The organism is Lacrimispora sp. 210928-DFI.3.58 (genome assembly GCF_020554865.1).
In the GTDB taxonomy this organism is placed as follows: Bacteria; Bacillota; Clostridia; order Lachnospirales; family Lachnospiraceae; genus Enterocloster.
The window spans coordinates 57,672-115,223 of the sequence record NZ_JAJCIC010000012.1 but is presented as its reverse complement, the minus strand read 5'-3'; the positions used below and the strand labels follow the sequence as shown (position 1 = coordinate 115,223).

The following is a 57,552-nucleotide window of genomic DNA, read 5'->3' as shown; positions in this document are numbered from 1 at the left end:
GCGATAAATGTAGAAAAGTCCGAGCTCTCGCTCGGGACTTTGTCTACAGTCTGAGCGGCTTTTTTGAAAGCCGCTCATTTACTTTGAACTGCAATTCAGATATACTGGATGATAGAGTGAAGCATCGCTACTGCGAGTTATCCGGTAAGGCAAGGCCGGTGGCGGATTTTACCGGAGTTCCTGTGTGGAGGTCAATAAGGTGAACAAAGGAAGATGGATGGCAGCAGGTATTTTGATAGCCGCATTTGCCGCAGTTGTATTTGGAAGCAGCTTTCTGCCTTCCGGAAGCAGTGCAGCAGGCGAGGAGGATTACAAGTCCTATGAATACCATATTGCCATTATATCAGATGAGACGGACACGTCCTTCTGGAAGGATGTGTATAAGGGGGCAGTGAAGGCCGGAGAGCGGTATGGGGCCTATGTGGAGCAGACAGGAGACGGGCTGGTGAGCAGGCCCTCCATGGAGGATGCGATCAATATTGCCATCTACGAAAATGTGGACGGTATCCTCCTGCGTCCTGCCGAGGGGGAAAAGATCCAGCGGATGATCGACAAGGCCTGCGCCCATGGGATCCCGGTCATCACCATGCAGAAGGATGTGGCGGACTCCAAACGCCAGGGGTTTGTGGGGATCAATGACTATTTCCTGGGCCAGGAGTACGGTAAGCAGGTGCTGAAGATCGCAGACGAGGATACCCGTCTGGTGATGGTACTGTTTCCGGGAGCCAGCTTTAACGAGACCAGCAGAAATTGGTTCCGCCAGGGGTTAAGCAACACCGTGCAGCAGGAGCAGATACGGCTGGACTTTCAGATCATACGTGATGACAATGGATTGGACAATGCAGAGGACGTGATCCATGACATGGCAGTGGGCAATATCGAGCAGCCGGATATGATCATCTGTCTGGATGAAGTGATCACCCAGTCTGCATACCAGCTGATCCGGGACCGGGGACTCACAGAGCAGATCAAGATCATCGGCAGTTATGTTTCGGATGACATTTTAAATGGAATTGAGCAGGGATACATAGACTCCACGATCACCATTGACCCCGAGGCCATGGGACGCATGAGCGTAGACGCCCTTATGACCTATAAGAAATACCACATGGTCAGCTATTATACGGAGGTGGATACCATGCTGGTGGACAGGACTTCGGCAGCAGAGTACAGAAGGGAGAACATGGATGGGGAAGAAGCTGATATGGAAAAGTAGGCGTTTTTTAAACCAGTCCCTGCGCATCAAGCTGATCCGTCCTGTGATGATCACCATGGCTGTTACCCTGGGGATAAACCTGCTCTTCTTCCAGAGGATCAATTCCACGGTGGAAAATATGGAGCAGGTATATGCCACCAATATCCGCCTGAATGAGCTGGAGGGACTTTTGACGGAGATGGAGAGCAGCGTATACCAGTATCTGAATATCCAGAGCCAGGATGCGCTGGAGACATTTACGAAAAACAGGGAAAGGTTCGGCGCAATGATCGGGGAGATCGATGACACCATCACCGATCACCCTGCCCGGCGGATGGAACGCAATATCCGAAGTCTTGCCCTTTCCTATCTGGAGCTGGCAGACAGCGCGGTACAGGCAAAACAGGCCCATGATGTGGCCTCCTATAAGGAAAGCTTTGAGGAGATACAGGCGATCTATACCTATCTTCTGACGTACATCCGAGGGCTGGATACTCTGCGGTTCAAAGCCAATTCGGAAAATTACGATGTGCTGTACCGGTATCTGCGTTATCTGGAGATCTTTATGACAGCAGTGCTGATCAGCGTTGCATGCTGTCTTACGGTGCTTTTGTATGTCATCATGGGAGGCTTCACCAGGCCTCTGGAGAAGCTGGCCTTGAAGGCAAAGGAGGTAGGAAAGGGAAACTTCGGTATTTCCTTAGAGGAGCCTGAGAGCGAAGATGAGGTAGGGACAGTGACCGTGGCCTTTAACCAGATGATCGCCAGCATTAATGAGTACATCAGGAGGACCAGGGAAAGCCTGGAGCTGGAGATTAAAATGAAGGAGCGGGAGCTGGCTATGGAGAACCTGCTGAAGGATGCCCAGCTAAAATATTACCAGGCTCAGATCAGCCCCCATTTTCTGTTCAATACCTTAAATGCCGGGCTGCAGCTTGCCATGATGGAGGACGCGGAGCGCACCTATGCATTTATTGAAAATATGGCGTCCTTCTTCCGGTACCGGCTGAAAAAGAACGGAGAGGGCTCCACTCTGCGGGAGGAGATCGGGCTCATCGACAGCTATATGTACATTATGAATGTGCGGTTTTCCAATGAGATCCATCTGGAAAAGGAGATCGATGCCAGGCTCCTGGACATCCTGTTTCCCGGCATGGTGCTGCAGCCAGTGATCGAAAATGCCTTAAACCATGGGCTTAGAAATGTGGAGTGGGAGAAATGGATCTGGTTTTTCGTTGGGCAGGAGAATGGGGAAGCAGTGATCCGGATCAGGGACAACGGCATGGGGATATCAAAAGAAATACTGGAGGAGCTGAATGCAGGAAGCTTCCGTCATCCCGATGATGAGAGCGACCTGGGCAATGGCGTGGGACTGGCCAATGTCAGGGAACGGCTGCGCCTGTATTTTGAACGCACTGACGTGATGACGGTGGAGAGCGGCGGAGAAGGGAAAGGGGCATTGTTTACAATACGCGTGCCGATTTTGAGAGAGACGGTAACTGTTCAGTAGGTCTGCGCACTTGCTGCGCTGACCGTAAGATAGCCTGGGCCAGAAGGCAAAAATCCTATCAGCGGAGCCGATTTTAAATGGATTTTTGCTCGTAACTGTGAGGGTACTGAACAGTTACGAGAGACGTAAAAGCAGCGGGAGCTCTGGAGATGTAAGGAGAGGTCTATGTACAAAATTCTTATAGCAGACGATGAGGGCATTGTCACTGATTCTCTGCAGTTTATCATTGAAAAAAATTTCGGGAGCGAATGCCGGGTTGTGATCGCCAAGAACGGAAGGCAGGCCATTGAGATGGCAGAGCAATTTCAGCCGGATATCGCCCTTTTGGATATCCAGATGCCGGGCATCAACGGTCTGAAGGCCATGGAGGAGATCTGTGCCCAGAATCCAAAGGTGAAGACCATGGTCCTCACGGCCTATGACAATTTTGATTATGCAAAGGAGGCCCTGCGCCTGGGGGCCATAGACTATCTGATGAAGCCCATCAACAAAAAGCTCATTGTGGAACGGCTGACAAGCATCATGCATGATATTGACCGGGAGAGGAAAAAACGCAGTGATGACCTGCAGATAAGGGAAAAGATGGAGGCGGTGATCCCTATTATTGAAAATGGATTCATCATCAGCCTTATCATCCAGAATGAGTACAAGGACAGCGGGGAGCAGTACCGGAGGCTGCTGAATTTGGAGGAGAATTACGGCAGTATCATGGCTCTGGAGTGGGGAGAGTGGACCGAGGACGGCAGTATGACGAATCCTGTGGGATCCGGTGTCCGGGCCCACAAATATTATGGCAAGATGTCAGAGCTGATGAAGGTATATTTCAGAGCCTGCGTCAGCAACATCATGGGCAATAAGATCGTCTGTGTGATCCCTTCCAGTGAGCCGAGAATGGAGTATGAGGACAGGATCCGTATGATCGAGAAGGCCAGAGGCCTGGTCACATCCCTGAAAAATGAGGTGGGCATTGAATTTAAAGCAGGTATCGGATCTGTGAGATCCTGGGAGGCCATGTTCGATTCCTACCAGGAGGCGTTAAACGCCCTGCGCCATGGGAAGCGGAAGGTCACCCACATTGACGACCTGATCGTGAGAGATACCCGTGAAAAGCAGCAGCAGGTGATGGAGCAGGTAGTCCTTAAGGCTGTGGCCGGAGGAATGGAGCACGATGTCCGGCAGGAGGCCACCGTATTTGCAGGCTGGATGCTGAAAAATAAAAACTGCAGCTTTGAGTCGGCAAGGCTGCAGCTGACAGAGGTCCTTCTCTTAGCCAGACGTACCGTGCAGGAGCAGGGAAGTGAATGCCCCGGAGGGGAGGAAACCCTGGACATGCTCCTTTCGGCAAAGGATGGGGAAGAGCTGCGTCAGAGATTTGTGACGGCGATGGTGGAGCTGGCCAAAGCAGTGGTGATCAAGAACCAGGAGTCAGACGGTATCATCACCAAAGCCCAGGAACATATCCGGCAGAATTTTCAGAAGGACCTCTCGCTGGAGGAGGTGGCCCAGTCAGCGGGTATCAGCCCCTATTATTTCAGCAAACTGTTTAAAGAAGAAACAGGCATGAATTTTACAGAATACCTGACAGGGCTTCGGATGGAGAAGGCGAAGCAGCTGCTTTCCAACCAGAAGCTCAGCATTAAGCAGGTGTGCGTGGACTCCGGCTATGCCAATCCCAATTATTTCAGCCGGATCTTTAAAAAATGGACCGGTATCACCCCCACGGAGTTCCGTGACGGATTACAGGAACGAAATAAAGATTAGATAGAATTAGCACAAATTTAAAACAAAATAATGCTATAAATTTCGGAATATTCCAGAGGGAATGTGAAAATATGCACTATTTTGCAAAGTTTGTGCTAATTTTATTTGTAACTTTTGTGGTATACTTCCCTGGTAAGCAAATGAAATAGGCCGCATTTAGCCTAAAAATGCTGCAAAAAACGTTTTAAGAGAGGGGGATTACGTTCATGGACATGTTTTTGCAGGCTTGTGTCAATGGGCTTTTGATGGGGGGATTCTATTCTCTGATGGGAATGGGGCAGAACATCATCTTTGGCGTTATGAAAATTGTAAATTTCTGTCATGGCGAGATGCTGATGGTGGGTATGTACCTGACCTTTATTCTGTATACATATTTTGGGATTGACCCATATCTGGCAGTTCCGCTTGTGGCGGTCTGTATGTTCTGTATCGGAGCAGTGATCCAGCATACGCTGATCACGCCTTCCTTAGGAACAAAGAGCTTTACGAACCTTCTGTTTTTGACAGTGGGCCTTGGATTGCTGCTGTCGAACGGAGCGTTGGTAATCTTTGGCTCTGATTACCGTTCTATCCGCACTGCCTATTCACAGACCTATATCCCGATCGGTCCGGTGACAATGGCGCTTCCCAGAATGATCAGTTTTGGAGTGCTGGTAGTAGTTACGATCGCCCTGTTTGTATTTCTGAAGTACACCACCATAGGAAAGCAGATCCGTGCGGTGTCTCAGAATGCGGTTGGTGCAGAGGTGGTTGGTATTGATGTGAAGAGGATCTATATCCTGACCTATGGCCTTGGCGTTGCCCTGGCAGGCACGGCCGGAGCGCTGCTCACACAGTTTTACACCATTTTCCCCACTGCCGGAGCCAGCTTTGGTTTCCGTGCCCTGATCGTTGTGGTCGTGGGCGGCCTGGGATCCATTCCGGGTGCATTTTTAGCAGGCATCTTTCTGGGACTGCTTGAGACCATGAGCGCCCTGTTTATCAGTCCTTCTTACAGTGACTTGATCGTATTCATGACATTTATCATAATACTGGTAGTTCGCCAGACGATGATAGCGAGGAGGAAATAATATGGATAGTAAAAAAGCAGTACATGCTTACCATCGCAATCTTGCCGTCCTGATCGGTCTGATCCTGCTGGTATTTGCACTGATTCCCATGGTGGTGAAATCGCCGTATATTTTGAACATTTTCGTTCTTGTGTTTTATATGTCTACGCTGTCCATGGCATGGAACCTGCTCGGAGGTATGACAGGGCAGAACTCTCTGGGACATGCAGCTTACATGGGCCTGGGGGCATATGCCTGCTGTCTGCTGGTCGTTAAGACAGGAGCAAATCCCTGGCTTGCAGCTATCTTTGGCATGGTAGTCGTAGGACTGGTTGCCGGGATCGTGTTTTATCCCTGCTTTATCCTGCGGGGCCCCTATTTTACGCTCGTTTCCATTGCTTTTGGCGAGTCCATCCGCCAGGTCATCATCAACTCCGCCTTCTTCGGAAGGGCCAGCGGCGTGGGACTGCCCTTTGGAAGCGATTCCTGGCTGAATTTCCGGTTCACCAGCAAGGTCCCCTACTATTATGTGGGAATGGCTATGATGATCGGCATCTATCTGATCATGAAAAAGATCGACCGCTCAAAGATGGGTTTTGCCTTAAAGACGATCCGTGAGGATGAGGACGCGGCAGCGGCCATCGGCATTAACCCGACAAAATATAAGATCATGGCTGTAGTGATCTCCGCCATGGTAGCCGGACTGGTAGGCTTTTTCTACGCCAGCTATATCCGCTACATTGATCCGGAGCTGATGATACAGGCAAAGTCCACAGAGTCCGTGCTTCCCGCTGTGGTAGGCGGAGCAGCTTATGTGGAGGGCCCTATCGTAGGCGGCCTGATCATGATCCCCTTGTCTGAGTACCTGAGAGCGAACTTCAGTGCGATCCTGCCCGGCATTAATATGCTGATGTATGCAGTGGTGCTTCTGGTGGTGATCCGCTTCCGCCCCACCGGTATCCTGGGATGGTACATGCACAGCAGGACCAAAAAGTTTATTGATGAAAAAATCCTTAAAAAGCCTCCGTTAGAAGTTCTGGAGGAGGTTGAGATGATGGAATATCAGAGGAAGGGGGCATAGACATGGCGGAATCTCCGATTATTGAAGTTCAAAAGATCACAAAGCGTTTCAAGGGTCTGACTGCTGTGAAGGATGTGTCCTTTTCCGTGAGAGAAGGCGGCATCACCGGTATGATCGGACCAAACGGTGCAGGAAAGTCCACCACCTTTAATATGATCTGCGGCTATTACCCGCCCACAGAGGGCAGGATCTTCTATAAGGGGCAGGACATTACCGATAAGAAGGCATACGAGTATACCAACATGAAGATCGCCCGTACTTTCCAGATCATGAAGCCTCTGAAAAACTTAAGCGTATTGGACAATGTTGTGGCATCCTCCTACTTTGGACACGCTGGTGCGAAAAGTCCGAAGGAGGCAAGAGAGCGCGCCATGGAGGTGCTGCAGTTTACAGGCCTTTATGAAAAGCGTCACGTCCTGTCAAAGGACATGGGTACTCCCGACCAGAAGCGTCTGGAGATGGCCAGAGCTCTGGCTACCAAACCGGAGATGCTGTTTTTGGATGAAAACATGGCCGGCTTAAACCCTGCTGAGACAGAGGACGCCATCCGCCTGATCCGCAAGATCAATGAGTCCGGCGTAACGATCCTTCTGATCGAGCATATCATGCAGGCCGTAGTCAGCCTGTGCGAGGAGGTCATCGTGCTGCATCACGGCGAGAAGATCGCAGAGGGAACACCGGAGCAGGTGATGAATGATCCCTATGTGATGGAGGTATATTTGGGCACAAAGAAGGAGGATACACATGCTTAAAGTCGAAGGATTGAATGCAGGGTATGGCTCCGTCAATATCTTGTGGGATATCGGGTTTACATTAGAAGATGGAGAGATCGTTGCTATTCTTGGCTCTAATGGAGCAGGCAAGACCACCATGGTCCGCGCAATCACTGGTATGCTGAAGCCCAGCTCAGGCTCTGTCCTGTTTAACGGCGAGGAGCTGGCGAAGAAAAACTCACGGATGATCCTGAACAGCGGCATCGTCCAGGTGCCGGAGGGAAGACAGCTCTTTACGGAGATGACCGTTCTGGAGAACCTGCAGATGGGTGCGTTTAATAAAGAGACAAAGGCCCATTTTCAGTCGAATCTGAAAAAATGTTATGAATGGTTTCCGAAGCTGGAGGAAAGGGCGAAGCAGGCTGCCGGAACATTATCCGGCGGTGAACAGCAGATGGTGGCTGTGGCGCGGGCGCTGATCGGTGAACCAAAGCTTCTGATCCTGGATGAACCGTCCCTTGGCCTGGCGCCTAACATTGTGGACGATATCCTGAATGTAGCGTCCACCCTGGCAAAGAACGACAATATCTCTGTCCTGCTGGTAGAGCAGGATATCACCAAAGCATTGGCAGCAGCAGACAGAGGCTATGTGGTTGAAAACGGCCATATTGTTCTGGAAGGTACTTCCAAAGACCTGCAGGCCGATGAACATGTCAAGAAAGCATACCTTGGCATTTAAGTGGATTTTTATGCTGCTGTGAATGCAGCGTAAAATAGAGATTTTTCCGGGGATACCGGAGATATTTTCAAAAAAAGGAGGAACATTATGAAACTGAAAAAACTTACTTCCATGCTGTGCGCAGCTGTACTGGCCATGTCTGCCCTGGCAGGCTGTTCATCCAGCTCCAGCACATCTGCAACCACCGCAGCAGCAGCTACTACAGCAGCAGTGACAGAGGCTGCTGAGAAGGCAACAGAGGCAGCTGCCGAAGCAGGCGAGGCTGCAGCTGAGCTGACCGGCGAACCTATCAAGATCGGTACGATCTATGCAATGTCCGGCGGATCTGCTGCCATTGGTACCAATATCCTGCGCGGTATTGATTTTGCAGTAGCTGAGATCAATGCAGCCGGCGGCGTAAATGGCCGTCCTCTGGAAGTTGTACGCGGCGACCATGCCGGTGATGCAGCTACCGGCAGATCAGAGGCAGAGCGTCTGATCACCCAGGAGAAGGTAGACGTTATGATGGGCTGCCATATGTCCGTTGTAACCGAGGTCGTAGCTCAGGTATGCCAGCAGTACGGCGTTCCGATGATCACTGCTATCTCCACTCTGGACAGGCTTTCCAACGAGGAGCACAAGGATATGGATTACTTCTTCCGTCTGTGCCCGCTGAACTCCGTATATGTGGAAGATATGTTAAAGTATCTGAAGGATTCCACAGAGCAGACTGGCGAAGAGGTTAAGACAGTAGCCATCTTCACTGACAGAGCTGCCATCGGACAGGAACTGATCCGCTGCGTGGAGCTGTTCAAGGACCAGTATGGTATCGAATTAGTAGCAACAGTAGACTACACCAGCAATGCAACAGACTTAAGTGCTCAGGTACTGGCACTGAAGCAGGCTGACCCGGATGCGATCCTGTGCGATTCCTACATCGGCGATGCTACCCTGTTCATCCAGACCTTAAAGGAGCAGAACTACAGCCCGAAGATGATCGTTGCAAAGGCAAACGGATTTACTGATCCTTCCTTTATCACCAACCTGGGCGCGATCTCCAACGGCGTTGCTTCTGTAGTAGAGTTCAATCCTGACCTGGTAAACGGCGTAGAGATCAACGAGGAGTTCAAGGCTGAGTTCGGCGTTGACATGAACGGACATTCTGCAGAGTCCTACACCGTAGTATGGCTGTTCAAGACTGCCATCGAGGCAGCTGGCAGCACAGACGGTGCAGCTGTAAAGGATGCTCTGGCAAGTCTGGAGATCAACGGAGAGTTCCCTGGCGGCCGCAAGATCATCCTTCCTTATGACAAGATCAAGTTTGAGAACTATGATCTGGCAGGAGAGGCTCATTACAGAGACAACACATCTGCATCTGTAGCAATCGCTCAGATCCAGGATGGCGCATGGAAGACTGTATGGCCCTTCAACTTCACCGATACAAAGATCGTTTATCCGGCACCACTGCAGTAACATGGCAGATGCCGAAAAGGCGTGATTTCAGCTCGGAGGCTTTGCCTCCGGGCTATCGCTGTATATGCTGCCTGCAGCCTGAGAGCTTTGCAGAGGGGACTTTTGGCTGTATCATGATGAAAATGTTCAGAGGGGGGAGCTTATGAAAAAGAAAATGTTGGGAGCGGCAGCACTTGCCTGTGCCATAGCGGCTTTCCTGCTGACAGGCTGCTTGGGAAACAGCCGGGAAATAAAGGCTGCCGGGACCAAACGGACGGAAGGATTGACTGCCGTAGCGGAGCAGACTGGAGAATTGACTGCCGGGACAGATCAGACAGCAGAAGCAGCCACCGGGACAAAAGACGGCAGCGCCGGGGCCTCACCTCCGGAGGTGAAAGAAAAGGGGAATGGCAGAGAAGACAGGCTGACAGGTGAGCCGATCCGCATTGGGGCCATATATGCACTGAGCGGCAACAATGCGGCTATTGGGACCAACATTTTGCGCGGCATTGATTTTGCGGTGGAGGATATTAATATGGCAGGTGGAGTAAACGGCCGCCCTATTGAAATCGTACGCGGCGACACCCAGGGAAATCCGGAGGTGGCTCGTGCGGTAGCAGAACGGCTCATTACCCAGGATAAGGTCCATGCCATTGTAGGCTGCCATCAGAGCACATTGACAGAGATCGTCTTTGAGGTGTGTGAATCCTATAAGATCCCCATGATCACAGCAATCTCTACCGTGGACAGCATTTCCTCCCATAATTATGAGTATTCCTTCCGTTTGTGTCCCATGAACTCCCTGTATTTGGAGAACATGTTCATGTATCTGAGAGATCAGGCAAAGAAGACAGGAAGCCAGGTAAAGACGATCGCCGTATTTGCGGACAACAGCATGATCGGACAGGAGGCGATCCGCTGCGCCAGGATCTATGCACCCCAGTATGGGATGGAGATCGTAGAGGAGATCCAGTACAGGCAGGGAGCTGCGGATCTGAGAGACGAGATACAGGCACTGAAGGAGGCTGATGCGGATGCAGTTCTGGCAGAGAGCTATGTGTCCGACGCGATCCTGCTTATGAAGACGATGCAGGAGCAGGACTACCGTCCACCCATCCTCATTGCCAAGGCCAACGGTTTTGCCGATCCCAGCTTTATACCGGCCACAGAGGGCATTTCCAACGGCCTGACCTCCGTAGTGGAGTGGAATCCTGATATGACAAAGGGACGTGATATCAACAAGAGGTTTAAGCGGGTTTTCGGCATTGACATGAACGGCCATTCTGCAGAGGCTTATACGGCTATCTGGACCTTCAAAACTGCATTTGAGCAGGCGGGAACGGATGATGGAGAGGCGGTAAGAGATGCACTGGCAGTCATCGACATCCAGGACTCCTTCCCCAATGGACCGGAGATCATCCTTCCTTATGACAGGATCAAGTTTGAGAATCACGAGTTCGACGGGACCATGCATTACAATAATAATATCTGTGCCTCCGTAGCGATCGCCCAGATCCAGGAGGGCAAGTACAAGACCGTATGGCCCTTTGAGTATTCCGATCAGGAGATCGTGTATCCGGCAGAATATAAGTAGCTGCAGAAATGCCGCCAAGGCTTCCTGCATGCCTGAAATTCCGGGCAGGCAGGGAACATTGGCGGCATTCCATATGTGTGTCTGATATGTGGCGGGCCTTGTTTGGCTGTCAGTTCAGATCCGATGGGATGATAACTGCTGCGATAATATATGCCAGGAGCCCCATACCGCCTGAGCAGGCGAAAATAGCCCATGCAAGGCGTACAAGGGTGGGATCGATATTGAAAAATTCACCAATGCCGCCGCAAACGCCGCAGAGCATCCGGTTGGTGGTGGAACGATATAAGCGTTTATCTGTCATGTAAATTCTCCTTTCTTTGGTTTTACTATGAAAGTCCCGCCGCCGAATAGGCGGCATGTATTCAGGTATGCCAAATGCGCCCACCAGGCTTTCATGGTACGGTGGCGCGTTGGCCCGCCGGGCGCATGCAGGTTTACTTGCCTTTATGGCTGTAATTCTATAATTCATCCGTAAACCGGACCTGAATGTCTCCCACTCCGCACTCCAATTTCATGCTGTAAAGGGCATTATTATTGATCTTTGTCTCGGCTGACAGGCCGGAATAAGTATGGCTGCCTACGGTGACAGAGCTGATACCGCATTCGATATCGTAGTTATAATCGGTCTGGCTGCCGGAAAGCTCCAGGCGTACATTGCCCACTTCCGTTTCCACTTCGATATCGCCATGCACGCTGCCGGAGTAGACAACGGAGCCCACTCCGGTGTCGATCTCCAGATGGGATGCAATAATGCCTGACAACTGGCAGACTGCGGTGCCTGTGTCAATTTTTACTTCCTCCAACGGGTAATCTGCCGGAACAAAGATGGTTACCTGGGGAGCGCCGCTCTGTGTCTTTGGTTCTTTGCGCTTGATCTTTAAAGTTTCCTTATCCATAGCGCATGTTGTCCTGTTCAGTTCATCCTGTATATGGACAGTGATCCCGGAAGCATCGGAGGAAGAGCAGACCTGGATGCTTCCGGAATCTATGTCGATCTCCAGCTCACGGACATTGGTAAATTCTGTTGCGTTTTGCGTGGCCGGGGATGAGGCAGCAGATAAGGAACTGCCGGGATCCCCGGAGGAAGCAGCGTGATGAGTTTCCGGATGGTGCCTGCGGGAGAGGGAATCCGAAACCGCATCCGGAATGATATCCTCCACCTCATCCCAAAGCTCATGGGCGGCTGAATGGCCCCAGGAGGACAAGTGATATCTTATACGGGGGAGGAGCTGTTTGAAGTTCCATGGAATGCCGGGAAGGCTTCCGCCCATAGAGGCGGCAGCAGAGGTGATGCCGATACCGGACACCAGGATGACCAGGCCGGTTATGGTAAAAAATTTAATCAGCTTTTTCATATACACGCCTCCTTCTGTGCAGCAGTCTGCTTATAAAATCAATGATACTGCGGAATAAAAAGGGAAGAAAGGTTCCATAGAACAGCAGGGACAGTGCAAGCAGCAGGCTCCCTGCTCCTAAGGCGATCATTCCCGTTCCGACCGTCAGGGCCCCGTTTAGAGGGGAGATCAATAAATGGAAAATACCTATGGGAATCATAATAATACCAGCAAGGAGAGCAGCCGCAGTGAGAATTCCCAGGGTGATAAACAGGGCAATAAGGACTCCCAGTGTACCCCAGAAGATCCCCATGATGCTGCTGCCGATCCCCAGAAGGATCGGACCTGCGACCAGGATAAGGATGATCCACAGGATGATCTTTAATACCCGGCTGGTGCGGGGCGGGCGGCTTCGGCCAGAGCCATTGGGGGCGTATTGGCTGTCTTGGGTGCGCTCCTTTGAACCGGCAGTCCAGCCGTCCGTATCAGAGGAGGGCCCTCCTGTCTGAGCATTGCCATCCGGGGCCTCCGGCAGATCCAGACGTTTGGCAAGCTGGAAATTGGGGTCGCGGTAGCGTTCGTCCTGATAGCCGCTGTCCGTAAACTCTCCGCCCTCCTTCAGGTGTCCGGCGATATCCGCCCTTATGATCGCAGCGATCCGTTCCGGGCTTCCAAGCTCCCTTATGATCGCGTCCTCCTTCTCCGGGCTGCCCTCGTCAAAGTAATCATTGTAATACTGTATTGCATCCAGCCTATCCTCTTCGGGAACATCCTGGAGCAGATATGCAAGCTTTTTCATAAACTCATCTCTGGTCAATCTGCTGCCTCCTTAAAAATCTGCGATATTTTCTGTGCATAGGCTTCCCACTCACTCCGGTACAGATTCAGCTGAAGCCGGCCCTTTTCTGTGATCCGGTAGTACCTCCGGTTCCTGCCGTCAATAGCCAGATCATAGACCTCCAGGCAGCCGTCCTTCTGAAGGCGGCGCAATACCGGATATAAGGTGGATTCTGAGATATCAATGGCACAGCGGATATCCTGTGTGATCTTGTATCCATAGGTCCCTTCTGCATCCCTTGATACCACTGACAGGACAATGGCATCTAAGAGTGCAGCTCCTGTGTTAAATACCATAGGCGTCTCTCCATTTTTGTAATTTACATATATCTTATAGCTGTACCAATACTATATAACATATAATATTATATGTCAATAAAAGAAAGATAAAAGATATTTGGAAGATTCTGTTATGATTTCTTAAGTCTCTTTAGAAACTGTTTAGTATCTTGTCAAAGTTTCGTCACAAAGATAAGGTATACTTTATTACATAAACAAGCAGTCAGAGCTTTTTACATAGAGTAAGATTTTTCTAAGCCGGAGGGGTTGGCAGAGTATCAGCCTTTCCGGCTCAACCTAATTTTAGAGGCAACCGTTCAGCCGGGCAAGAAGATACCCCGTCTGAATTGTTACTTTAGGGCAACAAAAAAGGCGCATGTTCTTGCAATCAGCCCCATGTTCAGTTAAAATGAAGGCATCATACAAAAGGTTGGGGGATTGTGATGAATGCAGGAATCATTGCACAGCAGATCGTGATATTGTTCCTTATGATGCTGGCTGGGTATGTTGCTTTTAAAAAAGGAATGATAGGTGAGGAGGGAACAAAGAATCTGTCTTCCCTTATCCTCAATATATTCGGCCCATGTCTTCTGGTCGCCAGTGTGCTGAATAAGGAGATTCCATACGGGGCCAGGATGGTGGCCGAAAATGTGTTGCTGGTGGCAGTATTTTTTATTATCCTCATTTTCATGAGCAGGCTTGTCACAAGTATTGCGAAGCTGCCGCCGGAGCAGGTAAACTGCTACCGCCTTATGCTCATATTTCCCAATCTGGGCTTTATGGGGATACCATTGGTGCAGAGCGTTTACGGCGGGGCGGCTGTGATCTTCGTGGCATTTTACATGATGGCTTACAACTTCCTGATCTATACCTATGGGATCCTGCTGGCTGCAGGGGCTGGGAAGCCTGCCAGCGGAAAGCAGGAGATTCCCTGGAGGAAGATGTGCAATATGGGTACATTTTCCTGTATCATCGCTGTCCTTGTCTTCGCCTTTCATATCAGAGTGCCAAAGCTGGCAGGGGATTTTGTGGCAACCATGGGAAATGCCTCTGTGCCCCTATCTATGATGGCCGTAGGCATCATGATAGCAAAGTCTGACTTAAAGAGCATTATCATGGACAAGCGGCAGCTGCTGTTCATGGCCATCAATATGCTGATCATTCCGATCCTTTGTATTCCGGTTATGCGTCTTCTGCCGATTGACGAAGTCTCTTATGGGATCTTTGTCCTGATGATGGCAATGCCTGTGGGGAGTATGGCGGTGCTGATCGAAAAGGAATACGGGCATTCGGACGGGACCATTCTGGCCCAGAGTATTGCTTTAAGCTCGGTGGTGTCAGTTGTGACGATCCCAATTGTGACGTTCCTGGCCTGAAGGCCGGTGTGGCGTCACTTCTTCCCCTTTTGGCGGTATTCTCTGGGGCTTTGTGCTTTTTCTTCAGTCATCCGCTCTTCTGCGTACTCTTTTCCTATTGATGCGTGCAGGAGCGATTACAGATCAAGAATACCGCGAGCAGCTTTATCGCGAGTGTAAGCGGTAGGTGATATATTTGTTGAAGAAAATGGAGTCCGGCAAACAGGCAGATTAGAAAGCCTGGGAAGCAGGGCTCCATTTTTATGCTTTAGGAATCCGAGGCAGAGCGGGGTTTCCGGACATAGATAATGTTATCAAAAATATCCGCTGACTCTCGGATGGCTTTTTCATTTCCCACAACGGACAAGGGACCGTTGGAGAGCAGTTTATCTATGATGCGGGCGGCCTCTGGCTGGTCTGACAGGGAAGCATTTTTGATGTCGGAAGTCATTTCACTGACGGCGTCTGTGTCAATACCCATAAGGTGGCGGCGCATATAGCGCATGGGGCTGTTCAGCATACCGGAGGGAGGCAGGGCCTGGGCATAGGCGCTCAGGATATAGCCCTTTAATTCCTCCGGGGTGATGGTGAGGTCTGCCAGCTGTTTTCCTGTGGCCCGGAAAATCTCTGCCGTGGATCTTACCTCTGGGTCAGCTGTGCTCCAAAGGGTGAAGTAGCCGTTTGGCAGGAGAAAATCAATTCCGCTGTCATAAGCACTGCCCTGGTACCGGATGGCCGGCTTTATATATTTATCTGCGGCGGCCAGAAGAAAGGGAAGGTAGCGTCCCTTAAAGTCAGAGGCGGCTTTCAGGTCACCCAGCATCCGTATTTCCTGGGAAGGGCTGTCTATGCAGGCGGCGGCTTTGCCTGGCTGGGGCGGAAGGAGGACTGCGGGAGTGTCCGGCCCTGTTATGGCCGGGAGCTGCCGGAAGAAGGAGAAGGCTGTTTGTTCAATGGCCTCCAAAGCAGTCTTTGGGGCAGCGGTGAGGAAAATAAGGCGGCCCCTGCCCAGGATCTTTTTGGCAGTGGACTGCAGGCGGCAGGTGATACCGGCACCAGTAAGGGATGCTCCTGTAGTTTCGGTGAGGACGGTATCTGCCGGATTCTTTTCTTCTTTTTTCAGGCATTCCTGTACATCCTTCAGAAAATAATATAGGTCAGGATGGTTTAACAGGAAACGGAAGCAGGAGTCCTGGCGGATATGTGCCTCGGACAGGCTGTATGCAAGGGAAGATGCATTGTCCGGCGAGGACAGATCATAGTCAGGAAGATATTTTTCCAAAACTCTTAAAATGGTTGCTCTGTCACTGTAATCCCCATTTCCCATAATATCCAATAGGAAATCCAGGCTTTTTTCAAAGTCCTCCGTGAGGCCGTACCACAGAACGCTCATCATGGGGTGGCTGTTTTCTCCGGCTTCCGGGCCGGGATACAGCTCATCAAAAATGCAGTCATGAAGGTAAAACTGCTCCAGGTTTTTCTGCTGGTCGGAGGTGAAACGGGGGGTGGAAAGCTCGGTCAGCAGCATTTGATATAGGGTCAGGTAATTCCAGTCCTCTGGCTGTATTTCGCTGATATCAAAGAAGATCTGGTAACAGCCAATGGAGGCAGCCTCCACAGGAGTACTGTAAAATGTGATTCCATCCCGGCTGTGGATCTGGAAGAAGGGGACCTTTTCCGGTTCAGGAAGCTCCTCCGGCTCAATGAGGAAATCCATATTGCTCTTGTCTAGGGCGCTCCAGCTGTGAAAAACCTTTGTCTGCTCTACGAGCTGTGCTGTCTGGGAGGCAGTGAGGGAGGCCCTTTTTTCTTCCAGGAACGTTCGCTTTTCCTTCTCCAGCCGCTCTGCAAGACCGGGAGCAGGTACAGTGACGACCAAGGCGCTGGCCGTCGGTTTAAGGGCCATAGAGGCAAGGCGGCGGAGGATGGACTGCTCCCTGTCCTGGGAAAATGTTTCAAAGGCAGCCTCATAAAGCTCAAAATATCCCGTCCGCTCTGTCAGGCTCCAGTACCTGCCGATCTCCTCTGAAATATTGAAGCCCAGGTGGGAGGCCTCTCTTGTGAGACAGTCAGATATCCGGTTTTCCTTTATGGAGGCCTGGAAAAGATCTGGGGAAATGCCGTGGCGGCTTACATGGGCGAAAGCCTTTTTTATGGACTGCAGGAAAGCTGTTTTCTGGCAGGCCTCCCCGTTTTTCAGACGGAACTTGAGAGCCGGCTTTGCCATCAGGGAGTCCACGTACACTTCCAGTACCTGGTTAAGTCCCATATCCCTGGCAATGGAATGCCAGGGGGAATTGTCACTGTCCAGCATCCCGGTAAAGAGCTCCCAGCAGATAAGCTCCTCACAGCTGCACTCCGATAAGTCTATGGCATAGTCGATAATGGAGGCGTGTCCGCAGTCGCTTTCCTCGTAGGCCGGGCTTTGGGCAGTAAGCTCCCGAAAACCGGGGCGGACGGGATGATGCAGGAGGGAGAATGGAGAAGGCGCAGCCGGATGATCACAGACGGATACATGCTTCTCATGTCCATTTAAATGCTCCCTGTCAAGAAACGCCAGCATCCGCTCCAGATCCAGATCACCGTAAAGGATCATCAGGCAGTTGGAATAGTGATAAAACCGTTCATATACCTCCTTGACCTTCTCAAAGGAGATCTCCCTGTAATGCAGATGGGCACGGCCCAGCAGGTTGGCGGCGGTCTGACCTTCATATAGAGCGTGGGCCATATGGCTGTCCGCATTTTCTTCCAGATCTGTCAGATGAGCCCAATCCTCGCTGAGGACTGTCCCATGCATGGTAAGAGGCCCTTTCGGTTCCGCGAGCTCAAAGCGGATACCCTCCCGGAGAAAGAAATTCTCATCCTTTAAGGCATCCGGCTCCTCCATACAGCACAAAAGCACATCCATCAGCCGTATCAGCTGGTTCTCGCTCTGGGTGCATACAGGATAACAGGTATAGGTGTTGTCCGTGATCCCGTTCATAAAGGTGGCATAGCTTTTGCTGTCCATATCAAAGAAGATATCCCGGCTGGGGTATTTGGAGCAGGAGCAGAGGATCAGATGCTCCAGCATATGGCAGGCATCCGTCTCATCCAGCTGGGGCGTGCGGTAAATGATATTAAAGCCCAGCTCTTTATCATCATTTTTTATATATAAAAGCCGGGCGCCGCTTTTTTCGTGGTAAAGCTCAAGGGTCTCGGCGCCCAGCATATGTATCCTTCCTGATTCCGTTGCAGTGAACCCCCAGCGGGTCTCACCTGGCTTTGGCAGCAATGCCATGGATTGTCCTCCTGTTTTGCGGTGAATGGTATTCTAAGGTGATATTTTATCACGGGGAGGATATTTTTACAATGAGAGGTTTTTTAATAAAATTCAGGAGATCTGAAAATTCAGGCTAAAGCGGAATGCCTCCTCGTCCAGCCGGTACCTGGAAAGCAGCTGAGGTCCGCAGCTGCCCGAGCCGATGCCGCTCTGGGCGTAGTCCAGGCAGAGGACGGTATAGGGGGATTCTTCCAGCTCAAAGGAATGGGCCTTTGTGCCTAATTCCTCCTGAGTATAGTGTGAGGCATTGAAGCTGAAGCCGGTTTCGGAGCAGGCTGTCAGGCTGCTTCTGGCGCCGCTTACCGCAACCTGGTCACAGCTCCAATGGCTTCCATTTTCCTGAGGCTTTATATAGGGTACGTGCATATGCCGGACGGTATCCTGGAAGATGCCGTAGTAGCTGGCCTGATGCTTATCACAGTAGCTTTCCAGCGGTCCGTAGCCCCGGTACTGGACCTGATCCATGGATGGGGACAGGAAGAGGCGGATGCCAAAGCGGGGCAGGAAGGGAAATTCACTGTCCTTTTTCACGTTTAGGGCCATGGAAATGCTGCCGTTCTCATGGATCGTCCACTGGGCCTGCAAACGCAGGAAGGGCTGGATGTGGATGGCGGAAATGGACAGTTTGGTGCGTATGGTGAGCTGGTCTGCTGCAGGGGGCTCTGCTTGTCCTGTCAGGGAGTCTTCTGCCTGTTCTGCAATGGGGTCTTTTGTGTACTCTGACAGGAGATCTTCTGTAAGCGCGGTTCCTGCCTTCTGCAGCTCGACCTTGGTTTCATAGGTCCGTATCCGGGCTCTGTCGTATCCGGCCCGCTCCCATTCCAGCCGGATGCGCCTGTCGTTGTCAGTAGGGGCGCGCCAGATGTTGTATTCCATGGGCTTCATGAGAAGCTCGCGGCCTGCGGCCCGGAGAGAGGAAAAGGTTCCGGTAAATTTGTCATAGGTGTAGGAAAAGCTGCTGCCATGGATCAGGATAAAGCGGTCTGTTTCATCGGCTGACAGCTTCCGGGAAGCCTTTGACATCGGTCTGCCGGATGTCAAAGGCGCTTTTGAGGCCGGCCCGGAGGAAAGCATGATCTCCTCTATTCCCAGTTCAAAGCCCCTTTTCAGGCAGCCCCAATCGCGTTTCAGGAAATAGTGCAGCCGCAGGTTTGTTTTTCCGGGAGCAGGGAGAACAGCATTTTCCTTTATATAACAGTAAATACGCTCTGGCAGGGCAAGCTTTCTTTCGCCATGAGGAGGGAGAGAGCAGGAAAGAGCGGTCTCTTCGGTTGCCAGAACCTGTCCATCCCTTACAAAGTGACAGCGGATCGCCAGGATATCTTTTAAATCCGTGAAATCCAGATAATTGTGCAGAGCGATCCAGCCCTGCTCTGCGCTGGCCCCACTGACTCTGGAAGGCCGGTAAACGTTCTTAAATTCCAGCAGCCCTGTATGAGGCTTCCGGTCAGGAGATACCAGGCCGTCCACACAGAAATTGCCGTCATGAGGAAACTCACCGCTGTCTCCTCCGTAGAGATAGCGCATATTCCCCTTCTCATCAACGCCTCCTTCCAGGGCATGGTCGCACCACTCCCAGATAAAACCGCCGCACATGCCGTCATACTGATGGATGAGATGGAAATAGTCCTCCAGATCTCCGGGGCCATTGCCCATAGCATGGCAGTATTCGCACATGAGATAGGGATTCTTGTGCGTTCTCCGGAAATAAGCGTGGATTTCCTCAAAATCCGGGTACATGCGGCTGTAGAAATCCAGCATGCTTCTGTCGTATGTTTTGTCTGTGGGAACGTACCTGGCGCTCTCGTAGTGGCAGAGTCTGGTGGTGTCATAGGCCTTTGTCCAGCGCAGTGCCTCCTCAAAGGTACAGCCGTAGGCGCATTCATTTCCCATGGACCAGATAAGGACGCTGGTGCGGTTCTTGTCCCGCACGACACAGCGCTGTACCCGGTCAAGGGTAGCCGGGATAAAGACCGGATTGTCCGCGATGAGCCTGTTCCACTGGCTCACATGGGTATCCCAGTCATCCACCTTCTTATAACGCTTGTCCGTGCCGTGGCTTTCGTTGTCAGCCTCATCGATGACATAGAAGCCGTAGGCGTCATACAGGTGATAATACTGGGGGGCATTGGGGTAATGGCTGGTGCGGATGGCGTTTACATTGTGCTCCTTCATCAAACGCAGGTCCTGCTCCATCTGCTTTCTGGAGATAACAAAGCCTGTGTGGGGATCGCTGTCATGACGGTTGACGCCATGGAACTTGACGGCGGTGTTGTTGGTGTAGAGGACACCGTCAGCCACATGGATCTCGCGGATGCCAAAGCGGTCGGTGATGACCTCCCGGCCCGTGTCCAGTATCAGGGTATAGAGATAGGGAGTCTCTGCGCTCCAGAGCCTGGGATGGGAGATGGCGGCATGGACAGCTCCGTCCGTGTTTTCACCTGAAAGGAGCAGGCGGCCCTCCTGAGACAGAAGCCGCCAGTTTACCGTCATGGTTTCTCCGAAAAATTCCAGCCTTATGTCCAGGGAGGCCGTCAGTGGCTGCTTCGGGAGGGCGGCTGCTTCGATGGAATCCGCGTTCTGTGCCTGTCTTTGGCCGCCGGCATCCTCTGCGCCGGAAAACGCAGGAATAGCCTCGATCTTATAATCCCATACTCCATTTTCCGGGCGGAAGAGCAGATATACATCCCTGAAAATGCCGCTCATGCGGAATTTATCCTGATCCTCCAGATAGCTTCCGTCACACCATTTGAGCACCAGCACAGCCAGTACATTTTCCCCTTCCCTTAAGGCCCCGGTTATTTCAAATTCACTTGTGCAGTGTGATACCTGGGAATAGCCCAGGAGCCTTCCGTTTAACCACACATAAAAACAGGAGTCCACTCCCTCAAAATTCAGGAAGACTCTGGGAGCCTCCTGGCGGGAGCGGTACTCAAACCTGCGCACATATGCGCCGCAGGGGTTATCCCTGGGAACATAGGGAGGATCTATAGGGAAGGGATAGCGGAGATTTACATACTGGTGACTGTCCACGCCGTACATCTGCCACATTCCCGGAACCGGGACTTCCCTGAAATCAGTCAGGTCTGCACTCTCCTCATAAAAGGTCTGATCCAGCTCCCAGATGCTCTTTTCGTAGTGAAACAGCCAATTCCCGTTCAGACTCTGAAAACGGTCAGACTGCTCCCTGTCCAGATAATAGCTGCCTGCTTCTGAGGCAGGGATATAGTAGGCTCTGTTTGGCTCCGTGCCTACATGGAGTACATTTAAATCTTCAAAATAGGGTTTTACCAGCATATGCGATGTCCACCTTTACTATGAAAGTTCCGCCTGCCGGGCGCATGCAGGCTTACTATGAAAATCAGCAGAAGAACTGCTCCATCTGTGACAGGAGGACCTTTTCCTCCGCCTTTGCCAGTTCCAGGCTTTCGGCGCTGACAGAGATATACAGCTTAAGCTTCGGCTCTGTGCCGGAGGGCCTTACCACCAGGGAGCAGCTGCCCTCCAGCCTGAATTTTAACACATCGGAGGAGGGAAGACCAGTGATATCCTCAAGAGTGCCATTTCTGTGAAGCTTTCTCCCGGACAGATAATCCTCAATGGTTTCCACCTTGCGCCCCCCGATGGTCAGGCCTGTTGTCACATCCAGGCCGTGGAGCTTTTCCATGATCCCCTGCATTTTTCCAAAGCCCTCCATGCCCTCAAATTCATAGGAGTGGAGCGTATTAAGGCAGTAGCCGTATTTTCGGTAAAGGCCCTCCAGCACATCAGGAAGGCTTAAGCCCTGGGACTGGTAATAGGCAAACATTTCACAGATCAGCAGGGCGCCGTCCACAGCGTCCTTGTCGCGGACATAGCTTCCGCTTAAGTAGCCGTAGCTCTCCTCGAAGCCCAGGATGTAATCGCCATCCCTTCCGTCCTTTTCCAGCCTTCCGATCTGTTCGCCGATAAATTTAAAGCCTGTGAGCACATCCACGGTGGATACACCGTAGTCAGCGGCAATTCTGGCAGCCATGTCAATGGTTACAATGGTTTTTACAAAGACAGGATGCTCAGGCATGGTCCCGGCAGCTGTCCGCTGCCTGCAGATGTAGTCCAGAAGGAGCATTCCTACTTCATTGCCGGACATGAGGATAAATTCATTGTCATGGTTTTTCACGGCAATGCCCACGCGGTCGCAGTCAGGGTCTGTTGCCAGAAGCAGGTCCGCATTGCAGCGTTTGGCATACTCAATGCCCAGGGCCATGGCCTCCTTGATCTCAGGATTAGGATAGGGGCAGGTGGGAAAATGACCGTCAGGCTGCTCCTGTTCCTTTACCACGGTGATATTGGTAAAGCCGCTTTCCTTAAGAGCCCGCAGCACTGGCTTTAGGCCCGTGCCGTTTAAGGGGGAGTAGACGATGGCGGCATCTCTGGAGATGGGGGTATTGCCGCCGGCTTTGCAGCCGTCCTTCAGCATGGACTGGCTTTTTACTGCCTCCATATAAGAATCAATGACATTCCCTCCGATATAGGAAATGACGCCATTTTCCAGGCCCTTCTCAAAGGAAATGCGCATCACATCGCGGAACGGATCGATCCTTTCAATGGCAGCCAGGATTTCAGCGGCTGCCTCTGTGGTGATCTGGCAGCCGTCAGGGCCATAGACTTTATAACCATTGTATTTGGAGGGATTGTGGCTGGCGGTTACCATGACGCCGGCGCTGCAGCCCAGTCTTCTTACTGCCCAGGAAAGCATGGGCGTGGGCATGAGCTCGCTGTAAATGTGCACCTGGATGCCCTTTGCGGCAAAGACCTCTGAGGCGGTTCTGGCAAAGAGGGTGCTCTTGATACGGCTGTCAAAGCTGATGGCAACAGAGCGGGAGCCTTCCGGAAAATGGCTGCAGATATAGTCAGCAAGCCCCTGGGAGGCCTTTCCTACGGTGTGGATGTTCATACGATTGGTGCCCGCGCCGATGACGCCCCTTAAGCCTCCTGTGCCAAAGGCCAGATCCCTGTAAAACGCGTCCTTTACCGCCTCCGGATCTGCTTCCATATCTTTGAGCTCCCGGATGATATCAGGATCCTCTGTGGCATTTTCAAGCCACTGACCGTATGCCTGTTTGATTTCTTCTGAATAAATGTTCATGTGTGTAGCTCCTTCCTGTGTGCTGTTTGTTGGGATATTTGCTGGTATCGGCCGTAACGCGTCAATTGTCCGGAGTCTGCTGATCCATTACAATACATGGCCTCTTGTTGGAGGTCCTGGGTATGATATGGCAGTCTGCCAGCTCTGCCTGTCTGGCATGGCGGATATAAAAACCGCAGGCCGGGACATCGCCAAAGGCGTTGTTTTCAGGATAGTCGATGATATTTTCGTATACCTGCTTTTCCGGGGACAGCTCCTCTATGTTGTCGCGGTAGACAGCCTGGAAGCGGTTTATGCGGATATTTTCCACCTGGCGTTCCACGATCATGCCGTCCTTCTCTGTCTGAAAGCCGGTGATGATGCTGGGAACCTCTACCTGCCAGGCACAGACGTCCTCAATGGAGATATCCCGGATGGAGCCGCCGTACTGGCGTGCCTGTTTGTCCTCCTCACTGGTAAAGCCGTATTTGTTGCGCATGTTCAGGCAGATGAAGACAGGGCAGCAGACGCGGTCCATCTCAATGTCCCTGATGCGGATGTGGCTGATATGGCTGCCATCAGCGGATTCAATGGAGATGCCGGAGACAGAGCCGGGATAAATATCCGGCATCATGAAGCGGCAGTTTTCAACAGTAACATTGCTGATGTCAAAATAGGTTTCAGTGCCGATCTTAAAGGCATTCATGACAGAGACTACCGTGCAGTCTGATATATGGATATCCTGGGCGCCCGACATGGGAGAGTCTGCTTCGGCCACATTGATCCCGTCATGCCCCTGCCTTAAGGGGGATTTGATGCAGATGCCGTCGTCTGCGCAGGAGACAAAGCAGTGGCGTATGGTTACCCGGCGGCTTCCCATGATGTCAATGCCGTCTGTATTGGCCACATGGCGGTTGCCGTTAATGACAATATCCTGCACCGTTACCTGCTCGCTGCAGTCCAGGACAAGGGTCCAGTCCAGAGCATCCTCGATGACGATGTTTTTGATCTCTGCGTTATGGCAGCCGCGGATCCACACAGTGTACATAGGGCGCTGAATGGGAGCGAGCCCTTCGCCATAGCGGTCCTCGGCATAGCGTATCCTGCATCGGTAGGCGTAGCGGATAGTATCCACGGGATAGCCCATGGGATCATAGAGGCGGGGAGGAAGCTTTGTTGCGAAAAGAGGCTCTGTCAAAGGCCGCTTTAAGGGCAGGTATACAAAATACTCTCCGTTTCCGATGATCTTTCCGCCGCCCTGGATGGAGATATTTTCTGCGTCCACGGATTTTACCAGGGCATCCTCATAGAGAGAGAGATCCTTTGAGGCGCAGAGGGCGGAGTCGCGTTCGATCCACAGGGTGGTGTTGCTGTAAAGGCGGACTGTTCCGGTACAGTAATAGCCGCCGGATACCAGGATCATGCCGCCTCCCGCATCTCTTGCTGCTTCGGCAGCGGCCCGGAAGGCTTCTGTACAAAGGGTGGCTCCGTCTCCTACAGCACCATAGCGGCGGATGTCGAAGACAGGGACGTCCTGTGGAAGAGGCTGATCGGTAATGTACTGGCCAAAGGGTATGGCTTTATAGTAATCGCCGTCATAGACAATGCCGTTGTCAGGAAAGGTGGCCTTGTCTCTGGTAAAAAACTGCCAGTGGGTCAGGTCGGGACTGACTGCCAGGGCGATGCTCCGGGGAAGCCCGGGACTCTGGGAGGACGGGCTTTCGGAATTCCCTGTAAGCTGGCTGTCTGCAGGAGCATCGTGTTCTGTGCCGCTCCCTGAAGCGTCTGTTCCATAGTACATCTGATAAAGTCCCATGGAAGCATCATAAAATACGGAGCCGGCTTCCAGGCATCTGCTGCGGCAGGGGCGGATGTCCCGGCTGCCGGATATGGGAGTCAGGGAAAGGCGCTCTAAGCTGTCTGCCGTATATGGATGGATAATTCCTTTTTTTGCCAGGAAAATGGTATAGGGGGCAGAGGCGGACGGAGGCGGGAGAATGCTTACGGAATCTGCCCGGACATCGGTCTGTCCGCCCTTGTGCCATATTCTCAGATCCTCTGTCCATGCAGATACCAGTCCCTGATACCTGTCCGGATAAAGGCACCAAAGGCGTTTTGGATTTTGGGTATCTTCTGCAAGGGCAGGAGGGGACGGGGGGAGAAGACAGGCTGCTTCCCGCGCTTCCGGAAGCAGCGTTTCCTCTGAAGATACAGCGCTTCCGGCCCGGCAGGCTTTTGCCAGGGAAGCATGGTCTCCCGAAAGCAGCAATTCCCCCAGAGATACAAATTCGTTCAGATCCTGGGAAGAGATCAGGTGTAAGCTTTTTTTGCTCAGGCTGCAGAACAGGTAATTTCCCTGAAAGAATACCCCACTTCCCGGAATACCCTGACCCTCTTCCCTTTCGTCTTCCCAGAGAGGCGCAGGGGCTGACCAGCCGGTGAGATCCCGGCTGCGGCTGATGCACAGTGTTTGATGTCCCTCTGCCTTGCTGGAGGAGATCAGGTGGTAGCCGTCCTCCCTGCAGAAGACGCATGCCCCCTGATATCCCGGAGTTTTTCCGGCGGGAAGTACAATGGGCGCTTTTATCCGGGACAGCTTTTTGTGTAGTTCCTTATTCAAATCCAATGTTGATTTCATTTTTTGCTCCTGTTTTTTGTTTACTCAATGTATTGTGTGTGATCATGTCCTGCCTCATATTCCAGCAGGAGATCCCCGGCAGCCCAAAGGCGTCTTTCTGCCGGGTCAAACCCGGGGTCTATACCCTTGGCATAGATAGAAAAGTCATCCAGATCCTGGAAATCCTCCCTCTTTCCGGCAATGCATACATAGGCCGCCTTCCTCTCATACACCCGGAATTCGCAGTCAAAGAGGGTGTCATTGTAGGGTGTAAGGGCTCCGCTGCACCACAGAGCCAGGTAAGCCCCATCCTTTTTTAAAAACAGCCAGTGCCTCTCCTGCCTGGTCTCATCAAAGCGGCAGAGAGGGCAGTACACGTGGGTGAACTGGATGGGGAAGTACTCCGGGATGGAGTAGACCGCCCCGATGATCCCGGGAAGCTGCCGGATGGCCGGCATTACCCCGTTTCCGAACCAATAGCCGGGCCGCATATCCGAGCGCTCCGAGGAGGAGCCGGGATGATTTGCAAATATTGCCGCTTCCGGCGAAAGGGCGGCGTGCCACATATGCTGCTGATATCCATACACGCCGGGCTCAAAGCAGGTGGTTCCGTGGAAGCACTCATTCAGGGATTTTGTGAACAGGTGCTTTGTGGTATCGGCTCCGCTCAGCCCTCTCACATTAATCCACCGCTTAAAGTCCTTTTCCCTGGGAGACTGGACGGAAGTCAGGCAGTAGGAGCCGTTCTTCTCCAGCTGGATCCGTGCATTTCCGGAGGTGTAGGAACAGCAGGCCTCCTTTCTCATGAGATCCTTTAGGTCTTCAGGAAGCTGGTAACTGCTGGTGGCTAAAAAGGCCAGCCAGCCCTCGCCGAAGGTGTAGGGGGCAGAGGGATCTGCCAGGTTGATCAGGGACTGGCCTGAATGGCAGAAGGGATAGATCACCTCCCGGTAGATTCTTCCCATGGGTGCGATGACGGAGCCCTTAAACGTGTGAAGAGCCAGCTCACGAAACAGTCTGTCCGCCAGGCCCCTGGCCCGCCGTGAGATATCTTCTCCGGTGAAATCAATGGCATTTAAGAGGGCCGCGAAGGTGACGCACATGTAGACCATGCTCAAGAACTCTTCAAAGCCATATTCCTCCACATCCTCCAGCCATTCAAGAACCTTTCCGCGGCCCCAATCCCAAAGCTGCCACCCTGTTATATGGGCCCGCGGGAAGAGCTCGTCCGGATAGAGCCGTCCGGCCTCCATGGCGCACAGATAGAACATCAGGGAATGGTTCTCGCTCCAGAAGCAGCAGGCATCCGTCCCTTCCATGTCCATCCAGTAGCGGAAATTCAGGAGGACCTCTTTTGTCCGCGTTTTTAAGGCTTCGTCCATCTCGTAATGGCGCATATACCGGAACAGCCCGCAGAGAAGAAAATCGGAGCAGTCTACCCGTTCCTCAATGAGCCTTAAGGTCTCAAAGAGAAGCTCACGGTCCTTTGGACCCTCCTTTCCCAGGGCCTTGCGGGCCAGGATGTTGGAGATGGGAAAGCCGAACTCCCACCTGTTAAGGCTTTCCACAGAGGCAATGCGTTTAAGGATCCTCCTCCAGTGCTCCTGGGGAGAGGAGGAAGGAGGAAGAAATTCCGGTATTTTCCGTTCAGCTGCCTCCACAACGCGGCAAAGCTCATAGCCCCTGCCCCGGATCTTCAGGGCTGCTGTGGAGATGCCCTTTGGAAGGGGAAGCCTCCTCAGCCCTTTTAAGGGGATCTCAGGAAGAGTCCGTTTCATCACCTCGTAGTCAGGACTGTCCGGCATGGGGCAAAGGAAAGTGTGTTCTGTCCCGCTAGAGGGGAGAAAAAGGGTTTCTCCCTTCAGAGTAAGGCCTGCCAGAAATGCGGCATCCTCATAAACAGCCTCCTGGCAGCCCGTATCCGGCAGCTCCACCCGGATCTCTTCCCGGCTGTCTAAAAGCTGTACCCCCAGGATATTTCTGGTATCCCGCACCCCCAGATTTTCGCAGAGGAAGGACAGCAGGTTGCGGCCCTTTTTCAGGGATAAGCGCATTTCGAGGCATTGGATGGGCTTATATACGGGATGGGGGATCTCACCGATCAGCTTTCCATTCAAGTAAATTCCGGCTGCCATGTAGGTCCAGACACGGGCTCTTACTTCCATATCACGTTCCGCACGGAGCACCGTTGCGGCCCGCAGATCGATCCTCTGCAGAGTAGAATAAAATTCTGAGACATCGACAAAGCAGCTTCCGTAAGGTGCCCAGACAGACCAGGGGCAGCCATTTTCAGACATCCCTCCCAGGACGATATCCTCCCCATAGCTTTCAGGATGAGGATGTGAGACTTCCTTTCGCAGTATTCCCTCAAGATCCAGCTGGTTCCCCGCCCTGGCGCCGGAGGAAAAATCCGTTATCCCAGGGCCTGCCGTCATGTACTGCATGACAAAGCCGCCGTACCCTAATTCCCAAGTTTTCATAATAAAATAACCGTCCTTTCGGAAGTATTTCCGGGCCTTTTATGAGATGACATGCTGTCTGCCCGAAAAGAAAAAGCCGCTTTAAACAACTTAAAGAGGCTTTTCAGATATCAAAAATCGTGTAATCATTCAGCCATAAGGCCCATGCCCGGCAGATCTCAGACAGAATGCGGAACAAATAGGCGCATGGCAGAGTCTGCAGGGATCAGCCCTTCACGGCACCGCTTGTCATGCCGCCCATAAAATGTCTGCTGAAAATACAGTAGATGATGAGCATTGGGATGATGGCAATAGTGGCGCCTGCGAACATGATGTTCCAGGCAGCCGTGCCGTCGCCGGCATTTTTCAGCATGTTTACGCCAACGGTCAGCGGGCGCAGCTTATCGTTGGTCATAGTAAATACCAGCGGAAGGATGTACTCATTCCAGCCCTGACGGAAGGAGAGGAGTGCGATCGTAGCCATAACCGGCTTTAACAGAGGAAGGATCACCATGTGGTAGATCTGGAAGAAGGAACAGCCGTCGATCTTCGCTGCCTCGTCCAGCTCCACAGGAAGGGAATTTACAAAGCCGCGGCAGAGGAAAATATAGGTTGCCTGGCCTGTTCCGGCGGAGATGAAGATAACGGAGAGCAGGCTCTTATTCATTTTCAGCTTTACTGCCAGTTCAAAAAGGGGACGCAGGGATACGGAGCCCACATTGATGAACATAAACATGACAAACAGGCTGTACAGCAGCTCCTTCCCATGGAATTTCCGGCGGGAAAATACATAGCCGGCCATGGTGGCATTTGCCAGGGAGATGAACATAACGCCCAGGGAGAGGAATACACTGTTTAAGGTGTAGGTTGCAAAATTGGCCTGCTTCCATGCGTCTATGTAGTTGGTAAATATCCATTTTTTGGGGAAGATGTTGGTTCCTCCTACAAGAAGCTCTGCATTTGCCTTAAAGGAGCCGAAAACGATGTAGCACACTGGGAAGATGATCAACAGCGCCAGTATCAGCATGAAGAGCCAGACCAGGCTTCTTAGGATCTTTGTTTTTGTGGAATAAACCGCATGACCTTTTTCCATTTAAAGCACCTCCTTTATACGACCTCGTCAAGCTTCCTGGATACGAACAGGTAGATCACTGTTACGATACCCACGACGATGGCGGCGACAACACTGAGTAAGGCTCCATAACCGATCTGAGCCTGAGTGGTTGAGTTGGCAGTTCCGAAGATCAGGTTGTAGATATACAGGAACATAACCATGGAGCGGTTTCCGGGGCCTCCCTTTGATAACACCATGATCGCCTCGTAATCCTTAAAGGCGCCTGTGATGGCAAGCATAAGAACAACCTTTAATACAGGGGAAAGCATAGGAAGGGTGATCTTAAAAAAGGTCTGCACGGCGTTGGCCCCATCGATCTTTGCAGATTCGTAGACGTCCTCCGATATGCTGTTCATACCTGTTGTGAAATACAGCATATAGTTTCCCAGGCCTCCCCAGATCGCCAGGATGGTAACTGCCACCATGACCCAGCTCTTTCCTGTGAGCCACTTGATAGGGGAGCTGATGAGATTTAAGTTCAGAAGGACCTCGTTCACAATGCCGTTCTTCGTAGCAAAGATGAAGGCGAAGATCATACCGGAGATGGAGGAGCTGATCACCGTGGGCATGAAGTAGATGCCCCGGAAAATATTGCTTCCCTTCATGCGTGCATTTAACAGCACTGCCAGGAGAAGGGCCAGGGGAATGATGAAGATCAGCTTATAGGCAGCATACTCAAAGGTATGGCCTACGCTTCCCCAGAAAGCCTTGTCGCTCAGCATTTTTGTGAAATTGCGTGTTCCCGTATAGGTGGCCGTGAATCCGTTGTAGTCATAGCATACGTAGCGGAAGATCCAGATAAAGGGATAGATGGAGCACACTGCAAGGAACAGGGTGGAAGGAAGCAGCATAAGAGCCGTCGCCAGGCTGTCTCTTGTGAACTTCTTTTTTTTCTTATCAGGTTTTGTAACCATAAAAGCCTCCTTTTTGGCATTATCAGACGGGAAAGGGGAACTTGTATTTCATGCCATACAGTTCCCCTTTGTGCCGCTTCCTTAGTTGTCTAAATAGGTCATAGTTCCCTGGCTGGGATGAAGCGGGTCATAATCAGAGATTACAAGGCGCTTTGTTGTCCCGGCTGCGATGTCGGCCTCCAAGGCCTCATTGTAACGGGTATTCAGATCTTCAATGGCTTCATCGATATCCACATAGCCCATAACGGCGTTCCACAGAACGATCCTGTAGTCATCGCCTGTCAGGTTGATAACAGGAGGCTTCGGATATACGGACTCATATTCAAGCAGGGAGAAATCTACCAGGCGTCCGATCTTTGTCTTGTCGATGGCCTTGTCCATATAGGTGCTGATGGGCAGGCAGTAGCCGGATTCCAGATAGCCCTTTAAGAAGTCCTCAGACTGGAAATACTGGATCACTTTCCATGCCAGATCCTTGTGCTCGGAGGTGGAGACGATACCATAGGCCTTGGCAGGAGTTGTCTGAAGCGCGCCCTTGATCTCTCCTGTTAAGGAAGGAACCTCTGCTACACCCCACTCAAAGGAGGTGATCGGAATCTGGTTGGTAAATACGGAAGCCTCCTGGGATGCATTGCTCCAGAGGGCAAATTCGCCTTCTGCAAAGAGGGCTCTCATATTGTCAACTCCCTGCTGGTCAGGATAAGCGATCTCCTCGCTCTGGAACCGCTGGCCTTTTTCCAGGATCTCTCTGTAGCCGCTGAAATCGTATTTACCATTGACATAGTCGTAATAGAAAATACCGGATACCTGAGCGGACATTTCCAGAAGACGTTCAAATGGAGAAGAGGAGGTAAAGCCGATGCCGTAATACTCTCCGCCGCTCTGCTCGGTGATGGTTTTTGCCATCTCGATGTAGGAATCCAGATCCTTCGGAACCTCGGTGTAGCCGTGCTTTTCCAGCAGATCCTTGTTGTACTCTACACGTACGCCGGAGCGCATGCCGCTGTATACAAAGTAAATGTTTCCGTTTCTTGTGTTCTCGCCTTCATAGGCATGCTCATAAGGCTCATTGACCTTTTGGAAGGTCTCGTCAGAATCAATATACTCATTTAATGGCATCAGGATGCCAGTATCAGCAAAGGTGTTGAGGGGCAGGCTGTTTGCGCCCACTACGTCAGGAGCTGTGCCGCCGTTGTAAGCCAGTGCCAGCATGTTCTTATAGTCCTCTGTGATAACAGTCAGGTTAATGAAAATGCCGTCCTCGTTGGATTGGTTGTACTTGTCGATCATGGCCTCCACATACTCAAGGTCATGTCTGTCCTCTGTCCATACCTCAATGGTGGTTGCGCCCTCCGGTGCTGCCGGCGCCTCCGCATTTGTCTCTCCTCCTGCCTGCTGGGCTTCGGTGGCCGGTGCTGCAGAGTCAGAGCTGGAGCCGCAGCCGGCTAATGATGCAGCCATGGCTGCTGCCAGCAGAATACTGGTAATTCTTCTTTTTTTCATGGTATCCTCCTTTTGTTACATTATTTTTGTGTCACTCATGTACCTTTCGTGTTTCAACCTTACCATTTTTTTGCATTTACAAGAAGGACATATTTCATTTACTATGTAACAAATTTTAAGAATCCGTCCCGTGCCTGCAGTCTTGACAGATATTGTAGGTTGCGCATATAATCGAACTACTTTTAAGGGATAACATGTAGAAAATAGACAGAAAGCAGGGAAAGGAGCGTATATGGAGCAGCCTATTATGCAGTTTAGCGCAGTTCTCGCAGATGACGAGATATCCATTTTAAAGGGACTTGAGGATGCGGTTGACTGGGCCGCATTGGGGATCAAGGTAGTATCCTTAGCCAGAAATGGAAAAGAGGCTCTTAATGCGATCATTGAGCATAAGCCGGATGTGGCTATTATCGATATTAAGATGCCGGAGATCAGCGGTCTGGAGGTCATCCAGAGGATACGGGACAGCGGCATTCAGACAGATTTCATCATTTTAAGCGGGTATGATGATTTTTCTTATGCAAAGGAAGCCATACGCTATGGGGCAAAGGCTTACCTGTTAAAACCTTTAAACAATCTGGAGCTTTACGATGAGATCTACCGCATCTGCCTGGAGCGGAGCAGGCATGGCAGGAGGAGCAACCGTTCCATGTATCAGGAAAAACTGAATCTGGATTTTTTTAATAAGCTGGTGGACAGTAAGATTTTAGAACCTGGCATTATCCGGGAGACCTTAAAGAGTACAGGGATCCATTTAAATGACAGTGCCTGCTATGTGTGCGCATTATTATGTGATCAGGACGGGAGCGGGGGTCAAAGCTTAGATGAAAGGGAGATACCCTTTGAGGCTGTCTTAGAGAAGCTGGACAAGGAATTTGCCCAGGAAAAGCATATTTTCTGGAAATACAATGAGCGTCAGATCATCGGGATATTCAATGTCTCCAGCATGATCCCCTTCCGGACAGCCATGAGGTGCCTGGAGGTTTTCCGCGATGCAGGGCTGCCCCTGCCGCTCATCGGGCTGGGAGATACGGTATCCAGCCTGATGGAATGCTCCTATTCCTATAACCGGGCAATGACGGCCATAACCTATCAGCTCTACGATGATTCCTCCCGCATTTTCACCTATGAGGCGATCTGCTCCACGCCGCCCACCATGAATCTGTCGGATATTGATTATCTGCCCCTTGTGCAGTATATCGTGAAAAAGGATTTTGAGGGCATACGTACATACTGCAGCGAATTCATAGACAAGGTCCTCTATGTCCAGATGCCGCCGCCAAACTATGTATTCAGCCTCTGCTATACCCTGTTTCACCGGATCGAGCAGGAATTTTCCTCTTTTTCCCACGAGGAGATCACAGAGATCGCCAGGGCCCAGGATCTGTATCAGTTTAAGCGGCTTCAGCAGATACGGGAATGGCTTGTAAATTCCTTCTGCCAGCTGTCGGAGTTCATTGACGCGGTGTACGGCTATGCTACGCCCAAATATGCCTCTGCCCAGAAGACAGCGTCCGAGGCCGAAGATGACATCATAAGGACAGCAAAGGAATTTATACACAGCAATATCACCAACCATATTAAGATCGAGGATATTGCGAGGCAGGTGCATCTAAGCCCCTCCTATTTTGCGATCTATTTTAAGAATAAGACCAACATTAATCTGAGGGATTACCTGCTGACCGAAAAAATGGAGTATGCCCGCAGGGCTCTTATGAATCCCAGCACCGCCATCAGCGATGTGGCCTATGCTGTGGGCTATGGGGATTACCGCTCTTTTTCACGCGCATTTAAAAATGTCCACGGCATCACACCCTCTGATTTTCAGGCGAAATACAGGTGAGTGCGATGGAAAGACGGATGCTTATCAAATATAAAAATCTTCCTCTCTTGTCGAAGATATGTATTATTATTTTTACCCTTACTCTGGCTACCAGCAGTATTATCATGCTGACCTTTATCGGATATTACAGCAGGAGCTCCTCGGAACGCCTGCTGCGCAATGCACAGACAGTCACAAGCAATGCGGTTAATACCCTTGAGGTAAATTTTAAAGATATCCTGGAGCATTTTGTCCGCACCTGCGGCACGGAAGAATTTGCTGCGGATATCAAAACCATGAACCAGCCGTCCTCCTCCTATGTGGTGGTGGAGCGCCTGATGCAGAACGAGCTGTCCGATCTGGCAAGGTGCAATTATATGGTCCATTCCTCCATGATGATAAAGGGGGACGGCTCTGCGGCCTATACCATGTATAAGAATCCGATGCAGAGAACCTTGGAGGATTTTATTGCTCTGGATGAGCTGGCAGCAGTGAAGGGGATCACCTGCCTTCCGCAGCGCTCCAGTCCTTTCCACAGCAGTGTCCCGGTCATACCGATCCTGTTTCCCGTGACTGTAAATGCAGCTGATTATGCGGAGGTGAAGCTGGACGGAACGGCCCCTGATCTCTATATTGCTATTCTTTTGGACTGTTCAAAGTTAAAAAGCAGCCTGGACTCTGCCAATGTAAAGCAGTCCCGCAGCGTATTTTACCTTCTGACACAGGATGGAATACCCTTAAATATCGGTACAGGCTGGGAGATTCCCCAGGTCTATGACAGAGGAAGCACAAAGGGACTCATCACCTCTCTTGTAAGCGGGAACCAAAAGTTTCTGGTGTCCATTAATTCGGATTCTTATCTCATTTTGGGTAAGCTGAACCACCTGAGGCTGGTGCTCTTAAATTATGTGGAGAGGGAGTCTATACAGACCATATTCGGCAACACAGGCATGATGCTGATCTTTGTGCTGCTGGTGGTGGTGTGTATCCTGCTGCTGCTGTCCATATTGATGACCCGCTATGTCACCAGGCCTGCGAAACGGCTGACAGAGATCATCAGACAGATCGAGAGGGACGAATATAAGGAGCGGCAGGACTTTGCCACCAGCGATGAGATGGGGCAGCTCTGCACGGCCATCAATACCATGTATGACACCATACAGCAGCAGATGGTGCGCATCAAGCAGGAGGAATCCGAAAAGCGCATGACGGAGATCAAAATGCTCACCGAGCAGATCAATCCCCATTTCCTTTACAATACCCTGGAGTGCATCCAGTCCGAGGTCATCCGGGGCGAGTCTCAGACTGCTGCCAGTATGATACAGTATCTGGCGGAATACCTGCGCATCGGCCTTTCCTACGGAGCGGATCTGATCACAGCCTCCAATGAGCTGCGCCATGCAAATGCCTACATCAAGCTGATGAACCAGCGCTTCCGCCAGTCCATCATTTTCATGTACCAGCTGTCTCCCAGGCTCAACGAAAAGCTGATATTAAAGACGATTCTTCAGCCGCTGGTGGAAAACTCCATCAAGCACGGCTTCGGCATTGATGCGCCGGGCATCCCCATTTCCGTTCCCACCATCGAGGTGAATTTTTCTGAGGAAGGAGAGCGGCTGGTGATCGAGGTGGCGGACAATGGCTGCGGCTTTGATGTAAAGGCGGCAGAGGGTATCATGTACGCCACCGACCCTGAGGAGACCCACCGCCATGTGGGGCTGCACAATATTTACCACAGGCTGATTTCCTACTATGGGAAGGAAAACGTGGATGTTGTCCTAAACTCTATTCCTTATTACCGGAGCACGATTACCATTAAGATACCGCTTATGGATCAGAAGAAAATATCATAAGGCAGAGCAGGAGGTTTGTCTGAGGCCTGAAAAGAGGAGCGCAAGCTCCTTTTTTCGTACCATAGGAAACTCCTCCGGGGCTATTTGCAATACCTGAATTCAGATCGTCTGCAGCGATGGAACTTTTACAGAAAAATATTAGAAAAGGTCACGTAATCAAAAGATTTTGTCCTGTCTGGAATCCGGAAAGTTTACTATAATGAGCACAAAACGAGAATAGGTCAGGAGGTTTCCATGAAGGATTATATCTGCAACAAGATCGGACCCAGGATACGGGGAGACGGAGGCTGGGTGGAATTTGTCTCTTATGAAGACGGGCAGCTTACCTTAAGATTCAGGGGAGAATGCTCCAAATGTGTGATTTTAGACAGGTGTATGGACTGGATCTGCCAGGAGGTAAAGCGGGATCTGGGGGAGGAGATCAGGATCAGGCCTCTGAGGGTCAAGCCTTTTTTCTGGGATAACTAAAGGGTATATTTGCAGACAGATAGGGAGGAATTATGGCTTTTGTTGAAGTAATCAGAAGAAGTATGCGTCCTGAGGAATGGACGGATCTGCGCTTTGCCTGGATCAAACGCAGCCTTATTAAGAAGAAATATGAGATAACAGACCTTTGGATCAGGGATGCCCGCCAGGTGGGGGAAAATGAGTATGAATACTGCTCGGATTACCGGCCCTTACGGCAGGGCGATATGTATTTCAGCCCTGACGGCACCGCCTTTATAAAGGGGCGGGGCGTTGTGCCGGAGGAGCTTCACGGTCAGGAGGTCTGGTTTACTCTTCACACAGCAGCAGAGATGATCGTAAAGATCAACGGCAGATATGCGGGAGGGATCGACCCCAACAGAGACCGCCTGCTGTTAAATCCCTGGTTAAAAGAGGGGAGTGGTGAGTTTGAGATCGAGATCGAGGGCTACAACCGTTCAAAGCCCGATGATGAGAGAAATCCGGATGCCATAGCCTCCAGAGGCTGCAGGCAGATATTTGAGGGAGCTTATATTGCAGTATTAAACAGAGAGCTGGTATCTCTGTTTTACGATCTGACAGTGCTCCTTGATATTGCAAAGTCCAGGAACTTTGACGAGGATTACAGGGAATTTTTAAACCGGGAGCTGAACCAGGCCTTAAATAAGATCGATTTTGACACCTGGGAGGGCGTGAAGGAGGCTTCAAGGTACATAGAGGAGCATATTTACCAGAACCGGGATTTCCGCTCCAGCGGCGATGTGGCCCTTGTGGGACATTCCCATCTGGATATTGCCTATTATTGGAGGCGTATCCATGTGGTACAGAAAAATGCCAGGACGATCCTCATTCAGATGCGCCTTATGGATCAGTACCCGGATTTCAAATATGCTCATACTCAGCCATATACCTATGAGCTTCTGTCAAAGCATTACCCTGAGCTGTTTGAGGAGCTGAAAGAAAAGATAAAGGAAGGGCGCTTTGAGCCGGTGGGCGCCATGTACGTGGAGCCGGACTGCAATATCCCCAGCGCGGAGAGCCTGATCCGCCAGTGCCTGTACGGACAGCATTATTACCGGGAGGCCTTCGGCATCACCGTAGACAATGCCTGGCTGCCGGATGTGTTCGGCAACAGCTGGATACTGCCTCAGATCTTAAAGAAGTCCGGGGTAAACTATTTTGTCTCTAATAAGATGTCCACCTGGAACGATACGAACCGCTTTCCGCACAACCATTTCCTGTGGAAGGGGATCGACGGCAGCCGCGTCTATGCCTGTGTGCCGCCCACCCATTTTATCACCTGGAACATGCCGAGCCAGATCAAAGAAAACTGGGACGCTTACCAGGAAAAGGAGACAGGCGGACAGACGCTGTCCATGTTCGGATATGGAGACGGCGGCAGCGGCGCCACAGAGGAGATGCTTGAGCTTATGCACCGCTTTGAACGCCTGAGCATTATGCCGAAGACGGAGCATATGAGGGCGGATGAGTTCCTTCACAGGAATCTGGAGGGAAATGAAGCTCTGGAGACCTGGGATGGGGAGCTGTACCTGGAAATGCACCGCGGCACATTTACAACAAAATCCAATCTCAAGGCGGTCAACAGGCGCTTGGAGTTTAAGCTTAGAAATGCAGAGCTTTTATCCGTGCTGCGCATGAGGGAGGGAAAGACTTATCCAAAGGAGGAGCTGAAGGCATGCTATAAAATGCTCCTGTTAAACCAGTTCCACGATATCCTGCCGGGAAGCCACATTAATCCTGTTTATGAGGATGCCATGAGGGATTATGAGGAGCTGGAAAAGCGTCTGGATGCTGTTATAGAGGAAAAGGGAGAGGTGTACTTTAATACCCTGAATAAAAAGAGGGAAGAGGTTACCTTTATCCCGGACAGCGACGGCCCGGTGGAGAGAAAGGGCGTGAAAGGATATTTTGCTTATCCGGCAATGGAGGCATTTTCTCAAAAGAGGCTGAAGATGCCGGAGCGCGGGGATGGCTCCTGGATAAAGGTAGTGAGGAGAGAGCCGGAGGACACCCGGCAGATCGTGGATACCCCCTGCTACCGCATCTGCTTTGAAGAGGATGGCTCCATGGACAGCCTGTTTGATAAGCGGACAGGCAGGGAATGGGCGGATGGAGCGTTCAACAAGCTCCGCCTCTACCAGGATACCCCTGGTATGTATGATGCATGGGACATTCTGCCGAATTATAGGGATGTGGAATATCCGTTTACGGTAAAGGAAGGGCTCCGCCTCTCCTATGCAGACGGCATTGTGGCAGAGCTTCGCGCCAGCCTGGCAACGCCGGGAGATAAGAGTGCCTGGGAGGTGGTGATCCGCCTGTTTAAGGAATCCCCTTATATTGAGGTGGAGCACATTGTGGACTGGGATGAAAAGCACCGCCTGGTAAAGGCAGAATTTTCCTGTAATGTTCTGTCCAGAGAACTCATATGCGATACCAGCGCGGGCTACATCAAGCGGGATACCCACAAAAATACCAGCTGGCAGAAGGCCAGATTTGAGGTGTGCTGCCATAAATGGTGCGACTTTGCAGAGGAGGATGGAGGCGTTGCCCTGATCAACGAGGGAAAATACGGTCTTGGGGCAGAGGAAAAAGGCATGTCCTTAAGCCTCCTGCGGGCCAATATCCGCCCGGATATCCAGTCCGATATCGGCCATCATGATTTCTGCTATGTGATCCTTCCACATATGGGAAATATGGTAGAGGCAGGCATCAATGACAAGGCTCTTGCCTACAATGTGCCATTGGTAAGATCAGAGATAAAGGCGCCTGGCTGGGACTTTGGCCCGCTGTATCTTCAGGCCGTGAAGCTGTCTGAGGACGGAAAGCAGGTGGTATTCCGGTTAAGCGAGCAGGATGGACGCAGGGGAGAGATCGGGCTTCCCTTTAGGGCAGCAGCCTTAAATATGCTGGAGGATATGGAGGAGGGAGCGGAAGGCAGTTCTGACAGGCTCTCTTACCATCCCTTTGAGCTTCTTACCATAGGGGTTGCTTTGGATGAGTTTTTGAAGGCATAAGGAGTATTGGGGAGAAAAAGGATAGGAGACAGTGAGATTGAAGAAGACAGAAATCTGTATTGACAGGGAATTTCGGACAGGAGAAGTGGATGAGAGGATTTTCGGGTCTTTTATCGAGCATCTGGGACGGGCTGTGTACGGCGGTATTTACCAGCCCGGAAGCCCTCTGGCCGATGAGGAGGGCTTCCGAAGGGATACTCTTGCGTTCATACGCGAGATCGGAGTGCCTCTGGTACGCTATCCGGGAGGAAATTTTGTATCGGCCTATCATTGGGAGGATGGAGTGGGCCCGGCTCATTTGCGGCCAAAGCGCCTGGATCTGGCCTGGTCTGTGATCGAGACAAACCAGTTTGGCCTGAACGAGTTCATGAACTGGGCAAAGAAGGCGGGGACCAGCCCCATGATGGCAGTGAATCTGGGAACCAGGGGAGCAGAGGAGGCCAAAGACCTGATCGAATACTGCAATGTGCCCGGAGGCTCCTATTATAGTGACCTAAGGCGCAGTCATGGGTATGAAAAGCCCCATGATATCAAGCTGTGGTGCCTGGGAAATGAAATGGACGGGCCCTGGCAGACAGGCCACAAGACGGCAGATGAATACGGAAGGCTTGCCCAGGAGACAGGCCGTATCATGAAGATGGTGGATCCGGAGATCGAGCTGGTGGCCTGCGGAAGCTCCAATATGGGTATGGCGACCTTTGGCTCCTGGGAGGAAACTGTGCTGGATCACTGCTATGACGAGGTGGATTATCTCTCCCTGCATACCTACTACGGCAATGGGGAGAACAATACAGCGGATTTTTTGGCATCCTCTGTAAATATGGATGCATTTATTTCTTCTGTTGTGTCCATCTGCGATGCAGTGCGGGCAAAGAGGCGTGCGAAAAAGAAGATCCATCTGTCCTTTGACGAGTGGAACGTGTGGTATCACTCCAAAGAGCAGGATAAGAAAATCCCCAGGTGGAGCCAGGCTCCCCATCAGCTGGAGGATATTTACAACCTTGAGGATGCCCTGCTAGTGGGAAGCATGCTCATTACCCTTCTGCGCCATGCTGACAGAGTAAAGATTGCCTGCCTGGCCCAGCTGGTAAATGTCATTGCGCCCATTATGACAGACGGTCAGGGCGCCTGGGCCCAGACCATCTTTTACCCTTACATGCATGCCAGCCGTATGGGCCGGGGCACCGTGCTCCAGACCATCGTAAAGACCCCGGTCTATGAAAGCCGCTACGGAGACGCCCCCTATGTGGATGCAGTAGTGACTGAGAACAAAAGGGAGGGAACGCTTACTCTTTTTACAGTAAATAAGAATTTGGAAGAAGACATGGAACTATCCATGGATCTGCGGCAGTATGAGGGTTATCATGTGACAAAGCACATTATCCTGACCCATGATGACTTGAAGGCAGTGAACACCAGAGAGAGGCCTCAGGAGGTAGCTCCGAGAGAGGGCGGACGCTCTCAGGTTTCCGATGGATATCTGAAGGGAATTCTGCCTGCCAGAAGCTGGAATGTGATACGGATGGAGAAATGGAAATAGAAGAAAGAGCAGTGAGATTGGAAAGCGGCTAGAACCTTTGTGTTTTGGCCGCTTTTTTAGCAGTTATGATAGGTTTTATGAGGATAGTATTGACAGATACCCCCATAGGGTATATAATAACCCCAGAAGACCGATAGGAATAGATGGAAATGGAAAGGCAGGTGTGTTTATGGGAATGGAAGAGGAGAAAGGATGCTGCTGCCATAAGACAAAGGAGCGGACAGCAGAGGAATATAAGGATCTGATCCATCGGCTGAACAGGATCGAAGGACAGATACGGGGGATTAAGGGTATGGTTGAGCGGGATGCTTACTGTACAGATATCCTGACTCAGGTTTCCGCAGTGACAGCGGCGCTTAACAGCTTCAACAAGGTACTCCTGGCAAATCATATCAGAACCTGCGTTGCCACGGATATCCGGGAGGGAAAGGATGATACTATAGATGAGCTGGTTGTCACGCTCCAGAAGCTGATGAGATAATAGGCATCGCACGTAAGCGGTCAAAGGACGACCGCTAAGTGCTCATAACAAGCCACCTCACTAAGCTCGTGGAAGACCTCGCTAAGTGAGGCTGACATGTATCGCACGTAAGCGGTCAGAAGACGACCGCTAAGTGCTCATAACAAGGAGGCAGAGATGGAACAGTATACAGTAACAGGAATGAGCTGCGCTGCCTGCAGCGCCAGAGTGGAAAAGGCAGTGTCAAAGGTGCCGGGGGTAACATCTTGCTCCGTGAGTCTTTTGACCAATTCCATGGGTGTGGAGGGAACAGCAGCAGCCGGGGATATCATAGCGGCAGTGGAGGCCGCTGGCTACGGTGCGGCAAAAAAGGGTGCTCCGGGAGCAGGAGCTGCCGGGCCGGGCGGTGCTTCGGCACCCGCGGGGGCTGCCGGGAATGAGGATATGCTGAAGGACAGGGAAACTCCCATACTGAAACGGCGTTTATTCGCATCCCTGGGATTTTTGATCGTCCTTATGTATTTCTCTATGGGACATATGATGTGGGGATGGCCGCTGCCGTCATTTTTTACGGATAATCACGTAGCCATGGGACTGATACAGCTTCTGCTCACGGTGATCGTCATGGTCATCAACCAGAAGTTCTTTATCAGCGGCTTTAAGAGCCTGTGGCACAGAGCGCCCAACATGGATACCCTGGTTGCCCTTGGTTCTACCGCCGCTTTCGTATACAGCACCTACGCCCTGTTTGCCATGACCGATGCTCAGGTAAAGGGCAATATGGACGGCGTTATGGCCTATATGCATGAATTTTACTTTGAGTCAGCGGCAATGATATTGACCCTGATCACAGTGGGGAAAATGCTGGAGGCCCGCTCAAAGGGCAAGACCACAGATGCCTTAAAGGGCCTTATGAAGCTGGCTCCCAAAACAGCCGTTCTAGTAAGGGACGGCGTGGAGACAGAGGTTTCCATTGACCAGGTGAGAAAGGGCGACATTTTTGTTGTGCGCCCAGGGGAGAATATCCCGGTGGATGGCGTTGTCCTGGAGGGAAGCAGCGCTGTCAATGAAGCTGCTCTTACAGGCGAGAGCATTCCTGTGGACAAGGCAGAGGGAGATCATGTGTCTGCCGCAACCTTAAACCAGTCAGGCTTTATCAAGTGCGAGGCCACCAGGGTAGGAGAGGACACCACATTATCCCAGATCATCCAGATGGTGAGCGATGCAGCTGCCACGAAGGCTCCCATTGCAAAGGTAGCGGATAAGGTATCCGGTATTTTCGTTCCGGCCGTCATCACTATAGCGGTAGTGACAACCCTGGTGTGGCTGGCAGCAGGCCAGACCATAGGCTTTGCCCTGGCAAGAGGTATTTCCGTGCTGGTTATCAGCTGCCCGTGTGCTTTAGGTCTCGCTACGCCTGTGGCGATCATGGTAGGAAACGGCATGGGCGCAAAGAACGGCATTTTGTTTAAAACAGCAGTTTCCCTGGAGGAAACCGGTAAGGTACAGATCGTGGCTCTCGATAAAACAGGCACCATTACAAACGGAGAGCCCAAGGTGACAGATATTCTTGCGGCTCCCGGAGTGGGGGAGGAGGAGCTGCTCAGGCTGGCCTATTCCCTGGAAAAGAAGAGCGAGCATCCTCTTGCGAAGGCCATCCTTCTGGAGGCAGAGGAGAGAGGGCTTGCCCCAGAGGAGGTTTCTGATTTCCAGGCATTGCCGGGCAATGGCCTGACAGCTGTTTTGGAAGGTGCAGTTGTAAGAGGAGGCAATCATAAATTTATAAGCAGCAAAACGGCGATATCCGAGGAGATGAAGCGGAGATCCGAGGAGCTTGCAGGGGAAGGGAAAACACCTCTGTTCTTCAGCCGTGAGAATGAGCTCGTGGGTATCATTGCAGTGGCTGACGTGATCAAGGAGGACAGCCCCCAGGCAGTGCGGGAGCTCCAGAATATGGGCATCCAGGTGGTAATGCTGACCGGAGACAATGAGCGGACAGCAAAGGCCATCGGCAGACAGGCAGGAGTAGACCAGGTGATCGCAGGGGTACTGCCTGACGGAAAGGAAAGCGTTATCCGCTCCCTGAAGGAGAAAGGAAAGGTTGCCATGGTAGGAGACGGAATCAACGATGCCCCGGCCTTGACCAGGGCGGATATCGGTATTGCCATCGGCGCGGGCACGGATGTTGCCATTGATGCGGCAGATGTGGTATTGATGAAGAGCAGGCTGAGCGATGTACCCGCTGCCATCCGCCTGAGCAGGTCGACCCTGAAGAATATCCATGAAAACCTGTTCTGGGCATTTTTCTACAATACCATAGGGATCCCCCTGGCAGCAGGCCTGTTCATCCCGATCTTCGGATGGAAGCTGAACCCCATGTTCGGCGCGGCAGCCATGAGCCTGTCCAGCTTCTGTGTGGTGACAAACGCCTTGAGACTGAATCTGTTTAACCTGCATGATGCGGGAAAAGATAGAAAAATAAAAGGAAAGCAGAAAAAGGAGAAGAAAACAATGACAAAGACAATGAAGATTGAAGGAATGATGTGCGGACATTGTGAGGCAAGAGTGAAGAAAGTGTTGGAGGCACTTCCGGAGGTATCCGAGGCAGCAGTGAGCCATGAGGCCGGGACGGCTGTTGTTACCCTGGCAGCAGAGGTATCCGATGAAGTGTTAAAGAAGACAGTGGAGGACCAGGATTATAAAGTCATCTCCATCCAGTAACACGGTCATTTGGCAATGTAATCTGGAAAGCCTGTAAAACCGCAAGCCTGTTAAGGAGGCCTTTCGGTATATCCGGCAAAAATAAGGGACAGCTGCTTCTATGAGAGAAGTGCTGTCCCTTACTGCAAGTTATAAGGGGTTTGTTGTTGCATGCAGCGACTGCAGAACATTATCCAATATTCTCCATATCAATCAGCTTCTCATGTGTAAAGACCATAAGTACGAGGATCAGCAGAAGGAACACGGGAAAGAGCACAATGCTCACATGGCTGGCGATGAGGCCGAAAAGGGGCGGCATAAGGCAGGTCCCCACATAGGCACAGGCCATCTGCACTCCCATGATGGCCTGGGATCTGCCGGCGCCAAAGTGATGGGGAGTTGCATGGAGCATGCTGGGATAAATGGGGGCGCAGCCCAGGCCGATCATCACCAGTCCGGCCAGAGAAACGGCCTGTGAGAAGGAGAGCAGGAGCAAAAGAGCTCCGAAAAGGATGATGCCCTGTCCAAGCCTTACCATCTGAGTATCGCTGAGCTTCAGGGATAAAAATCCATTTACTGCTCTTCCGGCGGTGATCCCCATATAGAACAGGCTGGCAAATCCGGCCGCCGCTTTCGCCTCTGCCCCGTGATGGAGTACAAGGTAGCTGGCTGCCCACAGGCCGGCGGTGGCCTCCAGGGCACAATAGCAGAAAAATGCAGTCATAGCTGCTTTGGCCCCTGGGAGGAGAAAAATCTGTCCCAGAGAGAGCGGGGAAAGAAAGGAGGCTGCGCCTTCTTCTTCCTGTGCCTGTTGTTCCTTCCACAGCGGCAGGCTTAACAAAAGGATGAGAGTCAGAGCTGCCTGGAGAATGGCAATATAGCGGTAGCCCATATTCCAGCCCCTGCCTGACAATGCATATCCCATAATATAGGGCCCCAGGGAAGCGCCGATCCCCCACATGCAATGGAGCCAGCTCATATGGCGGCTGGCATAGTGCAGTGCTACGTAATTATTTAAAGACGCGTCAACGCTTCCTGCGCCCAAGCCATAGGGAATGGCCCACAGGCACAGCATCCAAAAGGAGCTGCTGCAGGAAAATCCAAACAGCGCCAGGGCCGTCATTGCCACGCTGATGGCCGTGACCTTTCCCGTCCCCAGCCTCTTTGTCAGGCGGTCGCTCTGGAGGCTTGACAGAATGGTGCCTGCAGAGATGATCATGGAGATCACGCCTGCATAGGATACAGGAACGCCGAGCACAGGGTACATAGAAGGCCAGGCCGATCCCAGTAGGGAGTCCGGCAGTCCGAGACTGATAAAGGCCAGATAGATAATGGCCAGCAGCATATGAAGCATAGGAAGTCCTCCTTATGAAAGAAATTGATTTTCATGCAGAAAATTGATATGATTATATCATCCGATATTTGATCTGTGTTAGGAACAAAACGTCAAATAATATGACAAAATCGTCATAAGGAGGAAGAAATGGCATTATATGAATGTACCACTGTAACAGACAAGGAAGGAAAAGAGCTTCTTGAGCATGGGACGGCCCTGTTTCCCATTGCCTGCTACCGTGATGACATGCACAAAAGGCCAGTCCCCTGGCACTGGCATGAGGAGCTGGAGGCTGCTGTTGTGGTAAAGGGCAGGGCGCTCATAGAAGCAGGGACAGAGAAAGCAGTATTGGAACAGGGAGACGGCTTTTTTATCAATACCGGCATTCTGCACAGCGCGAAAAATGCCGGCAGAGGGGAGTGCATTCTCCATTCCATGTGCTTTCAGCCGTGGCTGGTGGGAGGAAATAAGGACAGCATTTTCTGGACAAAATATGTAAATCCCCTTCTTGCGGACCGTTCAGCCGGCTTGGTGTGCCTGGGGCAGAAGAACAGCAGGGAAGAGGAGGCAGTACGGCTGATCGAAGAGGTATGGGAAACCTGTGTAAAAGAGCCCTCAGGCTATGAATTTGATGTCCGCCATGGATTGTCAAGGCTGATCTGCATACTGCTTTCAGGCAGCCGGCATATCAACGGACAGCCGGATGAAAGGTCCCTTCGCGTGGAAATGCGGATGAAGGACATGCTTCAGTACATCCGGAAAAATTATGCGGGGGAGATGAAAATGAAGGATATTGCGGAAAGCGCCATGGTAAGTGTGAGCGAATGCCTGCGCTGCTTCCGCTCTACCATTGGGACTACCCCCATCCAGTATGTGAAGCAGTACAGGATACAAAAGGCGGCAGAGCTTTTGCGCTCCACCGCCATGAGCATATCGGAGATCGGAGGACAATGCGGCTTCTCCGATATGAGTTATTTTTCCAAGGAATTCCGGAAGGCCTATGCCTGTACGCCGTCTGAATACAGGAGCAGGCAGGCCATTCTTTCCGCAGTGGAAGTTCGGGAGCAAAGCCCTTGAACTAGTGTTTTGTTTCGTTCATTTGGCGAAATATGAACGAGACAAGACACTGGAATCGCGCAGGTGGAATTTATGGCTGCAGGGACTTTTTATAAAGCAGGACGGACAGGGAGGTTCCAATGGCCCAGCCAATGGGCCATGCCATCCATATGCCGATGGTTCCAAGCTCCTTTGAGAGGAAGATGGCAAGGATCACACGGAGGATCAGATCCGTGAATGTGGACACCATGAACTGCCTCATAAGGCTTGCGCCCCTTAAGATACCGTCAGCTACCAGCTTGATGGAGATCACAAAGTAGAATGGAGAGAGGATGCGCAGCATCTGCACTCCGGTAGTCAATGCAGGGCCCTGGGCATCCTCCATGAACAGGAATACCAGCCATTTTCCGCCCAGGAGGTACAGGGCCACAATGGGTATACACAGCATCCAGACCATTTTACATCCGGCCCTGAAGCCCTCATGGACACGGGAGTGCTTTCCTGCGCCGATGTTCTGGGAGGTGAAATTGGAGATCCCGTTGCCCAGAGTGGTAAAAGAGGTGATCACCATGTTGTTCAGCTTAACAGAGGCAGCATAGCCTGCAATGACGGAAGCTCCGAAGCCATTGATGACACTCTGGATCACAATATTTCCCAGAGAAATAAAGCTTTGCTGTAAAATACTGGGAATTGCCACGACGCAGATGGACTTGAAAATGCTCCAGGAAAAGGGTGCGCTCTTTTTATCTGTCTTTAAAGAGGACAGATGACGGAACACTACGATAATAGAAAGGATGCAGCTCACTCCCTGGCAGAGGAAGGTCGCCCAGGCCACACCTGCAACTCCCATGTCAAAGGCTGTTACAAAGAGGATATCCACAGCAATATTGGCAGTGGAAGAGGCTGCCAGGAACCAGAAGGGGGTTTTGGAGTCCCCCAGAGCGGAGAATATTCCCGTAGCAATATTATAGAAGAACAGGAAGGGAAGCCCGCCGATATAGATGTAAAGGTAAAGGGCAGAATCCGCAAAAATCTCCTCCGGTGTTTTGATCAGCGCCAGCAGCCGGCCGCAGAACAGGAAGCCTCCCGTCATCAGAAACAGGCACAGCACAGCGCCGGAAACCAAGGTAGTATGTACCGCTGTTTTTACATTGGCATAGTCCTTTGCCCCAAAAAAGCGGCTGGTGATAACCGAGCAGCCGATGTTGCAGCCAAAGGCAAAGGCAATGAAGATCAGGGTGATCTCATAGCTGTTTCCAACTGCCGCGAGGGCATTTTCGCCTACAAATTTTCCTGCTACCAGGCTGTCTGCAATGTTGTACAGCTGTTGGAATATAATGCTTCCGAACAGCGGCAGGCAGAAGGCCCACAGGACCTGTTCCGGTTTTCCTTCTGTAAGATCTTTTGTCATTTTTCGCACGCTCCTCTAAATTCAATGATCATTATCTGGCAGCCGGATGGATTTTCTTTGGATTCCGCATCTTGTGCTGTGGCTGCCGGGAGGACGGCTGGTGCGACTTTGCAGGACATTTAGAAGCACTTAGGCAGCTGATTTTTTCATTCAGAGCCGCAGCAATGCTTGTTTGAGCGCAGCGAGTTCCTTTGATGCGGCTCTGGCTTTTAGAAAAAAGCAGGTGTCTTAGTGCTTCTTATGTCCGAAACCCGGAGCTTCCAGCCGTCCTCCCGGCAGCCACAGCACAAGATGCGGAAACGCAAGTGCTTCCCGGCTTGTGCCATATCCGACTTTATAGTATAATCGCAATCAGGTAAGATGTAAAAGGTATATTTGAGATATGAACTATATTAATTTGACATGGCAGCGAGAGAGGAGAAGAGAAAGGGAATGGCAGTCAATTATGATTATTACCGGATTTTCTACTATGTGGCGAGATACAAAAGCTTTACCCAGGCTGCAAAGATACTGCTGAATAACCAGCCCAATATTACCAGGGCTATGAACAATCTGGAGCATGAGCTGGGCTGCCGTCTGTTTGTGCGGAGCAACCGTGGAATCGCCCTGACACCTGAGGGAGAAAAGCTGTATGATCATGTGGCCATTGCCTATGAGCAGCTGGCGGCAGGGGAGGCAGAGGTGTTAAGCTCCACCAGCCTACAGAGCGGCATTCTGTCTATTGGCTGCAGCGCATCGGCCCTCCATGGCATCCTGATGTCAAAGCTGGAGGCCTTCCACGATGCCTATCCGGGGGTTAAGCTCCATATTTCCAACTACTCCACGCCCCAGGCAGTCACTGCGCTGAAAAATGGCATTGTGGATTTTGCAGTAGTCACCACGCCGGCGGATATCCCGAAGCCGCTTTTGGAGATCCCTCTTAAGTCCTACTGCGAGTCCCCGGTTGGGGGACCGAAATATAAGGCGCTGTCAGGCAGGGCTATTTCCTTAAAAGAAATGCTTCAGTATCCTTTCATCTGTCTGTCCCCCTTTACCCAGACGTTTAGCCTTTACAGCCAGTTCTTCTTAAGCCACGGCCTGACCATGGAGCCGGATATTGAGGCAGCCTCCGCAGGGGAGATCCTGCCGCTCATAAAGCATAACCTGGGTATCGGCTTTCTGCCGGATTTTTTTGTGAAGGAGCCAGTGGAACGGGGAGAAATATTCTATCTTAACTTAAAAGAGAAGCTGCCAACGCGCTGCATCAGCCTTGTAAAAGATACCAGAAAGCCATTAAGCACAGCAGCCCGCGAATTTGAACGGGTGCTGTGCCAGACGACTTTATTGGATAGTTGAGATTTTTAAATGTTACTATTTTTTAAGTACGGTTTCCCCAATGATAATGTTGGCGGCAGCCACACCCAGGCCAATAACGATAACGGTGATATCACTTGTGAGTGTCAGTAAAGGCATAATGGCTACAAGTATCGCGGCTAAAGGTCCAAAGATGCTGGCGGCTACGCCGAAGGAATCGTAGGCAGAGGTCTCTCCATTCGGGTCTACACAGCGTCCAAGGGCAATTGCGGTGGTAGAGGACCCCAGGGATTGTCCAAAAATGCAGCACATGGTTTCAAACCAATCCTTTTTTAACCAGCGCTTTCCAAAATAGAAGCATGCAATAATGGTAAAGCTAACCATGATCACTGTCATGATGATGATCGGTACAATAAAGGATGCGAGTAAGCCAATATTTAAGGTGGCCACTGCGGAGGTCACACAGATCTCAAGAGCAAGGCCGGAGATCGTGCTGATGCTCTTAGAATCCAGATATCCATCCGTATGGGTCCTGAGCATGAGAAACCATACAATAGCTCCTCCAACCATACCGTGAAGAAAGGACGGAAACTGCTTTGCCAGAGGAAACAGATTTCCAATAGGCTCAAAAATGAGATCACCTACATAGATGGACAGCAGGATGAGGCCAAGCTGCAGTGCCAGGGAGTTGATGCTGCCGCCGGATACGGTTCCAAAGCCAATGGCCTTCTGCTGCTTTTCAGGGATGACGCCTCCATAGAGGGTTGCATCGGATGCATCCATGCTGACAACCTTTGCCCAGCCCCGGCGCACGCCGATATTTACAATGACCACGCCTACAAGCATTGCCAGCATGAGTCCCAGCGTTGCCAGTATGATGCCAAGATCCAGAGCGCCCTCGCAGCCATAGGACTCATAAAAGTTTCCTGCACTTGATGCTGCGCCGTGTCCGCCGAAGAATGCATATACGCTTAAGATGCCCCAATGCTTTGGGAGGCTGGGCCATAGGCAGCCTAAAAGCTTTCCCACCAGCAGGCCGATGCCCATCTGCCCGAAGTAAACAAGGCATTCTACATTTGTGGTGGATGCATAGCTTTTTAATTTTCCGCGGGTGATGGTCGATCCGAGGATCATTGCCGTCATAACAATGCCGATCATGGGGCTTGCCATCTGTCCGAAGGTTTCGGGAATCTCGATCAGGCCAATGCACTGGGGGCCCAGGATCAATGCGATCAAGCCTCCGAGGACAGACGCCGGAATAAACAATCTCTGTAGCGGCTTAAATATCTCGCGGATGGCAAAACCGGCCAGCAGAAAAACAAAGAGCATCATTAAATCATGAAATACCGTTGAAAACATACCTTATCCCCCAATTCTTTTTATACGATGATCCCGTCCGCAGGCTGTCCCTTGATGACATTGATCACATTGTCGACAACAGCTATACCAGTGCGGTATAGGGCTTCCTCTGTGTTTCCTCCAATATGGGGAGTAGCAGAGAAATTTTCAAGGGTCAGCAGTTTGCTGTCCTTTGGAAGAGGCTCAACCGCAAAGGTATCAAAGGCGGCTGCCTTTAGAGGACCCTCTGTCAGGGCGCAGTAAAGGCCGTCTTCATTTACGATCTGTCCTCTGGCCGCATTTACAAGGATTGCCCCCGGTTTAAAGTGGCGGAACATATCCCCTGAGACAAGGCCGACAGTGCCTTTGCTCAATGGAACACTGATATTGACGAGGTCGCTGACCTCTAACAGATCCTCCAGCCGCTCGTATTTTTTGAAGCCAAGGGCAGCAGCCCTTTCATTATCCACAAATGGATCATAACCGCATATTTCACAGTCAAATGCGTTTCTCATGATCTTTGCCACAAGCTGGGAGATATTTCCCATGCCTACCAGGCCCACTGTTTTTCCGCTGACATCACTTCCAAGAAGATCCGGCGGCGCGATCCTTGTGAATGCGCCTCTGCGCAGCTTCACATTACATTCGTAAAAATGGCGGCTCATGGCAAGAAAGCATCCCACAATATATTCCGCAACAGAGTTGGCATTTGTCCTGGGGGTATTTAACACCCGGACACCGCACTCTCTTGCAGCATCCAGGTCGATGATGTTCATGGCAATTCCATGCCGTCCGATCACCTTTAAGTTCTTAGCGGCCCGGATCATCTCTCCCGTCACCTGTGTGCCGCGTACGATAATGCCGTCCAACTCCTCTATATGGTCAAAATTTGTCACCACCTCAGCCTGGCTCCTTAAATGGGAGGCGGCGTCCGGATGTATAAATTCATTTAAATAGATCTTCATGCTTATGTCACTCCATCCTCTTCTCCTATTTTGGCGTCTAATAGATCTCAAAGCCGCATTTTGCCACCTGGTTTTCGATCATTTCAAAGCCCTTGCTCTGCTCCCACATTCCATCAGCGATGATTTTGTCAAATTCCTTCTCTCTCTCCACAACGGCCAGCGCCTTCTTTAAAAGCTCAGGGGCGTCAGCCGGACGGATCACCAGCACGCCGTCCTCATCGGCCGTAATAATATCGCCGGGATGGACCACCTGATTTCCGCAGGAAATGTCCGTATTGATCTCGCCGTAGCCATTTTTGTAGGGGCCGCGCGGGGTTACTCCGCGGGCATACACCGCAAAGTCATGATCCCTCAAAAATGCCACATCCCGCACAACTCCGTCCACCACAAAACCTGCAATTCCCTTTTTCATGGCGAACTGGTACATAAGGTCTCCGCATACGCTTTGGTTCATATCGCCGATCGCATCAACCACGATGACATCCCCCGGCTTTGCCAGTGCAATGGCTTTGTTGAACAGAAGGTTGTCGCCAATGGCAGCCTTGACGGTGAAGGCTGGTCCGAGGAGTGTCTGTTTTTTTCCCATGGGCTTGATCTGGGAGGCCATAACAAACAGCCTTCCCATACAATCGGAAATATTCGCAACGGGGATCCCGCGGAAGGCTTCGATCAGCTCCTTATCTGGACGCTCAAAATCAGTAAAAATCCGTAATCCTGCTGTTGACATGTTTTTTCTCCTTTTCTTCTCATACGCTTGTTCCGGAAACTGCGATGGTTATTCTTATGAGATAAGAATAACAGTATTTTTGTTATAAGTGAATTCGAAATATCTTATCAAATTAATAACAAATATGTTATAATGTGGTTAGAAGCTCCATTTACCTACCGAAAGGAGAACGGGATGACAGATACACAGATTGATGCATTTTTAGCGGTCGTACAATTTGGAAGCTTTACAAAGGCAGCAGAGAGCTTATTTATTTCAGAACCAGCTCTAAGCCGCAGTATTCTGCTGCTGGAGAAGGAGCTGGGATGCACTCTGATCGAGAGAAAAAGAGGAGGGAGGCTGCAGGCGCTGACACCTGCCGGAAAACAGTTCGTACAGATTGCAGACAGATGGAAGATACTGGTCACAGAATCCAAAAAGCTTACGGACAGCGAAGACGCAGACCTTCTGCGCATCGCAGCAGTGGAATCCTTCAACAGCTATGTCCTTCCCTCCGTTTACAGGCAATGCATGGAGCGAAAGCCAGAACTCCATCTGCTGATCGATACGCTCCATACCCAGGAAATTTATAAACAGATCGCACATGGACTATATGATCTGGCCTTTGTATCCTCCACCTCAGATGCAAAAAATCTGGAATTTACAGATATATTCCATGAAAAGGTGGTCCTCATCTGCCCGGCAGGGATGCTGCCTTCCGGGCCGGTCCACCCGACACAGCTTGACCCGCAGCAGGAGATTTTATCTGTCTGGGCAGCGGATTACCAGGCATGGGGACAGTTCTGGTTTGGTTCCGACTCCCGCTCCCGCCTGTATCTGCGCACGCTGAACAAGATTGAACAATTTATCCTGCATTTTAAAATGTGGTCGTTTATGCCTGTTTCCATTGCACACTCTCTTGCAGGCCAGTTTCCCATAGAACTGCATGAGATTACCAGCGGTCCGCCTGACCGCATCTGCTATGCGGTTCAAAACAGAACTTTTCATCATTCTGCTTCGGAAGAGCTGATCGATCTGGTGCGGGAAGCGGTGAAGGATATGGATGGTATCCGGCTGTCGTCCTGAATAGGAGATAGAGATAAAAAATGCCTGGAAAAAAGAGATCGTAGTCCAGGCATTTTAAGCAGATGATAGATTTAGATCCGTGCGGTCCCCTCTTCAATTGCCACGTCGGCCACAGCCTTTGCCACCACATCGGCTACGGATTTATTGAGCGGTGATGCGATGATGTTCTCGGCAGTCAGCTCCTCATCGGGGATAATGCTGGCGATGGCGTAGGAGGTGCGCTGCTTCATGCTTTCCGTGATCTCCTTTGCACGGACAGACAGTGCTCCCTTGAAAATGCCGGGGAATACGAGCACGTTGTTGATCTGGTTGGGGAAGTCGGAGCGGCCGGTCCCCACAACAGCTGCGCCGCCTGCCAGCGCCTCGTCAGGCATGATCTCAGGGGTGGGATTTGCCATGGCAAATACGATGCCGTTATTCATGGTGGCTACCATTTCCTTTGTCACCAGATTGGGACGGGATACGCCTACGAAGACATCGGCGCCCTTTAAGGCGTCAGCCAGCTTACCGTGCTCATGCTCCGGGTTGCTGATATGGGAGATCTCCTCCTGGCCTGGATTGAGGCCCTCGTCGCCTTCGCAGATAATACCGTTAATATCGCACATGATGACATTTCCAAAGCCCATGTTGATCAGATGCTTTCCGATTGCAATGCCTGCTGCTCCGGCGCCGTTGATGACGATCTTTAATTTGCCCATTTCCTTCTTTGTCACCTTTACTGCATTTAACAGGGCAGCGGCAACTACGATGGCAGTGCCGTGCTGGTCGTCGTGGAATACAGGGATATCACACAGCTCCTTTAAGCGGCGCTCGATCTCGAAGCATCTGGGAGCGGCAATGTCCTCCAGGTTGATGCCTCCGAAGCTTTTGGATATGAGGTAAATGGTCTGGACGATGGTGTCCGTATCCTTTGAGTCAATGCACAGCGGGAATGCATCAACGCCTGCAAATTCTTTAAACAGGGCACATTTTCCCTCCATAACAGGCATGCCGGCTGCGGGGCCGATATCCCCCAGACCCAGTACGGCAGTGCCGTCTGTGATAACGGCAACCAGATTGGAACGGCGGGTCAGCTTAAAGGACTGCTCATAGTCCTTTGCGATCACGCGGCAGGGCTCTGCCACACCCGGAGTGTAGGCCAGGGACAGATCCTCTCTGGTCTCGATCTTTTTGCGGGAAATGACCTCGATCTTTCCGCCTAATTCGTAATGCATATTCAGAGATGCTTGATTGATATCCATAGTTTTTGTTCTCCTTTTTTTCTGATTCGTTCTATCTGTGCAGGATTCTGATGCCGCCATGCTATACCATTTTTTCCGGTTTAAATACCTCATCAAACCGCTCGGCAGTCAAAAAGCCAAGCTCCACACAGGCCTCCTTTAGGGAAATGTTCTCCTTGTAGGCTTTCTTCGCTGTTTTGGCAGCATTTTCATAGCCAATGTAAGGATTCAGGCAGGTGACTAACATCAGGGAACGGTGAAGATTCTCGCCCATTTTTTCCCTGTTGGCCCTGATCCCAACAGCGCAGTTGTTGTTAAAGGATACCAGGGAATCGGAAAGCAGCCTTACGGACTGTAAAAAATTGTAAATGCATACAGGCATAAACACATTCAATTCAAAGTTGCCCTGGGAGGCGGCCATGCCGACAGCCACGTCATTAGCCATAACCTGTACAGCCACCATGGTAACGGACTCACACTGTGTCGGGTTTACCTTGCCGGGCATAATGGAGCTGCCGGGTTCATTTTCAGGGATAAAGATCTCTCCCAGGCCGCAGCGCGGGCCGCTGGAAAGCCAGCGCACATCATTGGCGATCTTCATCATGTTGGCGGCCAGTGCCTTTAAGGCGCCGTGGGCAAATACCAGCTCGTCCTTGCTGGTCAGGGAGTGGAACTTGTTGGCAGCCGTTTTAAACTCCCGTCCTGTGAGCTCGGATATGGCCTTTGCCACCTCCACATCAAAGCCCTCCGGAGCATTTAAGCCTGTTCCGACGGCGGTGCCGCCTAAAGCCAGCTCGCGGAGGCCGGAAAGGCTCATTACCAGCATTTCACGGGATTTCTCCAGCATATTTTTCCAGCCGCTGATCTCCTGGGAAAAGGTGATGGGAGTCGCATCCTGGAGATGGGTGCGCCCTGTCTTGATGATGCCCTCATTTTCGCGCATCAGGCGCTCAAAGGTGCCGGCCAGAAGATCAATGCTGGGAAGCAGCTTGTCCTCAATGGCGATTGCGGCTGCAATGTGCATGGCTGTGGGGAAGGTATCGTTGGAACTCTGGGACATGTTGGAATGGTCGTTGGGATGAAGAAGCTTTTCACCTGCGATCTCGTTGCCTCTGCCCGCGATCACCTCGTTTACGTTCATGTTGGACTGAGTGCCGCTTCCGGTCTGCCATACAGCTAAGGGGAAATTGCCGTCCAATTTTCCCTCCAGGATCTCATCACATACCTGTGAGATCAGGGAAAGACGTCTGTCATCCAGCTTGCCTAAGCGGTTGTTCGCCATGGCAGCCGCCTTCTTTAAAACCGCGAAGGCGCGGATGACCTCCTCCGGTATCTTCTCAATGCCGATCTTGAAGTTTTCAAAGCTTCTCTGGGTCTGCGCACCCCAGTAGCGGTCTGCCGGAACCTGAATTTCGCCCATTGAATCATGTTCGATTCTGAATTCCATAGTGATATGTACCTCCTCGGAAATAGTATGTATTCTTAAACGCTCTTGCACCTTGCTCTATTATATGCTACCGGACAGGATTCGTCCAGCGGCTTTCCGGGGAAGTTTTTGTATTTTGCACTGCACGTTTGCGCTGCGCCTGCCGGAAAGCTGTCTGAAGCCGGAACGTTGGCTGTCCTCCCGGCGGCGAGGTACAAAATAGATAATAGTAGAAAAAACGCAGATTTCATGTATAATAGTTACATGATATGAAAATAAGATGAATACGAATGAAAGGAAGAAAGAAAATGACAAACCGGCTGAAGGAACGGTTCCAGCGTTTTATGATCGGAAGGTACGGCATGGACCAGCTGGGACAATTTATGGCATATGTGGTTCTGGCTCTGGTCCTGTTAAATTTCATTATCCGTGCCCCGCTTCCCTCAAGGATCATGGGAGTTCTTGAGTTTGCAGGCATTGTGCTTATGTATGGGCGCATGTTTTCTAAGAACATTAATAAACGGTCCAAAGAAAACCAGGCATTTCTGCGCCGCATGTTTTATGTGACAGAGTATTTGAAAAAACTGCGTTTCCAGTTTGAAGAGGGACGCAAATACCGGATTTTCAAATGCCCAGGCTGCGGCCAGAAGGTCCGCGTTCCCAGAGGACATGGGAAGATCAGCATCCACTGCCCGAAGTGTGGGGAGGATTTTATTAAGAAGAGTTGAGAAGCGTTGGAAAATTGGGATACAGGCATAAGAAAGCCTCAGGGAGCCCTTGAATAGGGGGCGGCCTGGGGCTTTCTGCATTTACGCAGATTTTACAGAATCTATACCTTACCCTGCTTTCGCCTGCCGCAAAACTTTTGTATACTCCACCATGTAAGAACAAAAAAACATTCATGAAAGAAAGCGCACAAAAAACGCAGATAAAGCGGAGGAAATGTATCATGAGAAAGAATAATAAGAAAGTAATCGCATTGGTTGGTTCGGCTGTTATGGCAGTGAGCATGCTGGCAGGCTGCGGGAGCAACAGCAGCAATACCACTACAGCAGCAACAGAGGCAGCAAAGCCAGAGGCTCCTGCAGCTGATACAACAGAAGCAGCAGAGACAGAAGCAGAGGCAGCTCCTGCAGCTGATTTAAGCGGTTCCATCAGCATGGTAGGCTCCACCTCCATGGAGAAGTTTGCCAATGCATTGAGCGAGTCCTTTATGGAGAAATATCCGAAGGTGACAGTGACCGCTGAGTTCGTAGGCTCCGGCGCTGGTATTGAGGCCGTTACCAACGGCGCGGCTGACATCGGTAATTCTTCCAGAAATTTAAAGGAAGAGGAGAAGGCAGCAGGCGTGGTGGAAAACATTGTGGCAATTGATGGAATTGCAGTAGTGGTAGATACTGCCAATGCAGTAGAAGACCTGACGAAGCAGCAGCTGTCCGATATTTATTCAGGAACCGTTACCAACTGGAAGGATGTAGGCGGAAATGACGCGCCTATCGTGGTAGTGGGCCGTGAGTCCGGTTCCGGCACAAGAAGCGCCTTTGAGGAGCTTTTAAAGCTGGAGGATGCCTGCAAGTACAGCAACGAGCTGGACAGCACCGGAGCAGTGATGGCAAAGGTAGCTTCCACACCAGGCGCTATCGGCTATGTATCTCTGGATGTGCTGGATGACACCGTAAAGGCACTGAAGTTAGAGGGCGTAGAGCCTACAGAGGAGAACATCAAGGCCGGATCCTATTTCTTAAGCCGTCCGTTCGTAATGGCTACAAAGGGTGAGATCGCACAGCAGAATGACCTGGTAAAGGCACTGTTTGACTATATCTACTCTGCTGAAGGAAGTGAGATCGTGAAGTCCGTGGGCCTGATCTCCGTAGACTAACGGACACCGGCAGAGAAAGGAGGCTTACCTGCATGAAAATGGAAGTA

The 57,552-nt window shown here is 51.3% G+C and carries 43 protein-coding genes (1 of these 43 cut by a window edge); 24 read left to right on the top strand and 19 right to left on the bottom strand.

The window, feature by feature from the left end:
* The 10 genes from LIZ87_RS09735 to LIZ87_RS09690 form a co-directional block, all read left to right on the top strand.
* On the top strand, positions 1–203 hold a 203-nt coding region (locus LIZ87_RS09735; RefSeq protein WP_227146655.1), incomplete at its 5' end, for a hypothetical protein.
* Positions 185–1,216: a sugar ABC transporter substrate-binding protein gene (locus LIZ87_RS09730; protein WP_227146652.1), complete on the top strand. Its 1,032-nt coding sequence runs from the start codon at positions 185–187 to the stop codon at positions 1,214–1,216. The genes LIZ87_RS09735 and LIZ87_RS09730, both read left to right, overlap by 19 nt.
* On the top strand, positions 1,188–2,705 hold the full coding sequence (locus LIZ87_RS09725; RefSeq protein WP_178315072.1) for a sensor histidine kinase: 1,518 nt from the start codon (positions 1,188–1,190) through the stop codon (positions 2,703–2,705). The genes LIZ87_RS09730 and LIZ87_RS09725 overlap by 29 nt, the downstream gene beginning before the upstream one ends.
* Positions 2,706–2,870: 165 nt before the next feature.
* A complete protein-coding gene (locus LIZ87_RS09720) occupies positions 2,871–4,466 on the top strand; it encodes a helix-turn-helix domain-containing protein (RefSeq protein ID WP_227146649.1) in 1,596 nt (531 codons plus the stop codon).
* Between the two features lie 206 nt (positions 4,467–4,672).
* On the top strand, positions 4,673–5,536 hold the full coding sequence (locus LIZ87_RS09715; protein ID WP_178315091.1) for a branched-chain amino acid ABC transporter permease: 864 nt from the start codon (positions 4,673–4,675) through the stop codon (positions 5,534–5,536).
* Between the two features lies 1 nt (position 5,537).
* Complete coding sequence (locus tag LIZ87_RS09710; protein ID WP_178315093.1) at positions 5,538–6,596, top strand: branched-chain amino acid ABC transporter permease; 1,059 nt, start codon at positions 5,538–5,540, stop codon at positions 6,594–6,596.
* A 2-nt stretch (positions 6,597–6,598) separates the two neighbouring features.
* Positions 6,599–7,348, top strand: a complete 750-nt coding sequence (locus LIZ87_RS09705) for an ABC transporter ATP-binding protein (RefSeq protein ID WP_178315095.1) — start codon at positions 6,599–6,601, stop codon at positions 7,346–7,348.
* Complete coding sequence (locus tag LIZ87_RS09700) at positions 7,341–8,048, top strand: ABC transporter ATP-binding protein (protein WP_227146646.1); 708 nt, start codon at positions 7,341–7,343, stop codon at positions 8,046–8,048. The genes LIZ87_RS09705 and LIZ87_RS09700 overlap by 8 nt, the downstream gene beginning before the upstream one ends.
* 87 nt (positions 8,049–8,135) lie before the next feature.
* Complete coding sequence (locus LIZ87_RS09695; RefSeq protein WP_178315097.1) at positions 8,136–9,500, top strand: ABC transporter substrate-binding protein; 1,365 nt, start codon at positions 8,136–8,138, stop codon at positions 9,498–9,500.
* A gap of 142 nt (positions 9,501–9,642) precedes the next feature.
* Positions 9,643–11,073, top strand: coding sequence for an ABC transporter substrate-binding protein (locus LIZ87_RS09690; RefSeq protein WP_178315099.1), 1,431 nt, complete (start codon positions 9,643–9,645; stop codon positions 11,071–11,073).
* Between the two features lie 109 nt (positions 11,074–11,182).
* Here LIZ87_RS09690 and LIZ87_RS09685 read toward each other — a convergent pair whose 3' ends face one another.
* The 4 genes from LIZ87_RS09685 to LIZ87_RS09670 form a co-directional block, all read right to left on the bottom strand.
* Positions 11,183–11,374 carry a PspC domain-containing protein gene (locus LIZ87_RS09685; RefSeq protein WP_178315101.1) on the bottom strand — a complete coding sequence of 64 codons (192 nt, stop codon included), beginning with the start codon at positions 11,372–11,374 and terminating at the stop codon, positions 11,183–11,185.
* A gap of 157 nt (positions 11,375–11,531) precedes the next feature.
* Positions 11,532–12,428, bottom strand: coding sequence for a DUF4097 family beta strand repeat-containing protein (locus LIZ87_RS09680; RefSeq protein ID WP_178315103.1), 897 nt, complete (start codon positions 12,426–12,428; stop codon positions 11,532–11,534).
* Positions 12,412–13,224: a DUF1700 domain-containing protein gene (locus LIZ87_RS09675; protein ID WP_178315105.1), complete on the bottom strand. Its 813-nt coding sequence runs from the start codon at positions 13,222–13,224 to the stop codon at positions 12,412–12,414. The genes LIZ87_RS09680 and LIZ87_RS09675 overlap by 17 nt, the downstream gene beginning before the upstream one ends.
* Complete coding sequence (locus LIZ87_RS09670; RefSeq protein ID WP_178315107.1) at positions 13,221–13,541, bottom strand: PadR family transcriptional regulator; 321 nt, start codon at positions 13,539–13,541, stop codon at positions 13,221–13,223. The genes LIZ87_RS09675 and LIZ87_RS09670 overlap by 4 nt, the downstream gene beginning before the upstream one ends.
* A gap of 425 nt (positions 13,542–13,966) precedes the next feature.
* On the opposite strand from LIZ87_RS09670, the gene LIZ87_RS09665 reads away from it, so the two are divergent.
* Positions 13,967–14,899 (top strand): AEC family transporter, encoded by a 933-nt coding sequence (locus LIZ87_RS09665; protein WP_178317391.1) that lies wholly within the window; start codon positions 13,967–13,969, stop codon positions 14,897–14,899.
* 247 nt (positions 14,900–15,146) lie between these two features.
* Here the strand turns inward: LIZ87_RS09665 and LIZ87_RS09660 are convergent, their stop codons facing one another.
* The 8 genes from LIZ87_RS09660 to LIZ87_RS09625 all read right to left on the bottom strand — a co-directional run bounded on the left by LIZ87_RS09660 (position 15,147) and on the right by LIZ87_RS09625 (position 31,914).
* Positions 15,147–18,158 (bottom strand): insulinase family protein, encoded by a 3,012-nt coding sequence (locus tag LIZ87_RS09660; RefSeq protein ID WP_178317390.1) that lies wholly within the window; start codon positions 18,156–18,158, stop codon positions 15,147–15,149.
* A 93-nt stretch (positions 18,159–18,251) separates the two neighbouring features.
* Entirely contained in the window at positions 18,252–21,497 is a 3,246-nt protein-coding gene (locus LIZ87_RS09655) for a glycoside hydrolase family 2 TIM barrel-domain containing protein (RefSeq protein ID WP_227146643.1), read from the bottom strand.
* A 64-nt stretch (positions 21,498–21,561) separates the two neighbouring features.
* On the bottom strand, positions 21,562–23,328 hold the full coding sequence (locus tag LIZ87_RS09650) for a phospho-sugar mutase (protein ID WP_227146640.1): 1,767 nt from the start codon (positions 23,326–23,328) through the stop codon (positions 21,562–21,564).
* A 61-nt stretch (positions 23,329–23,389) separates the two neighbouring features.
* Complete coding sequence (locus LIZ87_RS09645) at positions 23,390–25,945, bottom strand: glycoside hydrolase family 28 protein (protein WP_227146637.1); 2,556 nt, start codon at positions 25,943–25,945, stop codon at positions 23,390–23,392.
* A gap of 20 nt (positions 25,946–25,965) precedes the next feature.
* On the bottom strand, positions 25,966–28,404 hold the full coding sequence (locus tag LIZ87_RS09640; RefSeq protein ID WP_227146634.1) for a hypothetical protein: 2,439 nt from the start codon (positions 28,402–28,404) through the stop codon (positions 25,966–25,968).
* A gap of 205 nt (positions 28,405–28,609) precedes the next feature.
* Positions 28,610–29,476, bottom strand: a complete 867-nt coding sequence (locus LIZ87_RS09635; protein WP_178315985.1) for a carbohydrate ABC transporter permease — start codon at positions 29,474–29,476, stop codon at positions 28,610–28,612.
* Positions 29,477–29,490: 14 nt separating this feature from the next.
* Positions 29,491–30,411, bottom strand: coding sequence for a carbohydrate ABC transporter permease (locus tag LIZ87_RS09630; RefSeq protein ID WP_178315986.1), 921 nt, complete (start codon positions 30,409–30,411; stop codon positions 29,491–29,493).
* Positions 30,412–30,492: 81 nt separating this feature from the next.
* Positions 30,493–31,914 carry an ABC transporter substrate-binding protein gene (locus LIZ87_RS09625; RefSeq protein WP_227146632.1) on the bottom strand — a complete coding sequence of 474 codons (1,422 nt, stop codon included), beginning with the start codon at positions 31,912–31,914 and terminating at the stop codon, positions 30,493–30,495.
* Between the two features lie 232 nt (positions 31,915–32,146).
* On the opposite strand from LIZ87_RS09625, the gene LIZ87_RS09620 reads away from it, so the two are divergent.
* The 7 genes from LIZ87_RS09620 (at position 32,147) to LIZ87_RS09590 (ending at position 43,810) form a co-directional block, all read left to right on the top strand.
* Positions 32,147–33,757: a response regulator transcription factor gene (locus LIZ87_RS09620; RefSeq protein WP_227146630.1), complete on the top strand. Its 1,611-nt coding sequence runs from the start codon at positions 32,147–32,149 to the stop codon at positions 33,755–33,757.
* A gap of 47 nt (positions 33,758–33,804) precedes the next feature.
* Positions 33,805–35,589, top strand: coding sequence for a sensor histidine kinase (locus tag LIZ87_RS09615; RefSeq protein WP_227146628.1), 1,785 nt, complete (start codon positions 33,805–33,807; stop codon positions 35,587–35,589).
* A 234-nt stretch (positions 35,590–35,823) separates the two neighbouring features.
* Entirely contained in the window at positions 35,824–36,057 is a 234-nt protein-coding gene (locus tag LIZ87_RS09610; RefSeq protein WP_178315990.1) for a NifU family protein, read from the top strand.
* A 32-nt stretch (positions 36,058–36,089) separates the two neighbouring features.
* A complete protein-coding gene (locus LIZ87_RS09605; protein ID WP_227146626.1) occupies positions 36,090–39,089 on the top strand; it encodes an alpha-mannosidase in 3,000 nt (999 codons plus the stop codon).
* A 37-nt stretch (positions 39,090–39,126) separates the two neighbouring features.
* Entirely contained in the window at positions 39,127–40,629 is a 1,503-nt protein-coding gene (gene arfA, locus LIZ87_RS09600) for an arabinosylfuranosidase ArfA (RefSeq protein WP_227146624.1), read from the top strand.
* Between the two features lie 175 nt (positions 40,630–40,804).
* Positions 40,805–41,110, top strand: coding sequence for a metal-sensing transcriptional repressor (locus tag LIZ87_RS09595; RefSeq protein ID WP_227146660.1), 306 nt, complete (start codon positions 40,805–40,807; stop codon positions 41,108–41,110).
* 156 nt (positions 41,111–41,266) lie between these two features.
* Entirely contained in the window at positions 41,267–43,810 is a 2,544-nt protein-coding gene (locus LIZ87_RS09590; protein ID WP_178314190.1) for a heavy metal translocating P-type ATPase, read from the top strand.
* Positions 43,811–43,979: 169 nt separating this feature from the next.
* On the opposite strand, the gene LIZ87_RS09585 is transcribed toward LIZ87_RS09590, so the two are convergent.
* On the bottom strand, positions 43,980–45,143 hold the full coding sequence (locus tag LIZ87_RS09585; protein WP_227146621.1) for an MFS transporter: 1,164 nt from the start codon (positions 45,141–45,143) through the stop codon (positions 43,980–43,982).
* Positions 45,144–45,272: 129 nt separating this feature from the next.
* Here LIZ87_RS09585 and LIZ87_RS09580 point away from each other — a divergent pair, with 129 nt between their 5' ends.
* Positions 45,273–46,202, top strand: coding sequence for an AraC family transcriptional regulator (locus LIZ87_RS09580; RefSeq protein ID WP_227146618.1), 930 nt, complete (start codon positions 45,273–45,275; stop codon positions 46,200–46,202).
* A 70-nt stretch (positions 46,203–46,272) separates the two neighbouring features.
* Here LIZ87_RS09580 and LIZ87_RS09575 read toward each other — a convergent pair whose 3' ends face one another.
* A complete protein-coding gene (locus LIZ87_RS09575; protein ID WP_227146615.1) occupies positions 46,273–47,592 on the bottom strand; it encodes an MATE family efflux transporter in 1,320 nt (439 codons plus the stop codon).
* Positions 47,593–48,024: 432 nt separating this feature from the next.
* On the opposite strand from LIZ87_RS09575, the gene LIZ87_RS09570 reads away from it, so the two are divergent.
* A complete protein-coding gene (locus LIZ87_RS09570; protein WP_178313863.1) occupies positions 48,025–48,927 on the top strand; it encodes a LysR family transcriptional regulator in 903 nt (300 codons plus the stop codon).
* A gap of 15 nt (positions 48,928–48,942) precedes the next feature.
* On the opposite strand, the gene LIZ87_RS09565 is transcribed toward LIZ87_RS09570, so the two are convergent.
* Genes LIZ87_RS09565 through LIZ87_RS09555 form a run of 3 tightly spaced genes read right to left on the bottom strand, consistent with a single transcriptional unit; the run spans position 48,943 to position 51,915 of the window.
* Complete coding sequence (locus tag LIZ87_RS09565; protein WP_227146612.1) at positions 48,943–50,244, bottom strand: sodium/glutamate symporter; 1,302 nt, start codon at positions 50,242–50,244, stop codon at positions 48,943–48,945.
* A 20-nt stretch (positions 50,245–50,264) separates the two neighbouring features.
* Positions 50,265–51,188 carry an NAD(P)-dependent oxidoreductase gene (locus tag LIZ87_RS09560; RefSeq protein WP_227146610.1) on the bottom strand — a complete coding sequence of 308 codons (924 nt, stop codon included), beginning with the start codon at positions 51,186–51,188 and terminating at the stop codon, positions 50,265–50,267.
* A gap of 37 nt (positions 51,189–51,225) precedes the next feature.
* A complete protein-coding gene (locus tag LIZ87_RS09555) occupies positions 51,226–51,915 on the bottom strand; it encodes an RraA family protein (RefSeq protein ID WP_178316218.1) in 690 nt (229 codons plus the stop codon).
* Positions 51,916–52,089: 174 nt separating this feature from the next.
* Here LIZ87_RS09555 and LIZ87_RS09550 point away from each other — a divergent pair, with 174 nt between their 5' ends.
* Complete coding sequence (locus LIZ87_RS09550) at positions 52,090–52,980, top strand: LysR family transcriptional regulator (protein ID WP_227146607.1); 891 nt, start codon at positions 52,090–52,092, stop codon at positions 52,978–52,980.
* A 71-nt stretch (positions 52,981–53,051) separates the two neighbouring features.
* Here the strand turns inward: LIZ87_RS09550 and LIZ87_RS09545 are convergent, their stop codons facing one another.
* Positions 53,052–54,221, bottom strand: coding sequence for an NAD(P)-dependent malic enzyme (locus LIZ87_RS09545; RefSeq protein ID WP_227146604.1), 1,170 nt, complete (start codon positions 54,219–54,221; stop codon positions 53,052–53,054).
* Between the two features lie 61 nt (positions 54,222–54,282).
* On the bottom strand, positions 54,283–55,647 hold the full coding sequence (fumC, locus tag LIZ87_RS09540; RefSeq protein ID WP_227146601.1) for a class II fumarate hydratase: 1,365 nt from the start codon (positions 55,645–55,647) through the stop codon (positions 54,283–54,285).
* Between the two features lie 287 nt (positions 55,648–55,934).
* On the opposite strand from fumC, the gene LIZ87_RS09535 reads away from it, so the two are divergent.
* The 3 genes from LIZ87_RS09535 to pstC form a co-directional block, all read left to right on the top strand.
* Positions 55,935–56,354 carry a hypothetical protein gene (locus tag LIZ87_RS09535; protein ID WP_227146598.1) on the top strand — a complete coding sequence of 140 codons (420 nt, stop codon included), beginning with the start codon at positions 55,935–55,937 and terminating at the stop codon, positions 56,352–56,354.
* A 221-nt stretch (positions 56,355–56,575) separates the two neighbouring features.
* Positions 56,576–57,505 (top strand): phosphate ABC transporter substrate-binding protein, encoded by a 930-nt coding sequence (locus tag LIZ87_RS09530; protein WP_227146595.1) that lies wholly within the window; start codon positions 56,576–56,578, stop codon positions 57,503–57,505.
* Between the two features lie 32 nt (positions 57,506–57,537).
* Positions 57,538–57,552 carry the start of a phosphate ABC transporter permease subunit PstC gene (gene pstC, locus LIZ87_RS09525; protein ID WP_178316468.1) on the top strand. It continues 924 nt past the right edge of the window, so 15 of the gene's 939 nt are visible here — the first part of the coding sequence; it begins with the start codon at positions 57,538–57,540; its stop codon lies off the right edge, out of view.

Coding starts and splice junctions, on each gene's coding strand:
- LIZ87_RS09570 (WP_178313863.1), top strand. CDS start 48,025: ATGGCAGTCAATTATGATTATTACCGGATTTTCTACTATGTGGCGAGA.
- LIZ87_RS09645 (WP_227146637.1), bottom strand. CDS start 25,945: ATGAAATCAACATTGGATTTGAATAAGGAACTACACAAAAAGCTGTCC.
- LIZ87_RS09580 (WP_227146618.1), top strand. CDS start 45,273: ATGGCATTATATGAATGTACCACTGTAACAGACAAGGAAGGAAAAGAG.
- LIZ87_RS09625 (WP_227146632.1), bottom strand. CDS start 31,914: ATGAAAAAAAGAAGAATTACCAGTATTCTGCTGGCAGCAGCCATGGCT.
- LIZ87_RS09535 (WP_227146598.1), top strand. CDS start 55,935: ATGACAAACCGGCTGAAGGAACGGTTCCAGCGTTTTATGATCGGAAGG.
- fumC (WP_227146601.1), bottom strand. CDS start 55,647: ATGGAATTCAGAATCGAACATGATTCAATGGGCGAAATTCAGGTTCCG.
- LIZ87_RS09630 (WP_178315986.1), bottom strand. CDS start 30,411: ATGGTTACAAAACCTGATAAGAAAAAAAAGAAGTTCACAAGAGACAGC.
- LIZ87_RS09550 (WP_227146607.1), top strand. CDS start 52,090: ATGACAGATACACAGATTGATGCATTTTTAGCGGTCGTACAATTTGGA.
- LIZ87_RS09725 (WP_178315072.1), top strand. CDS start 1,188: ATGGGGAAGAAGCTGATATGGAAAAGTAGGCGTTTTTTAAACCAGTCC.
- LIZ87_RS09595 (WP_227146660.1), top strand. CDS start 40,805: ATGGAAGAGGAGAAAGGATGCTGCTGCCATAAGACAAAGGAGCGGACA.
- LIZ87_RS09575 (WP_227146615.1), bottom strand. CDS start 47,592: ATGACAAAAGATCTTACAGAAGGAAAACCGGAACAGGTCCTGTGGGCC.
- LIZ87_RS09670 (WP_178315107.1), bottom strand. CDS start 13,541: ATGGTATTTAACACAGGAGCTGCACTCTTAGATGCCATTGTCCTGTCA.
- LIZ87_RS09680 (WP_178315103.1), bottom strand. CDS start 12,428: ATGAAAAAGCTGATTAAATTTTTTACCATAACCGGCCTGGTCATCCTG.
- LIZ87_RS09635 (WP_178315985.1), bottom strand. CDS start 29,476: ATGGAAAAAGGTCATGCGGTTTATTCCACAAAAACAAAGATCCTAAGA.
- LIZ87_RS09555 (WP_178316218.1), bottom strand. CDS start 51,915: ATGTCAACAGCAGGATTACGGATTTTTACTGATTTTGAGCGTCCAGAT.
- LIZ87_RS09690 (WP_178315099.1), top strand. CDS start 9,643: ATGAAAAAGAAAATGTTGGGAGCGGCAGCACTTGCCTGTGCCATAGCG.
- LIZ87_RS09685 (WP_178315101.1), bottom strand. CDS start 11,374: ATGACAGATAAACGCTTATATCGTTCCACCACCAACCGGATGCTCTGC.
- LIZ87_RS09660 (WP_178317390.1), bottom strand. CDS start 18,158: ATGGCATTGCTGCCAAAGCCAGGTGAGACCCGCTGGGGGTTCACTGCA.
- LIZ87_RS09655 (WP_227146643.1), bottom strand. CDS start 21,497: ATGCTGGTAAAACCCTATTTTGAAGATTTAAATGTACTCCATGTAGGC.
- LIZ87_RS09590 (WP_178314190.1), top strand. CDS start 41,267: ATGGAACAGTATACAGTAACAGGAATGAGCTGCGCTGCCTGCAGCGCC.
- LIZ87_RS09715 (WP_178315091.1), top strand. CDS start 4,673: ATGGACATGTTTTTGCAGGCTTGTGTCAATGGGCTTTTGATGGGGGGA.
- LIZ87_RS09605 (WP_227146626.1), top strand. CDS start 36,090: ATGGCTTTTGTTGAAGTAATCAGAAGAAGTATGCGTCCTGAGGAATGG.
- LIZ87_RS09620 (WP_227146630.1), top strand. CDS start 32,147: ATGGAGCAGCCTATTATGCAGTTTAGCGCAGTTCTCGCAGATGACGAG.
- LIZ87_RS09650 (WP_227146640.1), bottom strand. CDS start 23,328: ATGAACATTTATTCAGAAGAAATCAAACAGGCATACGGTCAGTGGCTT.
- LIZ87_RS09705 (WP_178315095.1), top strand. CDS start 6,599: ATGGCGGAATCTCCGATTATTGAAGTTCAAAAGATCACAAAGCGTTTC.
- LIZ87_RS09585 (WP_227146621.1), bottom strand. CDS start 45,143: ATGCTTCATATGCTGCTGGCCATTATCTATCTGGCCTTTATCAGTCTC.
- LIZ87_RS09560 (WP_227146610.1), bottom strand. CDS start 51,188: ATGAAGATCTATTTAAATGAATTTATACATCCGGACGCCGCCTCCCAT.
- LIZ87_RS09565 (WP_227146612.1), bottom strand. CDS start 50,244: ATGTTTTCAACGGTATTTCATGATTTAATGATGCTCTTTGTTTTTCTG.
- LIZ87_RS09700 (WP_227146646.1), top strand. CDS start 7,341: ATGCTTAAAGTCGAAGGATTGAATGCAGGGTATGGCTCCGTCAATATC.
- LIZ87_RS09665 (WP_178317391.1), top strand. CDS start 13,967: ATGAATGCAGGAATCATTGCACAGCAGATCGTGATATTGTTCCTTATG.
- LIZ87_RS09530 (WP_227146595.1), top strand. CDS start 56,576: ATGAGAAAGAATAATAAGAAAGTAATCGCATTGGTTGGTTCGGCTGTT.
- LIZ87_RS09610 (WP_178315990.1), top strand. CDS start 35,824: ATGAAGGATTATATCTGCAACAAGATCGGACCCAGGATACGGGGAGAC.
- LIZ87_RS09710 (WP_178315093.1), top strand. CDS start 5,538: ATGGATAGTAAAAAAGCAGTACATGCTTACCATCGCAATCTTGCCGTC.
- LIZ87_RS09545 (WP_227146604.1), bottom strand. CDS start 54,221: ATGGATATCAATCAAGCATCTCTGAATATGCATTACGAATTAGGCGGA.
- LIZ87_RS09695 (WP_178315097.1), top strand. CDS start 8,136: ATGAAACTGAAAAAACTTACTTCCATGCTGTGCGCAGCTGTACTGGCC.
- LIZ87_RS09720 (WP_227146649.1), top strand. CDS start 2,871: ATGTACAAAATTCTTATAGCAGACGATGAGGGCATTGTCACTGATTCT.
- LIZ87_RS09640 (WP_227146634.1), bottom strand. CDS start 28,404: ATGAAAACTTGGGAATTAGGGTACGGCGGCTTTGTCATGCAGTACATG.